Source organism: Paraburkholderia sp. Ac-20340 (assembly GCF_017104965.1).
Lineage (GTDB): Bacteria > Pseudomonadota > Gammaproteobacteria > Burkholderiales > Burkholderiaceae > Paraburkholderia.
This window is the reverse complement of record NZ_JAAGPR010000029.1, coordinates 57,520-110,847: the sequence shown is the minus strand read 5'-3', so window position 1 is coordinate 110,847 and position 53,328 is coordinate 57,520. Positions and strand designations below refer to the sequence as shown.

The window sequence follows — 53,328 nt, the reverse complement described above, 5'->3', positions numbered from 1 at the left end:
CGCCGACGATCTCGGCCTGTGCGTGCATGTGCTGCATCCGTACAACACGTCGGCGAGCTTTCCGCAGTACATCCTGCCGGACGCGCTGATCGCCCGGCATTTTCCGCAGCGGGCGCGCCCAGGTGCGCCGCTTCGCGCGCGCGCAGGAGCAGCGCGCCACGCGGCAATTCGAACTCGAAAGCGCGCTGCGTCACGCACTCGACGCGCGCGAGCTTTTCCTGATGTATCAGCCGCGCGTTTCGCTGCAAACCGGCGTCATCATGCAATCCGAGGCGCTGCTGCGCTGGCGTCATCCTGTTCACGGGCTCGTGAGCCCCGCCGAATTCATCCCCATCGCAGAAGAGGCTTCGCTGATCGACACGATCGGCGCCTGGGCGATGTCGACGGCGTGTCGCGAAACCGGTCAATTGCAGCGCCTCGCACGCACCTTGCCGAAGGTGGCGGTCAACGTGTCGCCGCAGCAGTTCGTCAATCCGCGCTTCACCGCGCAGGTCGAGGCGGCGCTGGAGCGCGCCGCGCTCGCGCCCGACCAGCTCGAAATCGAGATCACCGAAAGCATGCTGCTCGCCGATGCCGGGCGCACCGTGCAGACGCTGCGTGCATTGCGCGCGCTGGGCATCGAGGTGGCCGTGGACGATTTCGGCACCGGTTATTCGAACCTTGGCTGGCTCGCGAGTCTGCCGCTCAACCGGCTCAAGATCGACCGCTCGTTCGTGACGAAGATGGCCACGGACCCGCGCAGCGATGCGCTGGTGGGCGCGATCATCCAGATGGCGCACGCGCTGGAACTCAAGGTGACGGCGGAAGGCATCGAAACGGCCGAACAGGCCCAGCGTCTGCGCGAGCTGGGTTGCGACGAGGCGCAAGGGTTCTGGTTTTCGCGGCCCGTTTCGCTGCAGGCCTTGCGCACGTTGCTGGCGCCGGTGTCGCGCTTGCTTGCGGATGGGACGCGCGCGGCATGATACGTCGCTTGACGGACACCGGCGCGTGCCCACCCTTCACTTCGACTGCATCATCCCCGACCAGACGATTTCCAGTTCCACCGCAATCGAGCGAGCAAGTCCGTCCAGCCCCGGAAACAGCGACGCATTCGTGATGTTCATCCGGTAAAGCCACTTCATTGCATCCATGCGGATGCGCGCAGGCAGCACGATCTGATGCAGCAGTTCTTCGTTGGTTTCGTAACCGTCGAGAATCGCCTGCAACGGCCGGTCGATCACGCCCGGCACGACAAAAGTGCCCGACTGCGCGACCAGCCGGTCGTCCATTTCCGAAGGCTCGCCCGACCAGATAATTTCGTTCGTATTGCAGAAGAAATAGCGCTCGAAATGCCCAGGCGCACGCGGATCGATCACATCGCGCGTGAGCGCCGGATCGCTCTTCGGACGCGCGCGATTGTTCCACAGCGCAGGCGTATTGAGCGCATAAACGGCGGCGTCGCCGGTCGCGCGTTCGAGCGCAAAAAAGGCTGCAACGAAGGGACTTTTCGTGAAGTCGAGCAAGCGCGTGGGCGCGCCGTGGTGCTGCATCAGCGCGAGGCAGCGCAGATCGTCGGCGAGGATGTCGGGACGCGCGAGAAAGTTGTGCGCCTTGCGGCGGAACACGCGGATCGCGCGCTCTTCGCGCACGCGCCATTCGCTGTGGTCGTCCACGTAGTCGCGCATATAGCGCGAGAGCGAGCTTTCGAGCCGCCATTGGGCATTCTGCTGCCCGCGAAACGCCCAGCCGTCGAGCTGGGTCGTCAGCTCCATGAACTGGTTCCAGTCGGTGAGTTCGGTGGTCTGCATGCGTCTATCTCCCGGCGACGGTTGCCGCGCGCGAGCGGAGGTCGATCCGCCCGCCGCGCCGCGCTAACCGCGCCTTAACGTCAGACAAACTATCACACCGACGGTTACATCGTGAAGTCCGCGCCCGCTTTATGCAGCGGCGCGGCGCGCGAGCGGTTCGACCGACATGCGGCTCACCCACGCGAGCGCCGCAAGGCTGATCGTGGCCGTGAGGATCAGGTAGTAGCTCGGCGCGCTGTTGTCGCCGGTCACGCCCAGCAGCCAGGTGACGATGGCGGGCGTAAAACCGCCGAACACCGTCACGCCGACGTTATAGCCAATCGCCATGCCCGTCGCGCGCGTGGCGGCCGGAAAGATTTCGGCCATCAACGCGGGCAAGGCGCCAAAGTAGATCGACTTGAGCAGCGCGAGCCAGGCGATCAGCACGAAGAGCGGCATCGCGCCGCCTTGCGACGTCGCCCATGCGAAGCCCGGGTAAGCGGTGATCGCGAACAGCAGCGCCACCCAGGTCATCTGGCGACGTCGGCCGATGCGGTCCGAAAGATGCCCCGCAAAAGGCGTGACCACCGTGAGTATCACGCCGCCCACCATGGTGGCCGCGAAGCCCGTGGCCGCGCCCAGATGCAGATCGCGGATCGCGAACGTCGGCACGTATTGCAGCAGATAATTCACGGCCGTCGAAACCGTGAGCAATCCGATCGAGGTGAGCACGAGCCGCTTCTGCTTTGCGAACACTTCGCGCACGGGCGATTCGGTGCGCGCCGCCTGCGTGAAGTCTTCGGCATCTTCGATAAAGCGGCGCAGATAAAGCCCCACCGGGCCGATCAAAAGACCGAAGAAGAACGGCAGCCGCCAGCCCCACGCGGCCAGATCGGCGGGCGCCATCGCCTTGGCCAGACCATAGCCGAACGAGGCCGCCAGCAGCGTCGCCAGTCCTTGCGTGGCGAACTGCCAGCTGGCGATAAAGCCGCGCCGGTGCGGAGCGTGTTCGATCAGCATTGCCGTCGATGCGCCGAACTCGCCGCCCGCCGAAAAGCCCTGGATCAGGCGCGCCGCCAGCACCGCAAGCGGCGCGGCCATGCCGATCGCGGCGTAGTCCGGCACCAGCGCGATGATCGCCGTGCCCACCATCATCAGGCTCACGGACAGCATCAGCGCGGCCTTGCGCCCGCGCCGGTCGGCGTAGGCGCCCAGCACCATGCCGCCCAGCGGACGCACCAGATACGAAGCGCCGAACGCGCCGAAGGTCAGCAGCAGCGAAGCCGTCTCGCTGGCCGCCGGAAAGAAGTGCTTGCCGATAAACACCGCGAAAAAGCCGTAAATCGCGATGTCGAACCATTCGAGCGCATTGCCCGCCGATGTCGCGACAACGATCTGCGTCAGGCTGGGCCGCTTTTTACCGGCGTGCGTGGATGCCGTGGTCATGATGGTCTTCCTCGTCTGCGTGCTCAACTAACTACGGGTGGCGGGGGTGGCCAGGCGCGCGGCATCGTCGCCCAGGTCGTACCAGAGGCCCGCCATCACGGCGAGCGCCTCGCGCGCGACGCTGCCCAGCAGATGCTCGTTGGGCGCGTGCTGCGCGCAGGCCGGATACGAATGCGGCACCCACAGCGTGGGCAGGCCAAGCGTTTCGGCGAACACGTCGTTGGGCACCGTGCCGCCCAGATTCGGCAGCAGCGCGGGCTTTTTGTCCGTGCTCGCGCGCAGCGATTCGAGCGCCCAGCGCACCCACGCGTCGTCCGGGTCGAGGCGCGTGGCGGCGGCGGTCTGCGTGACCCGCGCCTCGACTTCGCTAAAGCCGAGCCGGGCGAAATGCGCCTGCAGATGCTCGCCCACGCGCTGATAATCGGTGCCCACCACGAAGCGCAACTGGCACACCGCATGGGCGCGCGGCGGGATCGCGTTGACGGGCGCGTCGGGATTGCCGGCCTTGAAGGCCAGCACTTCGAGCGTATTCCAGCCGATCACGCGTTCCGTGGGCGTGAGGCCCGGCTCGCCCCAATCGGCATCGACGGCGGGCGCGTTTTCGTCGCCGCCCAGTTCGATGTCGGCGAGCGCGGCACGCACGCTCGCGGGAATCGGCGGCGGACGCAGGCCTTCCACGGCAATCGCGCCGTGCCGGTCCACGAGACTGGCGATGGCATGCGAGAGCACGATGGCCGGATTGCGCAGCGCACCGCCCCAGTTGCCCGAGTGATGCGCGCCTTCGCGCAGATCGACGCGCAACTCAAATGTCACGCCGCCGCGCGAGCCGAGAAACAGCGTCGGGCGCTCCGCGCTCACGCGCGGGCCGTCCGAGGCGATAAAGACATCGGCGGCCAGCGCGTCGCGCTCGGCGGCGCAGACTTCGTTCAGACCCGGCGAGCCGATTTCCTCGCCAGTCTCGAAGATCACCTTCACGTTGTAGCCCAGCCGGCCGCCGCGCGTGGCCAGCACGGCCGCCAGCGCCGCGAAGTTCACCGAATGCTGGCCTTTGTTGTCGGCGGTGCCGCGTCCGTACCAGCGGTCGCCTTCCACGCGGATTTCCCACGGCTTCAGGCCATCGCGCCATTGTTCGTCGTAACCGCGCACCACGTCGCCGTGGCCGTAGGTCAGCACGGTCGGCAGCGCGGGATCTTCGATACGCTCGGCGATCAGAAACGGCGCGCGCGCGTTGACCGGGTTGGCAGCCAACCGGCTCGTGAAGCCAAGCGCCGCCAGTTCGGGCGCGATTTCGTCGTTCAGATAGGCGGCCAGCGCCTCGGCCTGCGCCGGGTTCTGGCTCTCCGAGCGCACCGCCACGCGGCGTTCGAGCGCTTGCAGGAATGCGCCCGAATCGAAGTGCTCAAGCGCGGCGGCGATGGCCTGCTGGCGCGTGGCAAGGGGTTGCTCGACGATTTCAACGGTCTCAAGCACGCTCACGGGGTCTCCTGGGTCTTGCGGGTGAGGAAGTTAAACCCAGTCTATGAACGCCAAAAATTCGCAACAATTTCAAATTTTGCGGATAGCATTGCCAAAACGGCAACGCAGATTCAGGAGACCCCTAGACCATGCTGCACGGCATCGCCCTGCGCTACTTCATCGAAGTGGCGCGCACCGGCTCGCTCGCGGCCGCTTCGCAGACGCTGCACGTAGCCGTTTCGGCCATCAGCCGGCAGATCGCCAAACTGGAGGAAGACGTGGGCACGCCGCTGTTCGAGCGCATGCCGCGCGGCATGGTGCTGACCGAATCGGGCGAGCGCCTTGCCGCCCACGCGCGCCGCGCGCTGCTCGAAGGCGATGCGGTGCTCGCCGAAATCGCCGCCAGCAAGGCGCTGGGGCGTGGCATCGTGCGCATCGGCTGCACCGAGGGTTTCACGCGCTCGTTTCTGCCCGGCGTGCTCGCGCGCCATCACGCCGCCGTGCCGCATGTGCACTTCATGCTGCGTTCGGGCGCGCCCGCGCAGGTCGAGCATTGGGTGGCATCGGGCGAAGTCGATCTGGGCGTGTCGTTCTCGGGCGGCGATCCCGCGAAGGTGAGCGTGGAATACAGCGCGCAGGCGGGCGTGTGCGCGCTGCTCGATCCCGCGCATCCGCTCGCACAGCACGACACGCTCACGCTCGCCGATCTCGCGGCGTATCCCGTGGCGCTGCTCGAACGCGGCAACACGGCGCGCCAGTTGATCGACGCCTGCTGCGCGCGTCAGGGTATCGAACTGAACGCGATTCTCACGAGCAACAACTCCAGCGCGCTGCACGCCTTCGCCGCGCTCGCGGGCGCGATCACGCTGGGCAGCAAGCTCTCGCTCGCGGGCCTCAGCCATCGCGCCGATGAACTCGCGCTCGTCGCGCGTCCCATCGACGAACCCGAGTTGCGCCAGCGCAGCCTCTACGTGACGACGATGCGCGACCGGCGCCTGTCGTCGGCGATCGACAGCGTGCTCAGGGCGCTGATCGAGGAGATCGAGACGTCCGGGCTGGGCAACGTGGACGCCTGAGCGCAGGCCGGCAACGCGAGCGCCCTATACTGGGAAGGCTTGCGCACACCGCGCCGCCCTGCCTCGCGAGGCCCCTATGCCAACGACACCCTCCACGGGCCGACCGGATCAGAACGGTCAGCCGGTTCACACTGGTCGGATCATTGTGATTAGCGGGCCGCCCGGCAGCGGCAAGACAGCGGTCACCAAAGCGCTGATCCCGCTCCTGCCGCAACCCGTGGCCTGCATCGAAGGTGACCGCTTCTGGAAGTTCATCGTCAAACCCGACGCACGCGAGCGCCACGACAACTTCCGCACGATCATCCGTTCGATGACCGCGGCCTGCCTGCCGTTCGCGCGCTCCGACTTTCAGGTGGTTTTGGACTTCTCGATCCCGCCCGCGATGCTCGACACGCTGCGCACCATCGTCAAGGACATCCCCTTGCATTATGTGTTGCTGCGTCCGGGGATCGAAACCTGCGCGCTGCGGGCATCCCGGCGCGATGCGGGCAAGATCGGCGATTACGAAACGCTGCGTGGCTTCTACACGCTTTTTGCTGGCGAAGCGGCAAATCACGCGATCAGCGATGAATCCGCAACGCCCGATGCCATTGCCGCGCACATCGTCAGTGGCCTGGCGGCAGGCACATTCAAGCGCTAACGCTACCCTTGGCGATTTCGTTGCACGCGCAACTTTCAGCCATTGCGCATATCAATCGGCTTACACAATCATCTGACGAATAGCGCATTCTCCAGCCCAATCAAAAAGCTCGTTCGCCGGGCATTCCCTGGCTTCAGATCGTCGTCCAGCGCGCCGATAAACATGGCGGGAAAGGTGGGTCTCACCGCCTTGCGCCATGAAACAGGGCTTGCCGCAAACGGCAGCCGGGCCTGGAGGAAACGGAGAACGTGAAGCGACTGTCGTTGAATCAAAAAGCGTGGAGCATCGTCGCGCTGCTGTGGATTGCCCTCGTGGTGCTGGTCGTGGCCAATGCGGTCATGACGCGCGTGGGCATGCTCGAAGACCGCAAGGGCTCGCTCGCGCAAGAGACGCAAACCGCGCTCGGCGTCATCGGCTTTTATCAGAAGGAAGCATCGCAAGGTCATCTGCCCGTCGACGATGCGAAGCGTCAGGCCATCGCCGCGTTGCGCGGCCTGCGCTACGGCGCCGATCAAAGCGGCTACTTCGGCATTTACGATAGCGCGGCCACGGCCGTGCTGGTGCCGCCCAAGCCCGAACTCGAAGGCAAGAGCCAGGCCGATATGGTCGATTCCAACGGCACGCATGTCGCGCTGGAGATCGTGAAAAGCTCGTCGGCGGGCGGCAATCATGTCAGCAGCTATGTGTGGCCCAAGCCCGGCCACAGCAGCCCGGTGGAAAAAATCACCTACGCCGATGTCGTGCCCGGCTGGGACTGGCATGTCTTCACCGGCGTCTATGTAGACGATATCGACGATGCCTTCTATGGCGCCTTGATCCGCAGCCTGTCGCTGGTCGCGCTGATTGGCGTGGCGCTCACGCTCGGCATGTTCTGGCTGATCCGCAGTATCCGCGCGAGTCTGGGCGGCGAGCCCGACTATGCCGCCGATATCTGCGAGCGCATCGCCGCTGGCGATCTCACGGCGCAGGTCCAGCTCTCGCCCGGCGACGATCGCAGCCTGCTGCACGCCATGAGCCAGATGCAGCGCCAGCTCGTGGACACGGTGCAGCGCATCCAGACGTCGGCCGAATCGATCACGACGGGCGCGCAGCAGATCGCGGCGGGCAATCAGGATCTGTCCTCGCGTACCGAGGAACAGGCCGCTTCGCTCGAAGAAACCGCTGCGAGCATGGAGCAGTTCACGGCCGCCGTGAAGCACAACACGGATAACGCGCGCCAGGGCAATACGCTGGCCGTCAATGCATCGGATGTGGCAGCGCGCGGCGGCGACGTCGTGCGCCGCGTGGTGACGACGATGCACGGCATCGCCGATACGTCGCAGCGCGTCGAGCAGATCATCGGCGTGATCGACGGGATTGCGTTTCAGACCAATATTCTCGCGCTGAATGCTGCCGTCGAAGCCGCGCGCGCAGGCGAACAGGGCCGTGGATTCGCGGTCGTGGCCGGCGAAGTGCGCACGCTCGCGCAGCGTAGCGCGAGCGCCGCGAAGGAGATCAAGGATCTGATCGGGCAGTCGGTAGTGCAGGTGGCGGAAGGCTCGAAGCTCGTCGACGAAGCGGGCGCGACGATCGACGAAGTCGTGCAGTCCGCGCGCCGCGTCGCCGATCTGATGGGCGAGATCGCCGCAGCGTCCGAAGAGCAGCACACGGGCATCGAGCAGGTCAATCGCGCCGTCGCGCAGATGGATGAGGTGACGCAGCAGAACGCGGCGCTCGTGGAAGAAGCTTCGGCGGCGGCGCAGTCGATGGCCGTGCAGTCTGGCGGATTGCGCGATGTGGTGGCGGTGTTCAGGATCGGCGCGCAATCGGTGTCGCAGTCGGTCGTGCAAGCAGCGGATACATCGCGCAAGACCCAGCCGATGAAACCTGCGCCTGTGAAAGCCGCGCAACGCGCGTCTGCTCCAGCCCGCAAATCCACGCTGAAGCCCGCGAGCAAACCCATGCCGAAGGCAACCGCACCGGCGCCAGCGCCCTCGCCGGTACTCGCTACGGCAGGCAACGACCAGGACTGGGAAACGTTCTAACGCACCAATGCGTTGAAGCACCAACGAAAAGGGCGCACCGTGGTGCGCCCTTCATCGTTTCGATCAGCCTCGTTGCTCAGCCTCGTTGCTGCCGCAACCACTGCGCATAGGTCACGAGGCCCGGCGCCAGTTCGACGCCTTCGATGCGCGTCCAGCTCGTATAGACATCCTGGGTGCCCGGCACCGGCTGCGGCGTGGCAAACTCCACGCGCGCCATGCCCGGCCGGTAAGCTTCGTTCGGCCAGAACACTGGCATGATGCGGCGCCCTTCCATTTCGTCACGCAAGGCGGCGGGACCGCCTTCGTCGGTGACCACATCGCATTGCGCGTCCCAGTCGTGCGCGTCCCACGCGAGGAAGACGCCCGCGTTGCCTTGCGCGTCGAAGGTCAGCACCGCGTTCTGCTCGGGCCGCCAGTAGTATTCGACGATGCGCTCGCGCTGCGCCAGCGTATGCAGCACTTCGCTCGTGCGGCGGTCGGCATAGACCGCGCCCACGCCATGCACGCCGATATGGCCGTGCTGCGCGCAGAACTTCTGCTGCGCGTTGGCCAGCGCCTGCGCCAGCTTGCGCGTCATCTGCGGGTCCGACTTCTTGACGTAAAAATGAATCAGCCCGGCGTTGAAGGCGTCGACGGCGTGCGATTCATCGGCGGTGCCGGTCAGCAGAATGCGCGTGCAGTTCGCGTCTTTCACCGACGCGAGAAATTCCAGCCCGTCCTGCCCCGGCATGTCGTAGTCCACCACGATGGCGGCCACGTCTTCGAAGCGCGTGGCGTCCGCCATCGCGTCCTGACCTAGCGCATTGCCGCCCTTCTTCTCGAACTCCGACCACGCCGCGCCCGACATCGGGCTCTGGCGCGCGGCGCGCGTGCCGGCCGATTCGATGAACGCACGCGCCTCGTCCTGCGAGGTGAAGAAGTGATGCGTGGGCGCCTGCGGGAAAAGCCCGCGCAGGGCGTGAAGAAAATCCGCGCTGTCGTCGAGAAAGACCACGGATACGGGGTAAAAAACCGGCTGCCTGACGATCGAACTCATGTATATGCCTCGGTGCTCGCGAAGCCCGCGAAACCATTGATCAGTGCCCCGCACAGCAGAACACGCGCAACGCATCGCAACGCTATCGCTGCCAGATTATGCGGCCTCGGGCCAGGCTCGGCAACCGTTGACCCACGGGTGTTGCGGGCAAACGCACAGACAGCGCAACCCAGGCTTATGCGCGAAATCGTTTGCGAGCACGCATGGTGCCGCAGGATGCACCGGCATGTGGCAAACGCGGTTTTGGCGGCCAGGTAACACGCACAGAATTGGGGGCATGTCTTCGGACATTCGAAGGCATGCGCGACCGCCGCCAGCGGTCAACTCATCTGGAGTTCATCCAATGAATGCTCGTGAATCGATCCCCGCAGTGCTCTCCCGTGGCGCCAACGGCTTTGCCGACGAAATCATGGCCGCCACGCCTCCCAAGACGTTCCATCATGTCATCGATATTTACCTCAAGGACTCCAATGCCTTCATGAACACGTATTTCGCCCGCTATTTCGAGTGGCAGGGCATTTGCCGCGAACGCTGGTTCCACGAATGTATCCATAACAACCTGCTCGCGGCAGGCGGCGTCTTCGTCACGAAGCGCGCGCACCAGGAGTATGTGCAAGAGACGTTTCCGTTCCAGCGCGTCGATTGCTACATGAACACCTTCCAGGTGCGGCAATGCTCGGCTTATCTCGTGTTTCGTTTTTGCGTGGACGGGCGCCCCGTTTCGCTCGGCTACCAGCAGATTCTCTTTGCCGGTACCGACAAGCGGATTCGCCGCTTCCCGCCGGGGATCGTCGAGCGCGTCAAGGAATATGAAATCGTGCTGCCGACGAGCGTCCGTTAAGGGCATCGTCCGCAAAACGATCCAGACGCGAACCCTGGGACGAAGCCCGGCATTGGCCCGAAGTTGACTCGATGTTGACGCAATGTTGACTTGAAACCGATTCATCGCTGGATCAGGCCAGCGCCGCTTCAACCCGCGTAGTCCTGCCCCGCCGTCCATCGGCGGGGCTTCCCCGGCGTGTCCTGGATTGCACGATCCGCGGACGAGCCCGGCTCCGGCAGATACAGCGTAAAAGTGGTGGCCACGCCCTGCACCGATTCGCACGCGATCGCCCCGCCCAGCGCGTCGGCCACGCGGCGGCAGAACGCGAGGCCCATGCCCGCGCCCTTGCCATGCGACTTGGTCGAATAGAACGGCTCGAAGATGCGCGGCAGCACGTCGGCGGGAATGCCCGGCCCGGTGTCGGTGAAACGCAGCACGCAATAGCCGTTTTCGCTGGCCGTGTCGATTTCCACCGCGCCCTTGCCGCTCGCGTGAATCGCAAAGAGCGCGTTCTTGAGCAGGTTGAACAGCACGAACACCACCAGCGAATCCGAGCCCGAAAAGCTCAACAGCGGATCGATCGGCAAGACGGTGACCAGTTCGCGCTCGCCCGGGCGGAACGGAAAGCGTTCGAGCGCCGCGTTCACGCAGGAGCGGATCGGATACGCCTCGAAGCTGCGCCGGTCGAGCCGGTCGAGCGTAAACGACGCCAGCGACATCTCGACCACCGTGCTGGTGCTATCGACCTGCCGCCGTATCGACGAGGCCAGCGAGGTAATGCGCTCCGTCTGCCCCGGATAGAGGCCATCGACGCAAAGCTGATGCTGCACGGCCAGCTGATAACCGCGCATGAGTTCGGGCAGCACATTGCCGATTTCCTCGGCATGCATGCCGATGGCTGCAAGCGGCGTGGCCACTTCATGCGCGACCGTAGCCGCGATCAGATACGGACGCATCAGCCCGTAACGCACGATCGTGACGGCCAGAATCCCCAGGCTCACGGCGATGAACACGGCGCCCACCGGATAGAACGCGATGCCGTAATTCACGGCGTAATCGCTCGCGGCCACGCCGTAAATGGCCAGGCTCAGCAGACACAGATCGAGCAGACGGCGGCGGTCGCGCGCCTGGGTCTGGCCGCGCGCCACAAACAGCACCCAGCCGCTGCGCAATGCGAGCAGCACGGTCTGCGCCACGTGCACGGGATGCAGCAGGCCCGCATGCGGATATCGGCCGAAGAAGAATGTGCCGTAACCTGACACGACTTCGTCGCTCACGATCAGCAACATCGCGAGCACGAGACTCAGGCCATACGAAGCGATCAGAAACGGCCGCTCGCTGCGCCGCGCGCTGACTTCGATATTGAAGTGGTAATACGTCGTGGGCAGAAACAGGATGAACAGATAGCCGAACTTGACGAGCACTTCGGCCAGTTCGGGATCGGGCGTCTGGAACAGGAATGCCCAGGTGCCTTGCCAGACGAAGGTGGTCGCGCACATCAAGGCGAACGGCACCGAAAGGCGCGACACGCCTTCCGTCAGGAGCACGTACACGCCGAATCCGAGAAACAACGCGGATACGAACGCGGGCAAGATCGAATACATAATGTGTCGCGTGGATTCTTGTTTTCACCGCCCGGCGCGTGGCGTCGACGCGCCGGCACTGCCTGCTGGTCTGCGGCGCCTGATACCTCAGATGCGCCAGATCTTCGTGAGATCGTCCCCTGCGCAACCTTCGCGCCCGAATCGCCCTTGCGGGCCGGTTCGACATGGACGCGTCGTGTAGGACAAGGTTGCCGCATGCCCCCATTCAGGGCGGCCCCGTGCGGCGCTCGATTGTTTTTGACTCCGTGAAAGGGTTCTGAATTCCTTCAGGACTCTTGCGCGGTTTTGCCGTCGACAGGTTCGATGCGGCAAGATTCGCGCACCTGTTCGCATGCTTTCTGCATCGCTTGCGCAACCGGGCAATCCGTGGTTCAGATTATCGCCGGGATCGCCGATGCTTGTCCTGAAAATTGCCCGCTAACAACGCTTTCATGCCAGACGAATCGGCTATTGCTGGGCCAGATCAAGCAATCCGCATACCGGGCTCTTTTTCACGCCTGAACGGGCTCCGCCGACGGCCCGCCAAAGCGGCGTCGATACTCGGCCGGCGACACGCCAACATGCTTGATGAATGCGCGCCGCAAGGTGTCCGCGTTTGCGAACCCGCAACGCGCGGCCACGCGTTTGGGCGCTTCGGCCTCGGTTTCGAGCAGCGCGCGCGCCGCGTCGACGCGCACGGCTTCCACCCACGCGGCCGGCGTGAGTCCGACCTCGGCCTGAAACAGGCGGGCGAAATGGCGCGGACTCAGGCCCACGCGTTCGGCCAGATCCGGCACGCGATGCGCGAGCGCCGGATTCGCCGCCACCCAGCGCTGCACTTCCTGAAGCGCCGAGCGCCCCGCCGGGCGCGTCTCGCCCTTGCGGCTGAATTGCAACTGTCCGCCGGGGCGTTTGAAAAACATCACCAGCTGGCTCGCGACCTGCATGGCGATCTCGCGCCCCAGATCTTCCTCGACGAGCGCCAGCGCCAGATCGAGCCCCGCGGTCACGCCCGCGGCCGTGCGCAGTTTGCCATCGCGCACGTAGAGCGAATCGGCCTCGATCGAGACGGTCGGGCAAACCTGCGCGAGCGCCTCCACGCTCGCCCAGTGCGTCGTCAGACGGCGCCGGTCGAGCAGGCCGCTCGCGGCCAGCGCGAACGCGCCCGTGCAGACCGAGCCGAAACGCCGTGCGCGCGCCGCGGTCGTGCGCAGCCAGTCGCGCACGCGCGGCGCGAGTTGCGCGGTGGCGGCATCGGGCGCACCGGCGACCAGCAGCGTGTCGATGCGCGCCTGCTCGTGCTCCGGCGTTTTGCCCGCAACTTCGTCCGGCAACAGCCGCACACCCGATGAACTGCGGATCGGTCCCGGCCGACAGGCAATCACGCGCAGATCGTAGACCGTGCGGCCCGCCTCGATATTGGCCTGCGCAAAGACGTCGAGCGGGCCGCTCACGTCGAGCAGTTGCACGCCCGGCAACGCGAGAATGGCGATGATTTTCGGCATGGGGTCAGATCAAGAAGAGGGTTTGAATGCGGCTTCGGGGTGCTTCGCGCGTGGATGGCCGAATCACGCGTCAAATGGCAGAATTCGGCGTACTCAGTCAACTACGGACAATGCTAGCACAGGCCAGAATGGACTCCACACCACCCCGAAAGGAGCCCTGTCATGAGCCTCGATCTTTCCGCCACCGCCGTGCCGCGCCTTGCCCGCATTCCGGATAGCCAGCTCGCCCGCGAGATCACCGAATTCGTGCGCGACACCGAATCGCCCTTGCTGTTCAATCATTCGAGCCGCGTCTATCATTTCGGCGCGCTGGCCGGGCTGCATCGCGGCCTGAAGTTCGATCCCGAACTGCTTTACGCAGGCGCCATGTTCCACGATGTCGGGCTGATGCATTCGCATAGCAGCGAACACGAGCGTTTCGAAGTCGACGGTGCGAACGCCGCACGCGACTTCCTGCGCGCACGCGGCATCGATCAGCACGATGTCGATCTGGTCTGGACCGCCATAGCGCTTCACACTACGCCTGGGATTCCTCAGCATATGCATCCGGTTGTCGCGCTGGTGACAGCGGGTGTGGAGATGGATGTGCTCGGCCTCACGTATCACGAGTACAGCGATGCGGAACGCGAAGCGGTCGTGCACGCGCACCCGCGCACGGAGCATTTCAAGGAAGACATCATTCAGGCCTTCTATGACGGCATCCGCCATAAGCCCGCAACGACGTTCGGCAATGTGAAAGCCGATGTGCTCGCCGATAAAGACCCGCATTTTCACGCGGGCAATTTCTGCAGCGTGATCCGCGGGTCGGCGTGGAAAGCGTGAAGTATCGGTCCGTTGAAAGCAAAAAAGCGCGCCGGGTTTCCCGGCGCGCTGTGCGTTTTACGGCTGTTTTTACGGCTGTTTTCCCCGCGTTCTAGCTCGCCAGCTTCACGGCCGCGCGTGACTGTCTGCGTGCGATAAACATCGCCAGCACGCCACACGCCGCCAGCATCGCAAAGGAAAACGCCACCACGGAAGGCCACTGCCCGTTCTGCCAGAACCAGCCGCCCCACGATCCCAGCACGCTCGACCCCAGGTAATAAGCCAGCAGATAGAGCGACGTGGCGTGCCCCTTCGCGCCATCGGCAAGCTGGCCCACCCAGCCGCTCGCGACCGAATGCGTCGTGAAGAAGCCCACTGTCAGCACGATAATGCCGATCACCACCGGCACGATCGCATGCGCGAGCGTCAACGCCAGTCCCAGCGCCGCGACCACGACGCCGCCGATCAGAATCGGCCCGCGACCGCAGCGGTCGGCGAGCGCGCCGGCCATCGTCGCGGCGACGATACCGAACAGATACGCACAGAAAATCAGGCCCGTTTGCGTCTCGCTCAGATTGAACGGCGGCAGCAGCAGACGAAAGCCCGCGTAGTTGTAGATCGTCACGAAAAAACCCATCGCGAGACAACCCGTGGCGAACACCGCCGGCAGCGTGGATGCGCCCAGATGCTTGCGCCACAGCGCGATGTGATGCGCGGGATTGAGGCTAGCGCGGCGCACGAAATTGCGCGAAGCGGGCAGCAGCACGAAGAACGCCACCGCCGCGACAATGTCGATCACGCCTATCGTCAGCATGGCCGTGCGCCACGACAGATGCTCGCTGAGCCAACTCATGCCCACGCGCCCGACCATGCCGCCAAACGCGGTGCCGCCCACGTAAAGCCCCATCGCGAATCCCAGCCCGGTGGCGGTAATTTCTTCGGCGAGATAAGCCATGGCCACGGCGGGCACGCCGCCCAGCGCGAAACCTTCGAGTGCGCGTGCGACCAGAATGCCGTGCCAGCTGGGCTCGACGGCGGCGAGCACGTTAAAGAGCGCGGCCAGCGTCATCGACGCGAAAATCAGGCCGCGCCGCCCGAAGCGCTCGGAGAGCGCGCCCGCGCACAGAATCGACACCGCAAGAAAGCCCGTCGATAAGGACAGCGCCAGCGAGCTTTGCGCCGCGCCGATATGAAACTCATCGGCGAATACCGGCAGCAGCGGCTGCACGCAATACAGTAAGGAAAACGTAGCAAATCCGGCCAGAAACAGCGCAATGCTGATGCGGCGATAAGCAGCGGAGCCCGGGCTGACACCCTCGGCGGACGATACGGAACTCATAACGGCGATGCCTCGCGGAAAATCCAGTGACGAGGCAAATTGTCCCGCTGCGCCGCTATACTGTCCAATATATGGAACCCGATAACGCGATACTTTTTAGCACTGTCTAACATCGGCATGGAACTTCGACATCTTCGCTATTTCGTCGCCGTGGCGGCCGAGCGCAACTTCACGCGCGCGGCCGAAAAGCTCGGTATCGGCCAGCCGCCGCTCAGTCAGCAGATCAAGAGCCTGGAGCACGAACTGGGCGTTACCCTGTTCGTGCGCACGCCGCAAGGCGCCGATCTCACGCGCGCGGGCGAGGCGTTTCTGATCGAAGCGCGCCGGGTGCTCGACGATGCCGCGCGCGCCGCGCAGGTCGCGCAACGGGCGGCGCGCGGCGAAGCGGGCCAGATCCGCATCGGCTTCACGGGGTCGGCGGCGTTCAATCCGCTCGTGCCGAACCTGATCCAGCGCTACAAGCAGCGCTTTCCGGCCGTCGACCTGACGCTTGACGAAGCCAACACGCCGCTTTTGCTTCAGGGTCTCGCGGAGGACCGGCTCGACGCGGTGTTCTTCCGCCCCGGACGCCGCGAAACAGCCCAGGCCCAAGCGCTGCCCGGCATCGCCCTGCATCACTTCCCCGATGAAGCGATGAAGATCGCGCTGCCCGCGTCGCATCCGCTTGCCGCGCGCCGACGCCTGCCGCTCTCCGCGCTCGAACATGAACCCTTCGTGCTGGTGTCCGGCCCTGCGGGCGCCACGCTGCACGACGAGATCGTGCGCGCCTGCGCCGAAACCGGCTTCAGCCCGCGTCTCGCGCAGCCCGCGCCGCAGGTGTCGTCCGTGGTCAATCTGGTGGCGGCCGGTCTGGGCGTGTCGATCGTGCCCGCCGCCATCGCCCAGGTGCAGGTCAAGGGCGTGCGTTATCTCGATGTGACCGGCGTGCATATGCGCGCGCGCCTCGCGCTCGGCTGGCGCGAGCAGGACACCTCGGCCACGGTCCGGGAGTTCGTCGCGCTGGCCTGAGCCGGAACTCGCAAAATCGCCCGATGCTATCCTTGGCGCCGTACCCGAACGCCGCGCGGCGGCACAACCACGAGGGACGGCGACACCATGCAGCGCAGCGCGAAGTGCTCGGCGGTCCACACGCGAAGCGGCCGCTTTTCCAGCATCGTCATGAAGCGGCCGCGTCTCGTGGTGACGCTCTGTTTTATCGGCGCGATGGCGCTGTTGAGCGCGGTCGGTCTGCGCCAGTTGTACAACATGACGCGCAACGATCTGCACAGCCGCCAGCGCGATCTCGAAGTGCGCGCCGTGGGCGTGGACGCGTTGATCGAAGCCGAACGCCGCCGCCTGATGTTCCTGCGCAATTACGCCGAGCATCAGCTTGCCGCCAGCACGCCGCCCTCGCCCGCCGAACAATCGGCCGTCATGCAGGCGCTGGCCGCCTCCACGCAGCCGGTCTGGCATGTGGCCGGCGCGCTCGACGGGCCCGGCGTCTACGGCACCAATGCGGCCGGTCTGGCCGGTCTCGAAGGCTTCCAGCGCGACCCCGCCACCTTGCCCGCCGATATCGCGCTCGCGCGCGCCATCAGCCCGCTCGTGCAGATCAGCCAGCATGCGGATACCGTGCAAAGCACCGTGGCCTTTATCTCGTCGAATGGCGTGTTCGTGATCGCGCCCGAGCATCAGGGCCGCAGCGTGCCCGACCTGCTGCGCCGCTTCAACACGATGAACTACTATCGCGGCCAGTTGCCCGAGCGCAATCCCGCGCGCGACGTGCTGTGGACGCCGGTGTATGCGGGCCTGCAAAAGGGCGAATCGATTTCGACGCTCAGCGCGCCGGTGTATGTGGACGGCAAGTTTCGCGGCGCAGTGGTGATGGATCTCACGCCTTCGCGTCTGCTCTCGCTGCAACTCGCCGCAGGCGGCGCGCCCGAAGACGGCGACGAAAATATCGAATTCGGCCTGCTCAACAGCAACGGCAACATCGTTTATTTCCGCAACGGCGCACTCACCGATCAGCGCCCCGCGGCCTTCAATCCCGAACTGCTGCAGATCGCCCAGCATTCGGTCGATCGATGGATGCGGCAAGGCTCCGGTTACGTCGAGCATCGCGGCACTTACGTGCTGTATCAGCGTGTCGGCCAGACGCACTGGATGCTGCTCGCGCCCACCGACAACAGCGAACTCACGCTCACCGCCGCGCGACGCGTGTTCAACAGCCCGGTCATTGCCGCGTGGATCGTGCTGATCCTGCTGCTGGTGGGCACGCTGCGCATCGTCACGAATATCTTCGGCCATTACGTGGAAGCGAGCGAGCGGCTGGAAGCGCTCGCGCGCAGCGACCCGCTCACCGGTCTCGCCAACCGGCGGCGCTTCATGGAAGCCTTCGCGGAAAACCTCGACCGCGCCCAACGCGCCGAAGACAAGGAAGGCAAGGAAAACGCAACGAGCAAGCCGCCGCAGATGGCCGCGCTGATGCTCGACATCGACTTCTTCAAGCGCGTCAACGACCGTTTTGGTCACGCGGCCGGCGACCGCGTGCTGACGATCTTCGCGCAGATCCTCCAGGCGAATCTGCGCAGCGTCGATCTGCCCGCGCGCGTGGGCGGCGAGGAATTCGCCGCCTTGCTGCCCGATGCCGATCTCGCCACCGCCGCCGCCGTGGCCGAGCGCGTGCGCCGCGCCGTCGAATCGCATGTGCGTGCCGACGCCGCTCCCGACAGCGCCGATGCGATCGCCTTCACGGTGTCGATCGGCGTGGCCGCCAGCCCCGAAGATTGCGCGGCCAACTACGAAGCGCTCATGCAGGTCGCCGACCGGCGCCTCTATCGGGCGAAGGAAAGCGGGCGCAATCGCGTCGTGCACGCCGATCTGCAACTCCATTGAACGCGCGGCCTGACTCATTTCATGCGCAACGAATAAGGCGTTTAGGCACGTAGCGGCGCAATGCGCACCGCTCGGACCGCAGCGCGCGAAAGGGGCTAACATCGGCTGGCCATTCACCCACGCGAACGCGCCTATCCGGCATGAAAAGCAGATTGTCCGTGCTGGCCACGTTCTGCCTCGTCGCGCTTACGGTGTGCGCGACGCTCGCGGCTGTCGCCGCTGCCACGGATGCGGTGATCGAGCGGCATCAGCGCGAGCAGGTGGACGAATACTCGCGGCGCGCCTTGATACGCGCCGAACTCGTGACCGCCGAAGCGGTTTCTTCCCTGCGCACGCTTTCCAGCTTCGACGGCACGCCCTGCACGCCCGAGCATCTGCAATCGATGCGGCGTGTCGAGGAGCAATACCGCTATATCCGCAATGTCGCGTGGACCGATGGCACGCGCATTCTCTGTTCGTCGTTGCGCGGCGGCATGGATAACGCGCTGCCGCCCGCGCAATGGCACTACCCGCACGACGTCAGCGCGTGGTCCACGGAAGCGGGCAAGCGCGGCAACGAACTGCCCATGCTCAATATCCGGCTCGGCAATCATATTGTCGTGGTCGACCCGCGCTTTTATCTGGACATCGTGCCGCTCGACGACACGATCGAACTCGCGCTGCTCGAATCCGTCGATGGTTCGGTTATCGCGCGCTGGCCGCGTGCCGACGAAGCGCTGTCGCGCGCCGCGCTGTTTCGCGATCCGGCCGCGCATTTCTTCGAGCATCGCTACTACGTGGTGAATCGTTCACAGCGCTATCCGATTTCGGTCGTCGCTTACGAGCCCGAAGATCGCGTGCGGCCGGACTTTCCCGCACAGATCAAAACCTTTCTCGCGCCCGTGCTGATCGCCAGCGTGCTGGGCACGTGGCTCGTGCTGCGCTGGCGCCGCAAGCTGCGCACGCCGCGTCATGCGCTGCTCGAAGGCATACGCCGGCGCCAGTTCACGGCATGGTTCCAGCCGCTCGTCGATCTGCGCACGGGCCGCTGCATCGGTGCGGAAGCGCTGGTGCGCTGGCGTCTCGGCGACGGCACCCTGATCGCGCCCGACACCTTTATTCCCATGGCGGAATCGATCGGCCTGATCCAGCCGATCACCGACCTCGTGATCGAATCCGTGTTTGCAGGCGCAGGCAGCCTGCTCACGCAGCGCCGCGACCTGCATATCTCGATCAACCTCACGCGCGACGATCTGGTTTCCTCGCGCGTGCTCAAGACGCTCGACGCGTGTTTCGCGAAATACGACGTGCTGGCGAGGCAGATCTGGTTCGAATGCATCGAGCGCGCGTTTATCGACGCCGAACAGATCGGGCCTGTTTTACAGCGCTATCGCGATGCGGGGCATCAGGTTTTCATCGACGATTTCGGCACCGGTTATTCGAGTCTCGCGTATCTGCAAACGCTGCCCGTGGACGGCATCAAGATCGATAAAGCCTTCGTCAACGCGCTGACTTCGGGTTCGGAAGTCAATGCGATCGTGCCGCACGTGATCGGCATCGCGCATGAGTTGAAGCTGGCGATGGTGGCCGAAGGCGTGGAAATCGAAGCACAGGCCGCGTATCTGCGCGAGCATGGCGTGCAGTTCGCGCAAGGCTGGCTTTACGCGAAGGCCATGCCTGCGGAGGAATTCGTGCGCTGGGTCGAAGAAAACGCTCTAGTGACAGCCTGAAAATCGATCCCGGTTTGCACGCGAGGCTCAGCGGAAAACCAGAAAAAACGTCGTAAAAAAAGCCATGTTGTGTCTTAATGTGCCGACCCATGACAGCACGGAGAGCTTCAGATGGCGCACAAGGAACACAACTACGCGGTGACGGTGCGATGGACCGGCAATCGCGGCACGGGCACCTCGGGGTATCGCGACTATGATCGCGATCACACGATCGAAGCGGCCGGCAAGGCCGCTATCGCCGGATCGGCGGACCCGGCATTTCGTGGCGACGCCGCGCGCTGGAACCCGGAAGATCTGCTCGTGGCCTCGGCCAGCGCCTGTCACAAGCTCTGGTATCTGCATCTGTGCGCCGATGCGGGCATCGCCGTGCTCGCCTATGTGGACGACGCGCAGGGCACGATGATCGACAGCCCGCAGCGCGGCTGCTTCAAGGAAATCGTGCTGCGTCCGCGCGTGACGATCCGCGCGGGCGACAACCCGAGTCTCGCCGAACAGCTGCACCACGCGGCGCACGAGCAGTGCTATATCGCCAACTCGGTGAACTTCCCGATCCGCTGCGAGCCGGTGATAGAGATCGCAAGCGAGTGATCTCACGCTGATCACAAGCGCGGGCGGGCACGTTCAAGCCGCCTGCGCGATATACGCTTCCAGGCCGCTGGCCAGCGCATCGAACACCGCCTTGCAGCGCTTGTTGCTGCGCAGGTCTTCATGCATGGCGATCCACGTCGTCAGGCTCGCGGCGCAGTCGTGCGGCAGCACGCGCTGCAGGCGCGTGTCGCGCCGCGCCACCCCCACCTGGCAAATGCCGATACCGCAACCCGCGCGAATCATCGCCAGTTGCGCGACATCGCTATCGGTGCGCAGCGCGAAACTCTCGCGCTTCCAGTACGGCAAGCGGCTCGACGCCGCGCGCACGAACGGCGTCACCGTGTCATAGCCGATCAGCGTGTGCCGCGCGAGATCGGCGAGCGTGTCGGGCGTGCCGTGAGCGGCCAGATAGTCGTCGCGCGCGTGCATGCCGATCTGGATCTCGCCGATCCGCCGCGCGATCAGCATGTCCTGCTGCGGCTGCGTCATGCGCACGGCAATATCCACTTCGCGCTGAAGCAGGTCCTGCAGCCGGTTGCTCGGCACCAGTTCGACGACGATCTGCGGATGCGCGCGGCGCAAGGCGGCGAGGACCGGCGGCAGCACTTCCACGCTCACCACTTCGCTGGCCGACACGCGCACGACGCCGCGCATCGCATTGCCCGGCCCCGAAGCCGCGCGTTCCAGCGCCGCCGCCGTGCTGCGCATGGACTCGGCGTAACCGCGCAGCGCGCCTGCGGCTTCGGTCGGCAGAAAACCGGCGGGCGAGCGCGTGAACAACGGCTGGCCGAACGCGGCTTCCAGCGACGCGATATGCCGCCCCGCCGTAGGTTGCGTGATGCCCAGCGCGCGCGCCGCGCCCGAGAGCGAGCCTTCCGTGAATACCGCGAGGAAGGTTCGGTAGAGTTCCCAATTGAGGTTCGAAGCCATGCATAAATGTATAGCCGATAGCGCATCTTCGGCAATTTTTTATGATCGGCGAGACGCGCAGAATGCAGCCATCGACACTTCATTCAAGCGAGAACGATCATGGCGGCAAATCTCGGAGAACCGGCCCGCACGGCCCTCGTGCTGGGCGTGAGCGGCGGAATCGGCGGCGAAGTCGCGCGCCAGCTTGCCGGTGCGGGCTGGCGCGTGCGGGCCTTGCAGCGGCGCGCCGCCAGCCTGCCGGGCATCGAGGTCGTGCAAGGCGATGTCATGGACCGCGAAGCCGTCCTGCGCGCCGCCCAGGGATGCGAGGTGATCGTGCATGCGGTGAATCCGCCGGGCTATCGACGCTGGGCCGATCTCGTGCTGCCGATGATCGACAACACGCTGGCCGCCGCACAGGCTGGGCGCGCCACCGTGGTGCTGCCGGGCACGGTCTACAACTTCGGCCCCGAGGCGCTGCCGCGGGTGGCCGAGGACGCGCCGCAGCAGCCGCGCACCCGCAAGGGCGCGATCCGTGTGGAACTGGAGCGGCGCATCGAGGCCGCCACCGCGCGGGACGTGCGCGCGATCGTACTGCGGGCGGGCGACTTTTTCGGGCCGCAGGTGGGCAATAGCTGGCTCGCCCAGGGGTTTCTCAAGCCCGGCGCGCCGGTGGCGAGCGTGCGCGAGCCGGGCACGCCGGGCGTCGGCCACGCGTGGGGCTATGTGCCGGACGTCGCGCGCGCCATGCTCGAACTGATCGCGCAGCGAGGCGCGCTCGCGCCTTTCGCGCGCTTTCACATGGCCGGCCACTGGGACGCGGACGGCACGCAAATGGCCGCCGCCATTTGCCGCGTGGCCGCGCGCCACGGCCTGACGGTCAAGCGCGGCGCGTTTCCCTGGCCGTTGATCTACGTGGCGGCGCTCTTTTCGACCACGCCGCGCGAAATGCTGGAAATGCGCTATCTCTGGCGCGAGACGCTCGAACTCGACAACCGCCACCTCGTCGCAACGCTCGGCTGCGAGCCGCACACGCCGCTGGATACGGCTGTGGAAGCCACGCTGCAAGGCCTTGGCTGCCTGCCCGCCGCGTCGAATCCGATGGCTGCGGCGCACTGAAAGCGCCTCGGAACGACTCCGTGGCGAGGGAAAAATGGCCGCAAAAAATGCCGCTCACAGCGCGCAACCGGCCCCAATAACCCTCGCCAAAAACGCGACGAATGGCCCGCAGGCCCGGCTCGCGCTAAAATGCGCCCCGTTCCTGCATGCACCATGCGACTTACGGAGAAGTCTGATGATTATCGAACCGCGCGTCCGCGGCTTCATTTGCGTGACGGCCCATCCGGCAGGATGTGAAGCCAACGTCGCTCAGCAAATCGAATACGTTAAACAACACGGCCCCGTGGCCAACGGCCCGAAGCGCGTGCTCGTGCTCGGCGCCTCGACCGGCTACGGCCTCGCCGCCCGCATTTCGGCGGCCTTCGGCTCGGATGCGGCCACGCTCGGCGTCTGCTTCGAGCGCGCCGGCACCGACACCCGCCCGGCCACGGCCGGCTGGTACAACACGGCGGCCTTCGAGAAGTTCGCCACCCAGAAGGGCCTCTACGCGAAGTCCATCAACGGCGACGCGTTCTCGGACGCCATCAAGCAGGAAACCATCGAAGCGATCAAGCGCGATCTCGGCCAGGTCGACCTGGTGGTCTACAGCCTCGCCGCGCCGCGCCGCACGCACCCGGTCACGGGCACCGTGCACAACTCGACGCTCAAGCCGGTCGGCAAGCAGCTGCGCATGCGCGGCATCGACACCGACAAGGAAGTGATCAAGGAAACCGTCCTCGAAGCGGCCACCCAGGAAGAACTCGACGGCACCGTGGCGGTGATGGGCGGTGAAGACTGGCAGATGTGGATCGACGCGCTGGCTGCAGCCGGCGTGCTCGCCGATGGCGCGAAGACCACGGCATTCACGTATCTGGGCGCCGAAGTCACGCACGACATCTACTGGAACGGCTCGATCGGCCAGGCCAAGAAGGATCTGGACCAGAAGGTGCTGGGCATTCGCGCGAAGCTCGCAGCCACCGGCGGCGACGCCCGCGTGGCCGTGCTCAAGGCCGTGGTGACGCAGGCCAGCTCGGCGATTCCCATCATGCCGCTGTACCTCTCGCTGCTGTTCCGCGCGATGAAGGCCAACGGCACGCACGAAGGCTGCATCGAGCAGGTCTACGGTCTGTACAAGGACTCGCTCTACAGCACGACGCCGATCCTCGACGACGAAGGCCGTCTGCGCGCCGACTACAAGGAACTCGATCCGGCCATCCAGGAGCAGGTCAAGGCCTGGTGGAACGAAGTCGCCGATGACAACATCTACGCGATGACCGATTTCGCCGGCTACAAGGCGGAATTCCTGCGCCTGTTCGGCTTCGGCATCGAAGGCGTGGACTACACGGCCGACGTCAATCCGAACGTCGCGATTCCGGGCATCATCGAGAAGTAAAGCAGTCCATCCGTGTGCGCGCAGCAGGCGTTCGCCCGTTGCGCGCACAACGACCTCGCGCCGGTCAATGCGAGTGCTTCGGCACCTCCGCGCCACGGCAACCCACCAGAAAATCGAAGTCACAGCCTTCGTCGGCTTGCAGCACGTGTTCGACGTAGAGCTTGCGATAACCGCTGCCATCCGCCGCCAGCGGCTGTTGCTGCGCGCGCCACGTGTCCAGACGCGTGCGAATTTCCACATCGTCGATATCCACGCGCAGCGTGCCGGTTTCGCAATCCAGTTCGATCCAGTCGCCGTCGCGCACGATGGCAAGCGGCCCGCCCGCGCGCGCTTCGGGCGCGACGTGCAGCACCACCGTGCCGTAAGCCGTGCCGCTCATGCGCGCGTCCGACACGCGCACCATGTCGGTCACGCCCTGCGCGAGCAGCTTGGGCGGCAGGCCCATATTGCCGACTTCGGCCATGCCCGGATAACCCTTCGGGCCGCAGTTTTTCATCACGAGCACCGAATCCGCCGTCACGTCCAGATCGGGATCGACGATGCGCTTTTTGTAGTCCTCGAAATGCTCGAACACCACGGCGCGGCCGCGATGCTTGAGCAATGCCGGCGTCGCCGCAGACGGTTTGAGCACCGCGCCGTTGGGCGCGAGATTGCCGCGCAACACGCACAGCCCGCCATCCTGCACGAGCGGATTGCCGATCGGGCGGATGACTTCGTCGTTGTAGTTCGGCGCTTCGCACACGTTCTCCCAAAGCGTTCGGCCATTGGCCGTGAGCGCATCGGGATGCGGCAGCAGATTCGCTTCGCCGAGCCTGCGCAACACGGCGGGCAAGCCGCCCGCGTAATAGAACTCTTCCATCAGAAAGCGGCCGGATGGCTGCAGATCGACCAGCGTGGGCGTGCCGCGCCCGATGCGGGTCCAGTCGTCCAGTTCCAGCGGCACGCCAATGCGCCCGGCGATCGCCTTCAAATGAATCGCCGCATTGGTGGAGCCGCCTATCGCCGCATTCGCGCGTATCGCATTCTCGAACGCCTCGCGCGTAAGCAGTTTCGAAAGCCGCACATCCTCCAGCGCCATTTCGACAATTCGTATTCCTGACATTTGTGCAAGCACATAACGCCGCGCATCCACCGCTGGAATCGCTGCGTTATGCGGCAACGTCACGCCTAATGCTTCCGCCATGCAGGCCATCGTCGAAGCCGTGCCCATGGTGTTGCAGGTGCCCGCCGAACGCGACATGCCCGCTTCCGCCGACATGAAATCGTGAATCGAAATCTTGCCCGCCTTCACCTGCTCGCTCAGTTGCCACACGACCGTGCCCGAACCGATGTCGCGCCCTTCGTGCTTGCCGTTGAGCATCGGCCCGCCGCTCACCACGATCGCGGGCACATCGCAACTGGCCGCGCCCATCAGCAGGGCCGGCGTGGTCTTGTCGCAGCCCACCAGCAGCACCACCGCATCGACGGGATTGCCGCGGATCGATTCCTCCACGTCCATCGAGGCGAGATTGCGCGTGAACATCGCCGTGGGCCGCAGATTCGATTCGCCGTTCGAAAACACCGGAAACTCGACCGGGAAACCGCCCGCCTCGTACACGCCGCGCTTCACGTGTTCGGCGAGCTTGCGAAAGTGCGCATTGCAGGGCGTGAGTTCCGACCACGTATTGCAGATGCCGATAATGGGCTTGCCGGCGAACTCGTGATCGGGAATGCCTTGGTTCTTCATCCAGCTGCGATACATGAAACCGTTCTTGTCCGCCGTGCCGAACCACTCGGCCGAGCGGAGCCTGGGCTTTCGGGTGTTCATGGCTTTGCCCACTTTGTGAGAAAGACCCATAAATAGCATGACTATATGAGTCGCAAGGATCGGGAAAACGCTAATAAAAACGGCCTGAACTGTTGCATATAGTTTGGCTATTCAGAAATCCGAAGCAAAAAAGCAGCACCGCAATGCAGCAATTGCAAGGCAGCGGTCCGAGGGCGACCGAGGGCCCGGGATGGCGCGATCGACTCGTGCTTCTGTCCGGCCGTGGTGGACGCGAGCGATGCGCCGTGAATTAAAAAACGATAGAGCGACATCGGAGACACGCATGAAACTGGCAACTCGCATGGTGAGCGGGTTCGTCGCGGCAGCGGCGGCTTTCTCTCTGGCGGCGGGCGTCGCGCACGCCGAAGACAAGCAGATTACGCTGGGTTTTGCCCAGGTGGGCGCGGAAAGCGCCTGGCGCACCGCCAACACGGTGTCGGTCAAGGCCGCCGCCAAGGACGCCGGCATCAACCTCAAGTTCTCGGACGCGCAGCAAAAGCAGGAAAACCAGATCAAGGCGATCCGCTCGTATATCGCGCAGAAAGTCGATGTGATTGCGTTCTCGCCGGTGGTGGAATCGGGTTGGGAACCGGTGCTACAGGAAGCGAAACGCGCGAAGATTCCCGTGATCCTCACCGACCGCAACATCGACGTGAAGGATCAATCGCTCTACGTCACGATGATCGGCTCGGACTTCATGGAAGAAGGCCGCCGCGCGGGCAAATGGCTCGAAGAGCACTACAAGAGCAATCCCGGCCCGATCAATATCGTCGAGCTGCAGGGCACGGTCGGTTCCGCTCCGGCCAACGATCGCCATGCCGGTCTGATCGAAGTCATCAAGAACGATCCGAAGTTCAAGATCATCGCTTCGCAAAGCGGCGACTTCACGCTCGCGGGCGGCAAGCAGGTGATGGAAGCCTTCGCCAAGTCCTACGGCAACAAGATCAACGTGGTCTACGCGCATAACGACGACATGGCGCTGGGCGCGATCCAGGCGATGGAAGAAGCGGGCATGAAGCCGGGCAAGGACGTGAGCGTGGTCTCGTTCGACGCCACCAAGGGCGGCTTCGAAGCGATGATCGCCGGCAAGATGAACGTGGACGTGGAATGCAGCCCGCTGCTCGGGCCGCAACTGATGACGGCCGTGAAGGACGTGGTCGCAGGCAAGCAATTGCCCAAGCGCATCGTCACGAACGAAACCGTGTTCCCGATGGATGTTGCGGCGCAAACGCTGCCCTCGCGCAAGTATTGATCGAGGTTGGGAAGGCAAGGGGCGCGCGTCACGGTCTCTCCAGCGTGACGCGCGCTGCGCATTGATTGGCAGTTCGTTCTTTTTCGGCTCCTGCTTATGAGCGCAACGCCGCTACTCGAAACCATTGGCCTGTCGCGAACCTTCCCCGGCGTGCGTGCGCTCGACCGGGTCGATTTTCGTCTGTTCCCCGGCGAGGTTCACACGCTGATGGGCCAGAACGGCGCGGGCAAATCCACGCTGATCAACGTGCTCACGGGCGTGCACGAACCGGAAGCCGGCGAGATCCGCCTTGCAGGCCAGGCAGTGCGTTTTTCGACGCCGCAGGAAGCCGAAGCCGCGGGCATCCAGACGCTCTATCAGGAAGTCAATCTCTGCCCGAATCTCTCGGTGGCGGAGAATATTTTCGCCGGGCGGCAGCCGCGCAAACGCGGCCTGATCGACTGGAAAACGATTCACCGGCGCGCCGCCGAAGCGCTCGCGCAACTCAATCTTTCGCTCGACGTGACGCAGTCGCTCGACACCTATCCGATTGCGATGCAGCAGATGGTGGCGATCGCGCGCGCGGTGTCGGTCGATGCGCGCATCCTGATTCTCGACGAACCCACTTCCAGCCTCGACGAAGGCGAAGTCACGCGGCTTTTCGACGTGCTGCGCAAGCTCAAGGCGTCGGGTATCGCGATTCTGTTCGTCACGCATTTTCTGGAGCAGACCTACGCAATCTCCGACCGCATCACCGTCATGCGTAACGGCGAGCGCGAAGGCGAATATCTTGCCGCCGATCTGCCGGTGCAAACGCTGGTCGCGAAGATGGTCGGGCTCGAGGATGCCGGCGCGCGGCTCGCGCAGGCGGAAGCGCCGCGCCACGACGAAGCCGCCGCGCCAGGCGGCCAGCCCTACCTCGCCGCGCAAGGCGTCGCGCGGCGCGGCGTGCTCAATCCGCTCGATCTCGAAGTGCAGCCGGGGCAGATTCTGGGCCTCGCTGGCTTGCTCGGTTCAGGGCGCACGGAAACCGCGCGCCTGATTTTCGGCGCCGATAAAGCCGATGCGGGCGCGCTCCATATCAACGGCAAGCCCGTGAAGCTGTCCTCGCCGCGCGACGCCGTGCGGCATGGCATGGCCTACTGCCCGGAAGATCGCAAGAAGGAAGGCATCGTCGCCGATCTGTCGATCCGCGAAAACATCGTGCTGGCGCTGCAGGCGCGGCGTGGCTGGTGGCGCATGATCGGCCGCGCGCGTCAGCGCGAACTCGCCGATCAATACATCGCGCAGCTTGGCATCAAGGCGCGCGATGCGGAGCAACCCATCGGCCTGCTCTCGGGCGGCAATCAGCAGAAGGTGCTGCTGGCGCGCTGGCTCGCCACCGAACCGCGTCTGCTGATCCTCGACGAACCCACGCGCGGCATCGACGTCGCCGCCAAGTTCGAAATCATGGACCGCGTGCGCGCGCTCTGCGCGAAGGGGCTGGGCATTCTGTTCATCTCATCCGAAATCAGCGAAGTGGTGCGCGTGAGCGATCGTATCGCCGTGCTGCGCGATCGCCGCAAGGTGGCCGAACTCGCGGGCGCGCAGCGCTCGGAACACGAGGTCTACGACCTCATCGCCGGAGACCGCCGATGAACACGCGTCCGAAGTCGGGGCTGCCTGCGGGCCTGCCGTCGTGGCTCGCGCTGCTGCTGCGGCATCCGCTCGTATGGCCTGCGCTCACGCTGGTGGCGCTATTCGCCGTGGACGTCGCGCATCGTGCGAACTTTCTGTCGATCACAATTCTCGGCGGCCATCTGTTCGGCGCGCCCGTCGATATCCTCATGCGCGCCGCGCCGCTGGTGGTGGTGTCGCTCGGCATGACGCTCGTGATCGCCACGCGCGGCATCGATATTTCGGTGGGCGCGGTCGTCGCCATCGCGGGCGCGGCGGCCGCCACCGTGCTCGCCGACGATCCCACCAATGTTGCCATGGCGTTTGGCGCGGCGCTGGCCGTGGGCCTCGCCGCGGGCCTCTGGAACGGTCTGCTGGTGGCCTTTGTCGGCATGCAGCCGATCATCGCCACGCTGATCCTGATGGTGGCCGGGCGCGGCGTCGCGCAACTGCTCACCGGCGGGCAGATCATCCCCATCGGCGCGAAGGGCTATCTCTATGCGGGCGGCGGTTATCTCGCGCTGGTGCCCTGCGCGGTGTGGATCGCGATTGCCGTGACGGTACTGACCGTGCTGATCGTCAATCGCACGGCGCTGGGGCTCTTTATCCGCTCGATCGGCGTGAATCCGGTGGCCGCGCGGCTTGCGGGCCTGTCTTCGCAGGCGGTGGTGTTCGGCGCGTATGCGTTCTGCGGTTTGACGGCCTCGATTGCGGGCATTCTCATCAGCTCGAACGTGCGTAGCGCCGACGGCAACAACGCCGGCCTGTTGCTCGAACTCGACGCGATTCTCGCCGTGACGCTGGGCGGCACTTCGCTCTCGGGCGGCCGCTTCAGTCTCGCGGGCACGGTGCTGGGCGCCCTCATCATCCAGACGCTGACCTATACGACGTATTCGATCGGCGTGCCGCCCGAAGCCACGCTCGTGGTCAAGGCCGTGGTCGTGCTGGTCGTGAGCGTGATCCAGTCGCCCGCCGCGCGCGCTTTCCTGGCCGCGCAGTTGCGACGCCTCGCATCGGGTCGCCGGGCGCGCGCATGAACGCCCGTCATTCAAGGACACTTCGGGGATTTGCTGCATGAACCGTCCATCGCCTTCCGCTTCTTCTACCGCCGCTTCCACGAACGCTGCCGCGTGGCGGCGCGGGATCGCGCGTTTTGTCGATCCGCGTGTATTGCCGATTGTCGTGACCGTGCTGCTGTTCGTCGCGCTGTTTGGCTTCGGTTCGGTCATGTACAAAGGCTTTTTCTCGCTGCAAGTCTTGTTTGGACTGCTGGTCGATAATGCGTTTCTGCTGATCGTCGCCATCGGCATGACGTTTGTGATCATCTCGGGCGGCATCGATCTTTCCGTGGGCGCAGTGGTTGCGCTCACAACCATACTCTGCGCCGTAGGCACCGAAAAACTGCACTGGCCCGTGGCCGTAGTCGTGCCGCTCGTGCTGCTGCTCGGCGCGCTTTATGGTGCGGCCATGGGCGCGCTGATCCACTTCTTCCGCCTGCAGCCCTTCATCATCACGCTCGCGGGCATGTTCCTCGCGCGCGGCGCCTGCTTCCTCATCACCACCGAATCCATCCAGATCAACGACGCCGGTTTTCACGCGCTCTCCGAATTCAACATTCCGGTGGGCAGCGGCTCGCTCACGACCGGCTCGCTGACTGCGCTGGCGATGCTCGCGGGCGGCATCGTGATCGCGCATTTCACGCGCTTCGGCCGCAATGTCTATGCGATCGGCGGGAACGAGCGCTCCGCGCTGCTGATGGGCCTGCCGGTGGCGCGCACCAAGATCGGCGTGTATGCGCTGTCGGGTTTCTGCTCGGCGCTCGGTGGCGTGGTGTTCACGCTGTACGTGCTCTCGGGCTACGGCCTGCAGGCGCAAGGCATGGAGCTCGACGCCATCGCCGCGACGGTGATCGGCGGCACGCTGCTCACGGGCGGGGTGGGCTATGTGATCGGTTCGGTGTTCGGCGTGGGCATTCTCGGCACGATCCAGACGCTCATCACCTTCGACGGCACGCTCAGTTCGTGGTGGACGCGCATCGTGATCGGCGCCCTGCTCTGCGCATTCTGTCTGCTGCAGCGCGCCACCGAACGTCACGCGGCGCGGCGTAAATCGACGGGCGGCGGCAAGGGCGCGCAACGCGCGCGCCGAACGCTCACGCAGCCCGACGCGCCGCTCGAACCGATGAAGCAGGCGCGCTTCGCCTCGCCGCCGCGCACCCAATAGTCCGACTAGTTAGGGGTATACATGGATTAGGCGGCTCAACAGCCCTGCACTAAGATTTTTGCGGTACGGCACGGCGCATGGCAACGTTATCGACATCACAGCACGCACCGAATCACGCACCCACGCTCGCGCACTTCCGGTGCCGCCCCAGCATCTGCACGTTTATCGACGCAACGTCGAACGCAAAGTCGATTCGATCGACCCACGACAACGAGAGCCGGAGGAAGACATGGCGCAGCAACGGGATGACGACAACCATCCGCAGGAATCCACGCAAGACACCCGCAACGCGGGCCTGAACGCCACGCGGCGCGGCCTGATGCAAGGCGCAGGGCTAGGCGCTGCGCTGTCCCTGATGGGCGCGCTGGGCGGCGGCGCAGGCGGCATGATTTCGCAGGCGCAGGCCGCCGAAATGGCCTTCCCATCGCACAAGAAGTGGAAGATCGTGTTCGTCAATCACGTGACCACGAATCCCTTCTTCGTGCCGACGCAGTACGGTATTCAGGACGCCTGCTCGATGTTCGGCATGGACTATCAGTGGACCGGTTCGGCCACCTCCGATGCAGGCGAAATGGTGCGCGCGGTCAACTCCGCGATCGCCGCCAAGGCCGACGCCATCGCCGTGCCGATCGTCGACCCGGGCGCTTTCGACAAGCCGATTCAGGCCGCGCTCGACGCCGGCATTCCGGTGTTCGCCTATAACGCCGACGCGCCGCGCGGCAAGAGCAATCCGCGCCTCGCCTATATCGGCCAGGATCTGTATCTCTCGGGCTATCAGATGGGCGAGCGCATCGTCAGTCTGATCGATAGCGGCATGGTGGCGCTTTTCATCGCCACGCCCGGACAGTTGAACATCCAGCCGCGTCTCGACGGCGCAAGCGACGCGATCAAGAAGTCCGGCAAGAAGATCGATATCCAGACCGTCGCCACGGGCGCAACGGTCAATGAAGAACTCTCGAAGATCAAGTCGTTCTATCTGGGCCACCAGGATCTCAAGGGCATGTTCGCGGTGGACGCGGGCAGCACGCAGGGCGTCGCGCAGGTGATGAAGGAATCGAATCTGCCTTCGAAGGGCGTGCACGGCGGCGGCTTCGATCTGCTGCCCACCACCATCCAGTTGATTCACGAAGGCTTCCTCGACTTCACCATCGACCAGCAACCCTATGTGCAGGGCTTCTACACGGTGATGGAAGCGTTCGTGTTCCTCGCTTCGGGCGGCCTTGTCGGGCCGGCCAATATCAACACGGGTCTGAAGTTCGTGACGAAGTCGACGGTCGAGCCGTATCTGAACACCTCGACGCGTTATGAAGGCAAGACCACCAAGCCGCAAATCGTGCCGATGAGCGGCGCAATCAAGTCGTGATGGATACGGTGAACGAACCTGGCAATGTCGAAGCCCGCGCGCCCCGGCGCGCGGGTGTACCGTGGACCTCGCACTGGGCGGCCGAGCTGCGCATCCTGCTCGTGGCCGTGTTGCTGGCCGCTTACTTCGAGTTCGCGAATCACGATTTCCTGCTCACCAACGCGAGCCTCGTCAATCTCTCGCAGTTCATCGCGCCGGTGGCGATCATCGCGTTCGGCGAAATCATGCTGATGATCGGCGGCGATATCGATCTGTCGGCGGGCATGGTGTTCGCCTTTGCGCCGTTCATGATGGTGTTCGCCAACGATGCGGGCGCGCCGATGTGGCTCGCCGTGATCGCCGGTCTGGTGGCGGCGGCGATCATCGGCTTCGTGAACGGCGCGGTGACCGTGTGGCTGCGCCTGCCCTCTTTCGTCACCACGCTCGGCACGCTGTTTCTGATCAACGGCATCACGCTGACGGTTTCGCGCGGCACGCCGGCCTCCACGCCGGGCTCGCCGGAGTTTTCGGCCTTCATGGGCGCGTGGGGTTATAGCGAGATTCTCTGGACCGTGGCGCTGGCCGTGATCATGCACACCTTGCTGCGCCATACGCGCTGGGGTCTGCATACGCAGGCGGCGGGCGCGAACCCGGTGGGCGCGAGCGAGGCCGGTATTCATGTGAACCGGCTGCGGCTGGGCAACTTCGTGATCGCGGCAGTGCTCGCAGGCCTGACCGGCATACTCGAAGGCTTTCGCATCACCTCGATCGATCCGCAGGCGGGCGGCAACCAGATCATGTTTCTGGCCGTGGCCGCGGCGGTGATCGGCGGCACGCCGCTCACGGGCGGCTCGGGCACGATCGTGGGCGGGTTGATCGGCGCGGCGGTGCTCGGCATTCTGAACGACGGCTTCACGCTGATCGGCATCAACGCCTTTACCTTCAACATCATTCTGGGCGCCGCGATTCTCGCCGCGATGGTCTTCAATATTCACGTCGGCCGCATTCGCCGCAAGGGAGGCCGCTGATGGACGAATCGCAGGCTTTCCACGCGCCCGCGAATGGTGGCGCGCTCGAACCGCTCGCCCTGCGCGGCGACAAGATCGTCAAGCGCTTCGGCGCGGTGACGGCGCTCGACGGTGTCTCGCTCACGCTCGGCAAGGGCGAAATTCTGGGCATTCTCGGCGATAACGGCGCGGGCAAATCCACGCTCGTGAAAATCCTCACGGGCTTTCATCAGCAGACCGACGGCGAACTGTATATCGACGGTCAGCAAACCCTGCTGCGTTCCGTCGATCACGCGCGCTCGCTGGGTATCGAATGCGTCTATCAGGATCTCGCGCTCGCGAATTCGCTGTCGATCTATCACAACATGTTCCTGAACCGCGAGATCGTGCGGCGCGGTCCGTTCCGGCTGCTCGATCACAAGCAGATGCGCGAGCGCGCGGCGCAGTGTCTCGACGATATCGGCGTGCATGTGCCGTCGGTCGATCTGCCGGTGGAGCGGCTGTCCGGCGGCCAGCGTCAGGCGATTGCGGTGGCGCGCGCCGTGCACTCGAACGCGAAGATCCTGCTGCTCGACGAACCGCTCGCGGCAATGGGCGCGCGCGAGGCCGGGCTCATCATCGACCTGCTCATGCGTCTGAAGGAAAAGGGCGGGCTATCCATTATCATGATCATGCACAACTATGCGCAGACGCTCGATATTGCGGATCGCATCATGTTGATGCAGCGGGGCCGCGTCACGTATGAACAAAAGAGCGCGCTTACTTCGGTGGCGGAGCTGATGGACATCGTGCGGCGGGAATACCGGGCGATGCGCGCCACCAGCGCGTGATCGTCGTCAACAGGGGGCATGCCTGACCGGCGCGCCCGGTCGGATCATCTATGGATTACCGCAATCTAGAGAAACGCAAGAGCATGCACGCTCGCATCGTGCAGGAGCTCGGCATGCAGATCGTGGGCGGCTCGCTGCGCCCGGGACAGCGTCTGCCTCCCGAACCGACATTGTGCGAAACCTATGGCGTAAGCCGCCCCGTGCTGCGCGAAGCGACCCGCGTGCTGGTCGCCAAGGGCCTCGTGGTGTCGAAGCCGCGCGTGGGCAGCGTGGTGCGCCCGCGCGAAGAATGGCACATGCTCGACCCCGACGTGCTGTTCTGGACCGTCAACAGCCTGCCCGAAGGCGAATTCTTCCGCTCGCTCATGACGGTGCGCCAGATCATCGAACCGGCCGCCGCCGCGCTCGCCGCGATTTCCGCCACCGACGAAGACCGCGCCCGCATCGCCACCGCCTACGCGCGCATGGAAGAGGCGAAAACCGCCAGCGACCTGCTCGAACCCGACCTCGAATTCCACCGCGCGATCATGGCGGCCACGCATAACGACATGCTCGCGTATATCGGCAATATGCTCTCGCTGGCGCTGACCGAATCGATCAAGCTCACGAGCCGGCATCCGAATACCCATGCGCTTTCGCTGCCGCGCCACAAGGCGATCCTCACGGCGATCGAGCATCGCGATGCGCTCGCGGCGCGTCAGGCCAGTGTCGTGCAGCTCGACAACGCGCGCGCCGATGCGACTTCGATACTGGGCGGCGCCGCGCTGGAGACGTAATCAGGCGTTCTCGCAGATCTGCACGTAATGCTGCGCGAGTTCTTCCTTGATGCCCGCGCGCTTGAGTGCATCGACGATTTCCTGACGGCTCCAGTGGCTGCGGTAGCGCGCGTACATCGCGCGCACGCATGCGTACTTCTGCAGCCGGCAATACACGGTGAGCAGATGCAGCGATTCGTTCGACGCGAAGGTGCGCAGGTCGATATCGCGCATGATCGCCATCATTTCGCTGTCGTCCACGTGACGCCACATGTTGTAGACAGCGTGGAAGCCAAAGCTCGGCCGCGCGCCCGGCGAAGCCTCGTAGGAAAACTGCGCCGCCACGTCCAGCGGCGCGTAGCGCATGCCGTATTCCGCTTCCAGCACCGGGCGCCATTGCTGGCAGATGGCTTCGTCTTCGACCGTATCGGGCGCGACCACGAAGCGCTCGTCGGCAAGGGCTTTCAGCAGGCGCGCCGATCGCAGCGAAAAACCGCCATTGCCCATGTCCTGGCCGGGCGGGCGATGCGGCCAGTGCGCGCCGATATAGTCGTACTCGAAGAACCGCTCGCTCCAGCGCGACGCGTCCAGCACATAACCATCCCATTGCGCGACCAGCACCCAGGGCGTGGCGATGTGCTGCGCGAGTTCCTTGAGCATGAACGCCGAATACGCCTCACGCGAGCGCAGCGGGTCGATCCTGACGATGCGCGCGCGCGTGGCCACGTCCTGATGCGTGAACAGCATGGCGTCGCCGAAAGTGCAACGCGACATCGAAATATCGAGGGCGCGCGCGGCGAGCGCCGGGTTGATCGTATCGGCCGCGCAGAGCGTGACCTCGGGTAGGGCCAGGGGCCGGCTGTCGTGCATGGGTGGAGTCCGGGGAGTGTCGAGCGCGAGGCCAATCCCCGCAGTGGCGCAAGATGGTATGCCCGCGCCGCCGTCTCGAAACGCCACGCCCCCCGGTCATCGGCATCAAATGTTGCCGATGCTTGCCGCACATCAAATCCAGCACCCGTCCGCGCTGCGCAGGACGGGTGGAATACTTCTTATTGCGATTCCTCAGACTGCGCGCTTGCTGCGGCGGAACTGGTCGAACAGCACCGCGAGCAACAGAATGCCGCCGCGAATCAGATACTGATAGAACGTCGGCACGTTCATGAGGCTCATGGCGTCCTGCACCGAGCCCATGATCAGCACGCCCACCAGCACGCCCGAGATCGTCGCCACGCCGCCCGTGAGCGACACGCCGCCCAGCACGCAGGCCGAGATCACGCCCAGTTCCAGGCCCACCGAAGTCTTCGGGTCGCCCAGGCTCATGCGCGAAGCCAGCATCACGCCCGCGAAGCCCGTCACCAGCCCTTGCAGCACGAACACCGTGATCTTGATACGCGTGACCGGCAGACCGGCGAGACGCGCGGCCTCGCCATTGCCGCCCACGGCCAGCACGTTCTTGCCGAACACGGTTTTCTTGAGCAGGAAGCCGAACAGCACGAAGCCGATGATGTTGCTCCAGATCGGGAACGAAATGCCGAGGAACGAACCGCCGCCGAGGTCGAAGAAGCGCTCTTCCGAGATCATCACCGCGTCGCCGTTCGAGGTGAGGAAGGCGAGACCGCGCACCGCTTCCATCATCGCGAGCGTGGCGATCAGCGAATTGATCTTGAAGCGCGCGATCAGCACGCCGTTGACGAGCCCGACCGCGCCGCCCGCGAGAATGCCCGCCGCAATGCCCAGCAGCACGCTATGCGACTGCGTGATCACCGTGGACGCGACCACGCCCGAGAACGCGACGATCGACGCCACGGACAGATCGACCTCGCCCAGCGCGAGCACGAACATCATGGTCACGGAGATCGAGCCGATCAGCGTGACGGACAGCAAAAGACCCTGAATATTGCGGCTCGTGAGGAAATCCGGCACCGTCGCGGACAGTATCGCGAACAGCGCCACGAACACCACCGCGATGCCCGATTTGTTGATCATGTCCCACGCGCGCGCACGCGAAGGCGTGATCGGCGCGGCGGCTTCGTTGACGGTAGGCGTGCCCTGTGGCTGCATGGCTTGACTCATCTCAATGTGTGTTTCGGTAGTGCTCAACGCGGCAGCGCGAGCTTGATCAGTTCGTCGGGCGTGGCTTCGGCCTTCGGCAGGCTGCCTGCGATTCGCCCTTCGCGCATCACGACGATGCGGTCGGCCACGCCGATCACCTCGGCGAGATCGCTCGACACCATGATCACGGTGCGCCCCGCTTCGGCCAGCTCGTAAAGCAGGTTGTAGATTTCGGCGCGCGCGCCCACGTCGATGCCGCGCGTGGGTTCGTCCATCAGGAACACGTCGATGCGTTCGGCCAGCCAGCGCGACAGGATCACCTTCTGCTGGTTGCCGCCCGACAGCGTGCCGATGGCCGTATCGCCATTGCGCGTCTTGATCGCGAGTTTCTTGATGTAGTCCTGCGCCAGCGTCTTCTCGCGTTTCGCGTCGAGCAGGAAGCGCGCGGGACTGAAATGACGGCGCGCGCTGATATTGAGGTTATCCGCCACCGACGCAATCGCGACGATGCCTTCCTGCTTGCGGTCCTCCGGGCACAGCGCGATGCCTGCGCGCACGGCGTCGCGCGGGCTCGCGAAGTTCACGCGCTGGCCGTTCAGTTCGACGTGGCCGGCACTGGCGCGCGTGGCGCCGTAAATCAGCTTCATCAATTCGGAGCGGCCCGCGCCCACCAGGCCAAAGAAGCCGACGATCTCGCCGCGCCGCGCCGCAAACGACACCGGCTCGGCCAGGCCCGGTCCCATCAGCCCTTTGGCTTCGAGCAGCACGTCGCCGGCTGCGCGCGGGCGATAGCCGTAGACGTCCTCGATCGAGCGGCCCACCATCGCCGCGATCAGGCGGTTGCGGTCGAGATCGGCGACCGATTCGAAGGTCTCGATGCGCTTGCCGTCGCGGAACACCGTCACGCGGTCGCACAACTCATAGACTTCGTCCATGCGGTGCGTGACGTAGATGATCGCGCGGCCATCGGCGCGCAGCGCGTTGATGATGCGAAAGAGGTTCTCGGTCTCGCGCGCCGAAAGCGAACTCGTGGGTTCGTCGAAGGCGATCACGCGCGCGTCGCGCATCAGCGCCTTGCCGATCTCGATCATCTGGCGCTGGCCGATGGAGAGATTCTTCACCGGCGTGCGTGGATCGATACGCTCGCCCAGACGCTTGAGTTCGTCCATCGCGCGCTGCACGAGCGTGCGTTCGTCGAGCACGCCCAGGCGGTTGGGCAGTTGCCCGAGCATCAGGTTGTCGGCCACCGTCAGCTCGGGCACCAGATGCAATTCCTGATAGATGATCGCGATGCCCGCATCGAGCGCCGCCTTCGTGGTCGTGAAGCGCTGCTCCACGCCATTGAGCGCGAGCGTGCCTTCCTGCGCCTGGTTCACGCCCGACAGCACCTTGAGCAGCGTGGATTTGCCCGCGCCGTTCTCGCCCATCAGGCCGTGCACTTCGCCCGCGCGCACTTCCAGCGACACGCGGTCGAGCGCCTTCACGCCCGGAAAGCTCACGGTGATGCCGTCGAGCTCCAGATACGCGCGCGGCCCCTGTTGAGCCTGTTGTACCGCTCCGCTCGCGCGCGCTGCATCGGCATAGGTCATGGTTTCAGTCATTGCATTCCCTGAGCAGAACTTAGATACCCAGCTCGCTACGCACAGCCGTCCAGTTGTCGCGCGTCATCAGCTTGCCGGTGGTCTGCGTATCGGCGGCGGGCTGCTTGCCGTCGCGAATCCACTCGACGAGGTTCTGCGCGCTGTCCTTGCCGTGGTTGGTCGAACTCACCGCGATGGTGCCGTAGAAGCCCGTGGGCGCCTTCTTCTGGAACTCGGCGAACGCTTCGCCCGCACCGTTGATGCCCACGCCGATCACGTCCGCAGCCGGCAGATGCAGTTGTTCCGTTGCGCGCACGGCGCCCAGCACGCTTTCTTCGTTGAGCGCGAAGATCACCCATTTCTTGATGTTCGGATGCTGCGCGAGCACCGGCGAAGCGGCGTTGAAGCCGCCTTCGTCGTCGGTGGTCTTTTGCGGCGCGTCGAAAATGTTTTCCTTCTTGAAGCCGCCGGCGATCAGCGAAGCCGTGGCGCCATCCGTGCGCAGCTTGGCGGTCGGCAGTTCGTAGTCGGTGATGCGCAGCGCGCCCACTTCTTCCGGCTTCCAGCCGCGCTTCTTCATTTCGTCGGCGATGGCCGTGCCGACCTGATTGCCGATCTTGAACGCCGACATGCCCAGATGCGGCACGCTCGCGAGCGGCTTGCCCGAGGAATCGACCAGCTGATCGTCCACCGTCACGAACTTCATGTTGTAGCGCTTGGCGCGCGCCTGAATTGCCGGTCCGAGACGCACGTCGGGGGCGCAGATCACGAAGCCCTGCGCGCCTTGAGCGCCGAGGTTATCGATCGCGGCCAGCACCTTCTCGCCGTCCGGCGTGCCGATGTTCACGACCGAGAAGTTTTCCTTCTGGCCCAGCGCCGTAGCGGCCTTCTGTTCGTTGATGAACCACGCCTGTTCCGGCATCTTCACGAGAAAGCCGATCTTGGTGGGCGAATCGGCGTGCGCCGCGATATTCATGCCGAGCGGCGCGACGCACAGGGCCGCGAACACGGCGCGAAGGGTAAAGCGGCGGATGGTGCTGGTCATGCTTCTGTCTCCTTGGGTGTGGTTGTTGCTTCTGCGTTGTATCCAGTTAGTTCGTCATGCGAATGATGTCGTTACGCGATCAGTGCCCGAATGCTTCGACTTCGATATGCTTGCCCAGCAGGAATGCGTCCGCCACCAGGCGTAGCGGGCGCACATCCACATCCTCGGTGCCGTGCGCGATCAGCCAGTGGAAACGCTCGTAAAGCGCCGCGTATTCGCGTTCCGCATCGAGTTCGACCGGATCGCCGTTGATCGCCAGGCGCTTGCCGCCTTCGGAAATCGACAGCAGGCCGTCGGTGGTTTCCACGTCGATTTCCCATTGCTCGACCGGACCATGACGCCAGTCGAATTCGGCGCGCACGGGCACGCCATCGGTATCGATGCAATCGAGTTCGGCGGCGATCGGCGTCGAGCAGTCACCCGGCACATGCAGCGTCGCGCCGCGCAGCAGCACTTCGCGCGGCAGAATGCGCGTGACGATGGACAGCGCGTTGATGCCCGGATCGAATACGCCCAGGCCGCCCGGTTCCCAGATCCACTGCTGGCCCGGATGCCAGCGGCGCACGTCTTCCTTCCAGCGCACATGCACGGCACGCAGCGTGCGCTGCGCGAGCCACGCGCGCGCCGGTTCGACCGCGCTCGCGCAGCGCGAATGCCAGGTGGCGAACAGCGTGCGCTTGTGTTGCTTCGCGAGTTCGCGCAGCGCTTCCACTTCGCTCACGCTCGCGCCCGGCGGCTTTTCGAGCATCACGTGCTTGCCTGCTTCGAGCGCCGCGCGTGCCTGCGCGTAACGCACCTGCGGCGGCGCGCACAGCGACACGGCATCGAGGTCGTGTTCGGCGGCGAGCAAGGCATCGACATCGCTGTAATTGCGCACGCCTTCGACCTGCGCGTTGCGGCTCGCGGCCGCGACCAGATCGAAGCCGGGATTGCCCGCGATGGCAGGCAGATGCTGGTCGCGCGCAATCTTGCCGACACCGACGATGGCCAACGTATACGACGCATTCATGACGATCTCCAATCCTTATCCAGCAGAAACCAGGCAATTATTGTTATGGATGCCGAACGACTTATTTGCCCCACCGCAGCACGAGCGGGTCGAGACGTCGCGCAATCGCAATGAGTTCGGCGCGCGTTTCCGGATGCATGGCGGGCAGCGGATGGCGCGGCAGTTCGCAGTCGATCACGCCGCCTTCCTTCATCAGCGCCTTGCAGGCCAGCAAACCGGCCTGACGGTTCTCATGATTGATCAGCGGCAGCCACTTCTGGTAGAGCGTGAAGGCGTCATCCGCGCGGCCTGCGTGCCAGGCGTCGAGGATCGGACGGATGCCGTCGGGGAAGCCGCCGCCTGTCATCGAACCGGTCGCGCCGGCGTGCAGATCCGCCAGCAGCGTGATGCCTTCTTCGCCGTCCCACGGGCCTTCGGCCGCGTCGCCTGCAAGGCGGATCAACTCGCGCAGCTTGTTGGCCGCGCCCGGCGTTTCGATCTTGAAGTACGACACCTGCTCGATCTCGCGAGCCATGCGCGCAAGAAACGGCGCGGACAACACCGTGCCGCTCGCGGGCGCATCCTGAATCATGATCGGAATGTCGATGGCGTCGGACACGCGCGCGTAGAACTCGTAGATCTGCGCTTCGGGCACGCGGAAGGTGGCGCCGTGATACGGCGGCATCACCATCACCATCGCCGCGCCCTGCTCCTGCGCGCGCTTGCTGCGCGCGGCGCACACGTTCGAGCCGTAATGCGTGGTCGTGACGATCACCGGCACGCGGCCCGCCACGTGTTCGAGCACGGTGCGGGTGATGAGTTCGCGTTCGTCGTCGGAGAGCGAGAACTGCTCGGAGAAGTTGGCGAGAATGCACAGGCCGTTGACGCCCGCGTCGATCATGAAATCGACCGCGCGCTTCTGGCTGGCCAGGTCGAGTTCGCCGCTTGCGGTGAAGGTGGTGGGCACCACCGGGAAGATGCCCCGGTAGCGGGGCGTGCTGCTGGTCGTCATGTCGTCAATCCTGCTTCAGTAGAGGTGGCTGGCGTGCGCAGCGCGGCGCGCACCGCGAAGGTGGCGAGCACCGCGATCACCAGCGTGGCCGCGAGAAAATACAGTCCGGCCGCGAGGCTGCCCGTCGCGTCCTTGATGAGCCCGACACCGTAAGGCCCGAGATAACCGCCCAGATTCGCGAGCGAGTTGATCATCGCGATCCCCACGGCGGCGCTGGTGCCGCTCAGGAATTCACCCGGCAGCGCCCAGACCACGGCCTGGATCGAGTAGATCGAAAATGCCGTCAGGCTGATGAACAGCAGTTGCAGCACCGGCGAATGCACCCACGCGCTCGCGGCCATCGTCAAGGCGGCTACGCTGGAGACCACCACGATATGTCCGTAGCGCTCGCGGCGTTTATCCGAATGACGCGGCACGATCAACAGGCCGACGACCGCGAACAGATACGGCACCGCGGACAGCAGCCCCGCCGTCGAATCGCTCACGCCGAACGCCTTGATAATGGTAGGCAACCACAGTGACAAACCGTAGATGCACAGCGGAAACGGCAGAAACAGCAGCGCGAGCAGCAAGACACGGCGGTCTTTCAACGCGCTGAACGGATTGCGATGCGAATCGAGTGAGTAGCTGCGCTTGTCGGCGGCCAGTTCGCGTTCGATCCAGCGGCGCGACGGCACATCGAGCCAGCGTGCATGCGCGGGCGACTCGGGCAGCAGACGCAGCGTCGGAATGCACAGCAGCACGGCAGGCAAGCCGCTCGCGACAAAAAGCGTCTGCCAGTTCGAGAGCCCGAAAAAGCCGTGGGTTTCCAGCAGCGCACCCGCAATCGGGCCGGTGACGATGCCGGCAATCGGCTGCGCGAGCACCAGCAAACCAATCACGCGCGCGCGATGGCGCAGCGGAAACCAGTGCGTGAGGAAAAACAGAATGCCGGGATAGAGCCCGGCTTCGGCTGCGCCCAGCAAAAAGCGCAACACATAAAAACTCTTCGGACCGCTGACGAAGGCCATCGCCATCGTAATCGCGCCCCACGTGAACAGAATGCGCGCGAACCACACCCGTGCGCCGAAGCGCGCCAGCGCGAGATTGCTCGGCACTTCGCAGAGAAAATAGCCGATAAAGAACAGCCCTGCGCCCATGCCATAGGCCGCATCGCTCAGGCCCACGGCCGCGTTCATATGCAGCTTCGCGAAACCCACCACCGTGCGATCGACATAGGCCACTACATAGATCAGCGCGAGAAACGGCACGAGCCGCCGCGCGATATGGCCGACGATACGCTTTTCCTCCGCGCCCATCTGGGGCGCGCTCGCTTCGGTCTTGCCGGATTGCAGCACCTGCGAATTCGTCATCCTGTCTGTCTCCTTCCTGTTGCTCCAGCGTGCCGCCGGTCCGCGTTAAGCGCGGATCTCGTGGGCGGCGTGTGAGGACGATACTGCGTCGCTTGTGTTTATCGCTTGTGTCGATGCGTTTATTAAGTGCTCTCAGGTTTGCCCGTGAATTTTGCTGCGAATTTACCCGCAATACGTCGGTTGATCGCGAGCGGATTCGCGTCGCGCAGCGCTTCGGGCAACAGCCCGTCGGCGAGATTCTGATAACAGACCGGCCGCAGAAAGCGCTCGATCGCCGCCGTGCCCACTGACGTGCTGCGCACATCGGACGTCGCCGGGAACGGGCCGCCATGCACCATCGCATCGCACACTTCCACGCCGGTCGGGAAACCGTTCGCCAGCACGCGGCCCGCCTTGCGCTCGATGAGCGGCAAGAGCGAGCGCACGAGATCGGCATCGGCGGGTTCGGTGTGGAGCGTGATCGTCAACTGACCTTCGATGCCGCGCAGCACCGCACGCAACTCGCTTTCGTCCGCGCATTCCACCAGCACGCTACTCGGGCCGAACACTTCCTCGCCGATCGTTGCGTGAGCAAGCAGATCGCGCGCGTCGACCTTGAACAGCGCGCTTTGTGCGCGTCCGGGCGCCGCCGCGCCGCGCGCGAGCGTAGTCACGCTGGCGTGCTGGGCAAGGCGATTCACGCCGCGCTCATAAGCGCTCAGGATGCCCGGCGTCAACATCACGCCCGCATTCGCCGCGCTGAATTCGCGCGCGGCATGCGCGGCGAAGGCGTCGAATTCCGCGCCCGCGAGGCCCAGCATCAAGCCGGGGTTGGTGCAGAACTGCCCGCAACCGAGCGTCGCCGATGCCGCGAATTCACGCGCCAGCGCTTCGCCACGCGCGGCCAGTGCGCCCGGCAGCAGCAGGTTCGGATTCACGCTGCTCATTTCGGCGTAGACGGGAATCGGTTCGGTGCGCGCCGCGGCGAGTTTCACCAGCGTCAGACCGCCCGCGCGCGAGCCGGTAAAGCCCACCGCGCGAATCGCCGGATGCTGCACCAGCGCCGCGCCCACTTCGTAACCGGCATCGAACAGCAGCGAGAACACGCCTTCAGGCAGGCCCGCCGCCGCAACCGCTTGCTGGATCGCGCGGCCCACGAGTTCAGAGGTGCCCGGATGCGCGGCATGCGCCTTCACGACCACCGGGCAACCGGCAGCCAGCGCCGAAGCCGTATCGCCGCCCGCCACCGAAAACGCCAGCGGGAAATTGCTCGCGCCGAACACCGCCACCGGGCCCACGCCAATGCGCCAGAAGCGCAGATCCGTACGCGGCGGCTGACGCTCGGGCAAGGCGGGTTCGATGCGCGCGTCGAGCGCGTCGCCGCTACGCACGAGCGTGGCGAACATGCGCAGCTGATTCGCCGTGCGCGCACGTTCGCCTTCGAGACGTGCACGCGGCAGACCGCTTTCGCACATCGCGCGCTCGATCAGCGCATCGCCGAGCGCTTCGATACGCGCAGCGCAATCGTCGAGAAACTGCGCGCGCGTTTCGGCGGGCAAGGCGCGATACGTGTCGAACGCTTCATCGGCGAGCGCGCAGGCTTGATCGACGTCGCCTTGCAGCGCGCCGTGGAAAACCGGCTGCGCGATGGCGTCCTGGCTGGCGGCATCGATCGACTGAAACGCCTGGCCTTCGCCGCGTTTCGCCTGAGCGCCGATCAGCAGTTCGCCCGTGAGTGCAATCGTCATGTTGAAATCCTTGCGTACGTCAAAGCTCAATGCTGAATGCTCAGGGCTCAGTGCGAGTGGCGCGGCACATCGGACCCGCGCTTGCCGACGAGGAAGTCCAGGTCGCAGCCTTCATCGGCTTGCAGCACGTGATCGACATACAGGCGCGCGTAGCCGCCCTTGCCGAGTTGCTCCGCCACGCCAGGCGCGGCAGCCGGATCGACATCGCTCAAGCGGCGCTGCAGTTCCTCGTCACTGATTTCCAGATGCAGGCGGCCGCTGTCGCAATCGAGTTCGATCCAGTCGCCGTTGCGCACGGCCGCCAGCGGGCCGCCCGCCGCCGCTTCCGGCGCGACGTGCAGCACCACCGTGCCGTAAGCCGTGCCGCTCATGCGCGCATCGGAAATCCGCACCATGTCCTTCACGCCCTGGCGCAGCAGCTTGGGCGGCAGGCCCATATTGCCGACTTCGGCCATGCCCGGATAACCGCGCGGGCCGCAGTTCTTCATCACGAGGATCGAGTCTTTATCGACGTCGAGCGATTCGTCGCCGATGGTCGCCTTGTAGTGATCGAAATTCTCGAACACCACGGCGCGGCCGCGATGCTTGAGCAATTCAGGCGTGGCCGCCGAGGGCTTGAGCACCGCGCCGCGCGGCGCAAGATTGCCGCGCAGGATGCAGATGCCGCCGTCCGCGATCAGCGGGTTGTCGATCTGGCGAATCACTTCGTCGTTGTAGTTCGGCGCTTCGCGCACGTTGTCCCAGATGGACTTGCCGTTTACGGTGAGCGCGTCCGGGTGCGGCAGCAGATTCGCTTCGCCCAGACGGCGCAGCACCGCTGGCAGACCGCCCGCGTAATAGAACTCTTCCATCAGGAAGCGGCCCGACGGCTGCAGATCGACGATGGTCGGCGTGCTGCGGCCAATGCGCTGCCAGTCTTCGAGTTCGAGCGGCACGCCAAGACGGCCCGCGATCGCCTTCAGGTGAATCACCGCGTTGGTCGAACCGCCGATCGCCGCATTGGTGCGGATTGCGTTCTCGAACGCTTCGCGCGTGAGGATCTTCGACAGCTTCAGGTCTTCGAGCGCCATCTGCACGATGCGCATGCCCGACATATGCGCGAGCACGTAGCGGCGCGCATCGACAGCCGGAATCGCCGCGTTGTGCGGCAGCGAAACGCCCAGCGATTCGGCCATGCAGGCCATCGTCGACGCCGTGCCCATGGTGTTGCAGGTGCCCGCCGAGCGCGACATGCCGCCTTCGGCCGCGAGGAAATGATGCAGATCGATCTCGCCCGCCTTGAGCGATTCGTGCAGACGCCACACGGCCGTGCCCGAACCGATGTCCTTGCCTTCGAGCTTGCCGTTGAGCATCGGCCCGCCGGTCACGACGATGGCGGGCACATCGACGCTCGCCGCGCCCATCAGCAGCGCGGGCGTGGTCTTGTCGCAGCCGCACAGCAGCACGACGGCGTCGATCGGATTGCCGCGAATCGCCTCTTCCACGTCCATCGACGCGAGATTGCGCGTGAGCATCGCCGAGGGGCGCAGATTGGATTCGCCGTTCGAGAACACCGGGAATTCGACCGGGAAACCGCCCGCCTCGTAGATGCCGCGCTTGACGTGTTCCGCGAGCTTGCGGAAGTGTGCGTTGCAGGGCGTGAGTTCCGACCACGTATTGCAGATGCCGATGACCGGGCGGCCATCGAACTCGTGATCGGGAATGCCCTGATTCTTCATCCAGCTTCGATACATGAAGCCGTTTTTGTCCGTGGTGCCGAACCACTGTTGGGAGCGCAGTTTAGGTTTCGTTGCCGACATCGTCTGGTCTGGTGGACTGAATGTTTGCCTAGTTTAAGGAGAACTCTGATAACCTTCTAATGAAAAAAACGACGGTTTCGATATCGAAATCGGCATTGGTATAAACGCTTAGAACTATTTGGGAAATCGGGTTCGGCCATGCTGGAGACAAGCCCCTGGTATGTGCGCACGCGGCTCAAGACGCGGCAGTTGCTGCTCGTGGTCGCGCTCGCGGAAGAAGGCAATATTCATCGCGCGGCGGCGGCGCTGAACATGACGCAGCCGGCCGCCTCGAAGCTGCTGCGCGAGCTCGAAGAGATGCTCGACGCCGTGCTGTTCGAGCGCATGCCGCGCGGCATGAAGCCCACGCTCTACGGCGACGCGCTGATCCGCCACGCGCGCGCGGTGCTCGGCAGTCTCGACCAGGCGCAGGAAGAACTGACTGCGCTCAAGGCCGGGCGGCTCGGGCATGTGGCGGTGGGCGCGATCACCTCGCCTGGCGTGCGCGTGCTGCCGGCCGCCGTGGCGGCCGTCAAGCGCACGCATGCGAACATGCGCATTGCCGTGCAGATCGACGCCAGCAACGTGCTGCTCGAACATCTGGCGCAGGACAAACTCGACGTGGTGCTCGGGCGCCTTTCCGCCGAACACGACAAACTCGCGCTGCGTTACGAACCGCTCACCGGCGAGCCGGTGTGCGCGGTCGTGCGGCCGGGGCATCCGCTGCTCGCGCAGGCGCCGGCCAGGCCGCTCGCGCTCGCGGATGTCGCCCGCGCCACCTGGGTCGTGCCGCCGGTGGCCAGCGTACTGCGCCATCGTTTCGAATTGATGTTCCAGCGCGCGAGTCTTGCGCCGCCGTCGAACGTGGTGGAAACGCCCGCGCTGCTCTTTATCACGCGCGTGCTGGAGCAAAGCGACATGATCGCCGTGCTGACCGGCGACGTCGCGCGCTACTACGCGGCGCACGGCATGGTGGCGATCCTGCCGCTGCCGATGGATTGCCAGATGGACGACTTCGGCATCATCACGCGCGCCGACAAGCTGCTGTCGCCCGCCGCCGAAGTGATGATCGAAGCGCTGCGGACCGTGAGCGCCGAGGTGTACAGCCCGGCGGCGCAGGATACGAATTCGTTAAGCTAGCGCACTATGCAGCTTGCGCACGACAAGGAGACGCCGATGCCCGCATCCATTCCCGATAGCAGCGCCGTGCGCACCGCGCTCTGGCGCGCGCTGCACGTTCAGGTCGATGCCGAACCGCATGTGCTCGAAGACGAAATCGGCATGCAGCTTGCCGCGCCCGACGTGTTCTGGCGCAAACGTCCCGACATGGACCCGGAAGGCACGCGTGGCTACCGCGCGTCGATCGTGGGCCGCGCGCGGTTGATCGAAGATCTGGTCGCCGCACAGAACGCGCAAGGCGTCACGCAATACGTGCTGCTGGGCGCGGGGCTCGACACGTTCGCGCAGCGTCATCCCGAGATCGCCTCGCGCCTGCACGTGTACGAAGTCGATCAACCCGATACGCAGAGCTGGAAACGCCAGCGTCTCGCCGAGCTGGGTTTTCGCGAGCAGGACTGGCTGCGCTTCGTGGCCGTCGATTTCGAGGCTGGACAATCGTGGCGCGCGCAACTGGTGCGCGCGGGTTTCGATGTCGCGCAGCGCGCGGTGGTGGCATCCACGGGCGTGTCGATGTATCTCACGCGCGCGGCGAATCTGGCTACGTTGCGCGAGATCGCGCAGCTTGCGCCCGGCACCACGCTGGCGATGACCTTCACCTTGCCGCTCGACATGATCGACGAACCCGAGCGTTCGCAGCACGCCGCCGTCTACGAGCGCGCGCGGGCGGCGGGCACGCCGTTCGAGAGCTTCTTCCGGCCCGGGGAGATGCTCGACCTCGCGCGCGAAGCCGGTTTCTCGCACGCCGAACATATCGGCACAGAGGAAATCGTCGCGCGTTATTTCGCCGATCGCAGCGACGGTTTGCGGCCCGCAATGGGCGAATCGTTTCTGATCGCGAGGGTTTAATCGCAAATTAATTTAAGTTTTCGCGACAGTCATTATCCCGTCACCGAAGCCACTAATCTTTACGGTATTTTTACGCGCAAAAGGCTAGATTAATGCACACCGCATTAGTTTATTTGCGCGTTTATTCGCAGTGCATTTAGTGCATTGCATCAAAACGATATAAACTTACAGCGGGATAACGCAGAACAGAAAAAACTCAATGACCTCCTTGCTGCAAGCGGGATATGCGCCATTCATCGTGGCGATCGGCATCATGCTGGTGATTGCCGTTCTGGAAAGCGTGACGCTGTTATTTGGATTTAGCGTCACCGCGCATGCGGGCAATCTGATTGCCCATCAATTCGATATCGATCACGCGGCGAGTGGCGGCGAAGCGGGGCTTGCCGGGCAATTTCTTGGCTGGCTGCATGTAGGCCGTGTGCCGTTTCTGGTTTTACTGGTGTTGTTTCTCACGGGCTTTGCGGTTGCGGGGCTGTTATTGCAATCGGTGCTGCACGGGCTATTTCATTTCATGTTGCCGCCTGCATTTGCCGCGTGTCTGGCGCTGCCGCTTGCGCTGGTTTTCGTGCGTAAAACCGGCAAGCCGATTGGCCGCATCGTGCCGCAGGAAGAAACCAGCGCGCTTTCGGAGATCGATTTTATTGGTCGAGCCGTGCGTATCGTCACGGGCGAAGCGACGCAAGGCAATCCGGCTGAAGGGCGTTTCGTCGATGAATTCGGCCAGGCGCATTACGTTCGCGTCGAACCGGATGAAGCCGGGCTCGTGTTTGTGCGCGGGCAAACGGTGTTGATTACTACGCGGGTTTCGGGTTCGCTCTATCGGGCGATCAAAAGGCCCGATCCTGCTCCCTCTCCCTAAATCCCTCTCCCTCCGGGAGAGGGACTTTTTACACCCCTCTCCCCTGGGAGAGGGGCCGGGGGAGAGGCATCACATGAGTCAGACATCGCAATGGATACCATCATCTTCTACGGCGCCATCGGCCTCGCGGTCATCGTCGGCCTGTGCCTGATCGGCCTGATCTTCGCGCGTCTCTACGTACGCGCATCGGCAGAACGCGCCTTCGTGCGCACCGGCCTCGGCGGCCAGCGCGTCATCATGAGCGGCGGCGCCGTCGTGCTGCCGGTGTTCCACGAAGTCATCCCCATCAACATGAACACGCTGAAGCTCGAAGTCAGCCGCGCGTCGCGTGACAGCCTGATCACCAAAGATCGCATGCGCGTGGATGTCGTCGTGGCCTTCTTCGTGCGCGTCGCGCCCACCGCCGAAGGCGTCTCCACCGCCGCGCAAACGCTCGGCCAGCGCACGCTCGCGCCGGAAAATCTGCGCGCGCTGGTGGACGACAAGTTCGTCGATGCGCTGCGCTCCACCGCCGCGCAAATGACCATGCAGGATCTGCAGGACGCGCGCGAAAAATTCGTGCAAGGCGTGCAGAACACCGTCGCAGAAGACCTCACCAAGAACGGTCTCGAACTGGAAAGCGTTTCGCTGACCAACTTCAACCAGACCTCGAAGGAATACTTCGATCCGAACAATGCGTTCGACGCCGAAGGTCTCACCAAGCTCACGCAGGAAACCGAGCGCCGCCGCAAGGAGCGCAACGAAGTCGAGCAGGATACCGAAGTTTCCGTGCGCGAAAAGAATCGCGATGCGCTCTCCAAGCGTCTCGAGATCGATCAGCAGGAAGCCTTCATGAAGCTCGAACAGGAGCAGCAGGTGAAGACGCGCACGGCGGAGCAGAACGCGCGCATCACCGCCTTCGAGGCGCAGCGTCATCAGGAAGCGGAGCAAAGCCGTATCGGCGCGGAACGTCAGGTGCAGGAGTCGGAGATCGAACGCGAACAGGCCGTGCGCTCGCGCAAGGTGGAAGCCGACCGCGAAATCCGCGTGAAGGAAATCGAGCAGGCCAAGGTCACGCAGATCGCCGAACAGGAACGCGCGATCATCATCGCGCAGAAGTCCGAGGCGCAATCGCAAGCCCAGGCGCGCGCCAATGAGTCGCTCGCCGAAGCCGTCAAGGCCGAGCAGCTCGTGGAAACCACGCGCCGCACCGCCGAAGCCGACCGCGCCAAGCAGGTCGCGCTGATCGAAGCCGCGCAGGAAGCGGAAACCAGCGCTGTGCACGTGACGACCAAGGCGCGCGCGGAACGCGAAGCCGCGCAGATGCAGGCCACGGCCATCGTCGAGCTGGCCGAGGCGGCCCGCAAGAAAGGCATCGCCGAAGCCGAAGCGCAACGCGCCTTGAACGACGCAATCAACACGCTTTCTTCCGATCAGACCAGCCTGAAGTTCAAGCTCGCGCTGCTGCAGGCGCTGCCGTCGATCATCGAGCAGACCGTCGAGCCGATGAAGTCGATCGAAGGCATCAAGATCATTCAGGTCGATGGGCTCAATCGTCAGGGCGGCATCGCTGCCGATGGCGTGGGCGCAATGGGCACTGGAACCGGCAACGGAACCGGCAATCTCGCCGAGCAGGCGATGTCGGCGGCGCTGGCTTACCGCACGCATGCGCCGCTCGTCGATTCGTTGCTCAAGGAAATCGGCCTGAACGGCGCGTCGTTGCCGGCGATGGTGCCGGGCGTGGCGAGCACAATCGAGGGCGCGCACACCGCGGCGTCTCCCGCTGCGACGCCCGCAATCAATGGCGTCGATACCTCTCATGCCGCGCATCACGAAGCGCGCCTGACCGACGGTAGCGCCACGGCATAATCGGCGCGACTCGCCGCGCGGGCCTTCCATCGAGGCTCGCGCGGCCTTCGGGCAGCGGGCGATCCGCGTTATAGTCCGCGTGGTTTCCGTCACGCTTTGCCCATGCACACCGCCCTGCTCGCTCCCCGTCCGCTCGACGCTCTCGAACTGCCCGCCGATCTCGATGGCCGCGACGGCGTCAATCGCGCGCACGGCCGCATGCAGATCGCGGCGGCCAACGACCTCGAAGCAATCCGCGCGTGGCTCGCGCGCATCGCCGATTCGAAGGCCACTTTCGAGACCTACCGCAAGGAAGCCGAGCGCCTGCTGCTCTGGGCCATCGTGCAACTGGGCAAGCCGCTGTCGTCGCTCACACATGAGGATCTGCTCGCGTATCAGCAATTTCTCGCCGATCCGCAGCCCGCCGCGCGCTGGGTCGCGGGCGGCGGCCGCAAGCACGCCCGCGACGATCCGCGCTGGCGGCCGTTCTACGGCCCGCTTTCCGCCACGAGCCAGCGCCAGGCGATGGTGATCCTCAACGCGCTGTTTTCCTGGCTGGTGAGCGCGGGCTATCTGGCGGGGAATCCGCTTTCGCTGTCGCGTCAGCGCGCGCGCCGCGCGGCGCCGCGTATCACGCGCTATCTCGAACGCGAACTCTGGGACGAGGTGAAGGCTTACGTCGACAGCCTGCCGCTCGAGACCGCGCGCCAGCGCGAACACCACGGCCGCACCCGCTGGCTGCTCACGCTGCTGTATCTGGGCGGCCTGCGCATTTCCGAAGTCGGCACGAATACGATGGGCGATTTTTTCGTGCGGCGCGACAGTTCGGGCGTGGAGCGCTGGTGGCTCGATGTGCTCGGCAAAGGCGAGCGCCGCCGTCTCGTGCCCGCAACCGCCGAAATGATGACCGAGCTTACGCGCTATCGCCGCGCCCGCGAGCTCAGTGCGCTGCCCGCGCCGCATGAAACCACGCCGCTCGTGCTGCCGATCGGCAAATCGGTCAAACCGCTCACGCGCACGGCGCTGCACACCATCGTCAAAGGGATTTTCGCGGGCGCCGCGCAACGGCTGCGCGAGATGGGCGGAACGGTCGGATCAGCCGATGCGGAGCACGCGCAGGCGCGCGCGGCGCGGCTCGAAAGCGCGTCGGCGCACTGGCTGCGGCATAGCGCGGGCTCGCATATGGCCGATGGCGATGTCGATCTGCGCCTCGTGCGCGACAACCTCGGTCACGCGTCGCTGAGCACGACCAGCCTCTATCTGCATAGCGACGACGACGTGCGCCACCGCGAAACCGACGAGAAGCACCGGATCAAGTGGTGAGCGCGCTCACATCGCCCCGTCACACCACCAACTGGCGCGCCAACACCTCGCGCGCCTGCGTCACCGTTTCGTTTTCGCCGGGTAGCGGCGGCGTGAGCGAAAACACCGCCTCGGGCAGCGCGGGCAAGCGGTAGCGCGCGCTCAGGCGCACCAGGCCGTCCGGCACCGCCGACGCGCACAGGCAGCCCACGCCCAGCCCCGCCGCCAGCATCGACTGCAGGCCCGCCACGCCCGACGCGCTATGCCCCATCACGAACGCGCGGCCCTGCTCTTGCAGCGCGTGCACCGCGATCTGATGCAGCATGCAGTCGCCGGGCAGCAGCACGAGCGGCAGCGGATCGGGCAGCGATTCCGCCAGCGCAGGCGACGCCACCCAATACAAAGGCTCGCGGCGCAGCACCCAGCGCGCGTCGCCGCTCGCGGGCCGCACGGCGCCCACCGACATATTCATCACCACGCCCAGATCGATCTGGCCGCGCGCATGCGCCTGCTCGATCTCCACGCTTTTCATCGTGCTCACGTGCAGGCTCAGCTGCGGATAACACTCGCGCAGGCGCGCAAGCATGCCCGCCACTTCGTGGGTGCGGTAGTAATCGGTGATGGCGACGCGCAACTCGCCCTTGATCGCCTGGCCGCGCACATCGTCGAAGGCGGCTTCGTTGAGCGCCACGATGCGCCGCGCGTGTTCCAGCAGCCGCGAGCCGGCCGGCGTGGTCTCGACGCCGCGCTTGCTGCGCACGAATAGCGGCACGCCCGCGCGCGCCTCCAGCTTGCGCATCTGCTCGCTCACGGTGGACTGCGAAAGATGCAGCGTGGGCGCGGCGGCCGTGAGGCTGCCCGCGTC

Annotated in this window: 44 protein-coding genes (1 of these 44 only partly in view); 25 read left to right on the top strand and 19 right to left on the bottom strand. The window is 64.9% G+C overall.

The genetic code is table 11. The features are described from left to right. The first annotated feature begins 122 nt into the window (after positions 1 to 122). A complete protein-coding gene (locus G3N59_RS28385) occupies positions 123 to 962 on the top strand; it encodes an EAL domain-containing protein (protein ID WP_346777950.1) in 840 nt (279 codons plus the stop codon). Between the two features lie 36 nt (positions 963 to 998). On the opposite strand, the gene G3N59_RS28380 is transcribed toward G3N59_RS28385, so the two are convergent. From G3N59_RS28380 to G3N59_RS28370, 3 genes are all read right to left on the bottom strand, one after another. Then, positions 999 to 1,787 carry an FRG domain-containing protein gene (locus G3N59_RS28380; protein ID WP_205986145.1) on the bottom strand — a complete coding sequence of 263 codons (789 nt, stop codon included), beginning with the start codon at positions 1,785 to 1,787 and terminating at the stop codon, positions 999 to 1,001. Between the two features lie 129 nt (positions 1,788 to 1,916). Continuing rightward, the gene (locus G3N59_RS28375) at positions 1,917 to 3,212 is read right to left on the bottom strand and encodes an MFS transporter (protein WP_205986144.1); all 1,296 of its coding nucleotides are present in this window, start codon (positions 3,210 to 3,212) and stop codon (positions 1,917 to 1,919) included. A 27-nt stretch (positions 3,213 to 3,239) separates the two neighbouring features. Continuing rightward, on the bottom strand, positions 3,240 to 4,682 hold the full coding sequence (locus G3N59_RS28370; RefSeq protein WP_346777952.1) for a M20 family metallopeptidase: 1,443 nt from the start codon (positions 4,680 to 4,682) through the stop codon (positions 3,240 to 3,242). Between the two features lie 134 nt (positions 4,683 to 4,816). Between G3N59_RS28370 and G3N59_RS28365 the strand changes: the two genes are divergently transcribed. From G3N59_RS28365 to G3N59_RS37375, 3 genes are all read left to right on the top strand, one after another. Continuing rightward, on the top strand, positions 4,817 to 5,743 hold the full coding sequence (locus G3N59_RS28365; protein ID WP_205986143.1) for a LysR family transcriptional regulator: 927 nt from the start codon (positions 4,817 to 4,819) through the stop codon (positions 5,741 to 5,743). Between the two features lie 76 nt (positions 5,744 to 5,819). Then, positions 5,820 to 6,383: a hypothetical protein gene (locus G3N59_RS28360; RefSeq protein ID WP_205986142.1), complete on the top strand. Its 564-nt coding sequence runs from the start codon at positions 5,820 to 5,822 to the stop codon at positions 6,381 to 6,383. Positions 6,384 to 6,631: 248 nt separating this feature from the next. Continuing rightward, positions 6,632 to 8,407 carry a methyl-accepting chemotaxis protein gene (locus G3N59_RS37375; protein ID WP_346777949.1) on the top strand — a complete coding sequence of 592 codons (1,776 nt, stop codon included), beginning with the start codon at positions 6,632 to 6,634 and terminating at the stop codon, positions 8,405 to 8,407. A gap of 76 nt (positions 8,408 to 8,483) precedes the next feature. Here the strand turns inward: G3N59_RS37375 and G3N59_RS28350 are convergent, their stop codons facing one another. After that, the gene (locus G3N59_RS28350; protein WP_205986141.1) at positions 8,484 to 9,443 is read right to left on the bottom strand and encodes a response regulator; all 960 of its coding nucleotides are present in this window, start codon (positions 9,441 to 9,443) and stop codon (positions 8,484 to 8,486) included. A 343-nt stretch (positions 9,444 to 9,786) separates the two neighbouring features. Between G3N59_RS28350 and G3N59_RS28345 the strand changes: the two genes are divergently transcribed. After that, the gene (locus tag G3N59_RS28345; RefSeq protein WP_205986153.1) at positions 9,787 to 10,284 is read left to right on the top strand and encodes a thioesterase family protein; all 498 of its coding nucleotides are present in this window, start codon (positions 9,787 to 9,789) and stop codon (positions 10,282 to 10,284) included. A gap of 128 nt (positions 10,285 to 10,412) precedes the next feature. Here G3N59_RS28345 and G3N59_RS28340 read toward each other — a convergent pair whose 3' ends face one another. Both G3N59_RS28340 and G3N59_RS28335 read right to left on the bottom strand, forming a co-directional pair. Beyond that, the gene (locus G3N59_RS28340; RefSeq protein WP_205986140.1) at positions 10,413 to 11,870 is read right to left on the bottom strand and encodes a sensor histidine kinase; all 1,458 of its coding nucleotides are present in this window, start codon (positions 11,868 to 11,870) and stop codon (positions 10,413 to 10,415) included. Positions 11,871 to 12,361: 491 nt separating this feature from the next. Further along, positions 12,362 to 13,354, bottom strand: a complete 993-nt coding sequence (locus tag G3N59_RS28335) for a GlxA family transcriptional regulator (RefSeq protein ID WP_205986139.1) — start codon at positions 13,352 to 13,354, stop codon at positions 12,362 to 12,364. Positions 13,355 to 13,516: 162 nt separating this feature from the next. Between G3N59_RS28335 and G3N59_RS28330 the strand changes: the two genes are divergently transcribed. Next, positions 13,517 to 14,176: an HD domain-containing protein gene (locus G3N59_RS28330; RefSeq protein ID WP_205986138.1), complete on the top strand. Its 660-nt coding sequence runs from the start codon at positions 13,517 to 13,519 to the stop codon at positions 14,174 to 14,176. Between the two features lie 91 nt (positions 14,177 to 14,267). Here the strand turns inward: G3N59_RS28330 and G3N59_RS28325 are convergent, their stop codons facing one another. Further along, positions 14,268 to 15,494 carry an MFS transporter gene (locus G3N59_RS28325; RefSeq protein ID WP_205986137.1) on the bottom strand — a complete coding sequence of 409 codons (1,227 nt, stop codon included), beginning with the start codon at positions 15,492 to 15,494 and terminating at the stop codon, positions 14,268 to 14,270. A gap of 117 nt (positions 15,495 to 15,611) precedes the next feature. Here G3N59_RS28325 and G3N59_RS28320 point away from each other — a divergent pair, with 117 nt between their 5' ends. From G3N59_RS28320 to G3N59_RS28305, 4 genes are all read left to right on the top strand, one after another. Next, a complete protein-coding gene (locus G3N59_RS28320) occupies positions 15,612 to 16,502 on the top strand; it encodes a LysR family transcriptional regulator (RefSeq protein ID WP_205986136.1) in 891 nt (296 codons plus the stop codon). A gap of 87 nt (positions 16,503 to 16,589) precedes the next feature. Next, on the top strand, positions 16,590 to 18,368 hold the full coding sequence (locus tag G3N59_RS28315; RefSeq protein ID WP_205986135.1) for a diguanylate cyclase: 1,779 nt from the start codon (positions 16,590 to 16,592) through the stop codon (positions 18,366 to 18,368). Positions 18,369 to 18,508: 140 nt separating this feature from the next. After that, positions 18,509 to 20,077 carry an EAL domain-containing protein gene (locus G3N59_RS28310; RefSeq protein ID WP_205986134.1) on the top strand — a complete coding sequence of 523 codons (1,569 nt, stop codon included), beginning with the start codon at positions 18,509 to 18,511 and terminating at the stop codon, positions 20,075 to 20,077. Between the two features lie 111 nt (positions 20,078 to 20,188). Beyond that, positions 20,189 to 20,665: an OsmC family protein gene (locus G3N59_RS28305; protein WP_205986133.1), complete on the top strand. Its 477-nt coding sequence runs from the start codon at positions 20,189 to 20,191 to the stop codon at positions 20,663 to 20,665. A 33-nt stretch (positions 20,666 to 20,698) separates the two neighbouring features. On the opposite strand, the gene G3N59_RS28300 is transcribed toward G3N59_RS28305, so the two are convergent. Further along, a complete protein-coding gene (locus G3N59_RS28300; protein WP_205986132.1) occupies positions 20,699 to 21,595 on the bottom strand; it encodes a LysR family transcriptional regulator in 897 nt (298 codons plus the stop codon). 99 nt (positions 21,596 to 21,694) lie between these two features. Between G3N59_RS28300 and G3N59_RS28295 the strand changes: the two genes are divergently transcribed. Then, entirely contained in the window at positions 21,695 to 22,693 is a 999-nt protein-coding gene (locus G3N59_RS28295) for an NAD-dependent epimerase/dehydratase family protein (protein WP_205986131.1), read from the top strand. Positions 22,694 to 22,868: 175 nt separating this feature from the next. Continuing rightward, entirely contained in the window at positions 22,869 to 24,065 is a 1,197-nt protein-coding gene (fabV, locus tag G3N59_RS28290) for an enoyl-ACP reductase FabV (RefSeq protein ID WP_205986130.1), read from the top strand. A 64-nt stretch (positions 24,066 to 24,129) separates the two neighbouring features. On the opposite strand, the gene G3N59_RS28285 is transcribed toward fabV, so the two are convergent. Next, the gene (locus G3N59_RS28285; RefSeq protein WP_205986129.1) at positions 24,130 to 25,872 is read right to left on the bottom strand and encodes an IlvD/Edd family dehydratase; all 1,743 of its coding nucleotides are present in this window, start codon (positions 25,870 to 25,872) and stop codon (positions 24,130 to 24,132) included. A gap of 283 nt (positions 25,873 to 26,155) precedes the next feature. On the opposite strand from G3N59_RS28285, the gene G3N59_RS28280 reads away from it, so the two are divergent. From G3N59_RS28280 to G3N59_RS28245, 8 genes are all read left to right on the top strand, one after another. Continuing rightward, positions 26,156 to 27,124, top strand: a complete 969-nt coding sequence (locus G3N59_RS28280) for an ABC transporter substrate-binding protein (RefSeq protein ID WP_205986128.1) — start codon at positions 26,156 to 26,158, stop codon at positions 27,122 to 27,124. A 96-nt stretch (positions 27,125 to 27,220) separates the two neighbouring features. Beyond that, positions 27,221 to 28,741 carry a sugar ABC transporter ATP-binding protein gene (locus tag G3N59_RS28275; protein ID WP_205986127.1) on the top strand — a complete coding sequence of 507 codons (1,521 nt, stop codon included), beginning with the start codon at positions 27,221 to 27,223 and terminating at the stop codon, positions 28,739 to 28,741. Continuing rightward, positions 28,738 to 29,796, top strand: a complete 1,059-nt coding sequence (locus G3N59_RS28270) for an ABC transporter permease (RefSeq protein WP_205986126.1) — start codon at positions 28,738 to 28,740, stop codon at positions 29,794 to 29,796. The genes G3N59_RS28275 and G3N59_RS28270 overlap by 4 nt, the downstream gene beginning before the upstream one ends. A 37-nt stretch (positions 29,797 to 29,833) precedes the next feature. After that, entirely contained in the window at positions 29,834 to 30,982 is a 1,149-nt protein-coding gene (gene yjfF, locus G3N59_RS28265) for a galactofuranose ABC transporter, permease protein YjfF (protein WP_205986125.1), read from the top strand. A gap of 319 nt (positions 30,983 to 31,301) precedes the next feature. Continuing rightward, entirely contained in the window at positions 31,302 to 32,345 is a 1,044-nt protein-coding gene (locus G3N59_RS28260; RefSeq protein WP_241024339.1) for a sugar ABC transporter substrate-binding protein, read from the top strand. Further along, positions 32,345 to 33,352: an ABC transporter permease gene (locus tag G3N59_RS28255; RefSeq protein ID WP_205986124.1), complete on the top strand. Its 1,008-nt coding sequence runs from the start codon at positions 32,345 to 32,347 to the stop codon at positions 33,350 to 33,352. The genes G3N59_RS28260 and G3N59_RS28255 overlap by 1 nt, the downstream gene beginning before the upstream one ends. Further along, on the top strand, positions 33,352 to 34,161 hold the full coding sequence (locus G3N59_RS28250) for an ATP-binding cassette domain-containing protein (RefSeq protein ID WP_205986123.1): 810 nt from the start codon (positions 33,352 to 33,354) through the stop codon (positions 34,159 to 34,161). The genes G3N59_RS28255 and G3N59_RS28250 overlap by 1 nt, the downstream gene beginning before the upstream one ends. Positions 34,162 to 34,211: 50 nt before the next feature. Next, positions 34,212 to 34,937: a FadR/GntR family transcriptional regulator gene (locus tag G3N59_RS28245; RefSeq protein WP_205986122.1), complete on the top strand. Its 726-nt coding sequence runs from the start codon at positions 34,212 to 34,214 to the stop codon at positions 34,935 to 34,937. Here the strand turns inward: G3N59_RS28245 and G3N59_RS28240 are convergent, their stop codons facing one another. From G3N59_RS28240 to G3N59_RS28200, 9 genes are all read right to left on the bottom strand, one after another. Continuing rightward, positions 34,938 to 35,786 (bottom strand): DUF5672 family protein, encoded by an 849-nt coding sequence (locus tag G3N59_RS28240; protein ID WP_205986121.1) that lies wholly within the window; start codon positions 35,784 to 35,786, stop codon positions 34,938 to 34,940. 192 nt (positions 35,787 to 35,978) lie between these two features. Then, positions 35,979 to 36,989, bottom strand: coding sequence for an L-arabinose ABC transporter permease AraH (gene araH / locus G3N59_RS28235; RefSeq protein ID WP_027819840.1), 1,011 nt, complete (start codon positions 36,987 to 36,989; stop codon positions 35,979 to 35,981). A 23-nt stretch (positions 36,990 to 37,012) separates the two neighbouring features. Beyond that, positions 37,013 to 38,569: an L-arabinose ABC transporter ATP-binding protein AraG gene (gene araG / locus G3N59_RS28230; protein ID WP_241024330.1), complete on the bottom strand. Its 1,557-nt coding sequence runs from the start codon at positions 38,567 to 38,569 to the stop codon at positions 37,013 to 37,015. Between the two features lie 19 nt (positions 38,570 to 38,588). Further along, complete coding sequence (locus G3N59_RS28225; RefSeq protein WP_205986120.1) at positions 38,589 to 39,593, bottom strand: arabinose ABC transporter substrate-binding protein; 1,005 nt, start codon at positions 39,591 to 39,593, stop codon at positions 38,589 to 38,591. A gap of 79 nt (positions 39,594 to 39,672) precedes the next feature. Then, positions 39,673 to 40,602, bottom strand: a complete 930-nt coding sequence (locus G3N59_RS28220) for a Gfo/Idh/MocA family oxidoreductase (RefSeq protein WP_205986119.1) — start codon at positions 40,600 to 40,602, stop codon at positions 39,673 to 39,675. A gap of 61 nt (positions 40,603 to 40,663) precedes the next feature. Further along, complete coding sequence (locus tag G3N59_RS28215; RefSeq protein ID WP_205986118.1) at positions 40,664 to 41,593, bottom strand: dihydrodipicolinate synthase family protein; 930 nt, start codon at positions 41,591 to 41,593, stop codon at positions 40,664 to 40,666. Beyond that, the gene (locus G3N59_RS28210) at positions 41,590 to 42,891 is read right to left on the bottom strand and encodes an MFS transporter (protein WP_241024338.1); all 1,302 of its coding nucleotides are present in this window, start codon (positions 42,889 to 42,891) and stop codon (positions 41,590 to 41,592) included. Before G3N59_RS28210 ends, G3N59_RS28215 begins: the two co-directional genes overlap by 4 nt. A gap of 176 nt (positions 42,892 to 43,067) precedes the next feature. Continuing rightward, a complete protein-coding gene (locus G3N59_RS28205) occupies positions 43,068 to 44,666 on the bottom strand; it encodes an aldehyde dehydrogenase (NADP(+)) (RefSeq protein WP_205986150.1) in 1,599 nt (532 codons plus the stop codon). Between the two features lie 53 nt (positions 44,667 to 44,719). After that, complete coding sequence (locus G3N59_RS28200) at positions 44,720 to 46,471, bottom strand: IlvD/Edd family dehydratase (RefSeq protein WP_205986116.1); 1,752 nt, start codon at positions 46,469 to 46,471, stop codon at positions 44,720 to 44,722. A gap of 138 nt (positions 46,472 to 46,609) precedes the next feature. On the opposite strand from G3N59_RS28200, the gene G3N59_RS28195 reads away from it, so the two are divergent. The 5 genes from G3N59_RS28195 to G3N59_RS28175 all read left to right on the top strand — a co-directional run bounded on the left by G3N59_RS28195 (position 46,610) and on the right by G3N59_RS28175 (position 52,484). Beyond that, positions 46,610 to 47,590 (top strand): LysR substrate-binding domain-containing protein, encoded by a 981-nt coding sequence (locus tag G3N59_RS28195; RefSeq protein ID WP_205986115.1) that lies wholly within the window; start codon positions 46,610 to 46,612, stop codon positions 47,588 to 47,590. A gap of 36 nt (positions 47,591 to 47,626) precedes the next feature. Further along, on the top strand, positions 47,627 to 48,475 hold the full coding sequence (locus G3N59_RS28190) for a class I SAM-dependent methyltransferase (protein WP_205986114.1): 849 nt from the start codon (positions 47,627 to 47,629) through the stop codon (positions 48,473 to 48,475). A gap of 199 nt (positions 48,476 to 48,674) precedes the next feature. Further along, positions 48,675 to 49,334 carry an OB-fold-containig protein gene (locus tag G3N59_RS28185; protein ID WP_205986113.1) on the top strand — a complete coding sequence of 220 codons (660 nt, stop codon included), beginning with the start codon at positions 48,675 to 48,677 and terminating at the stop codon, positions 49,332 to 49,334. A gap of 90 nt (positions 49,335 to 49,424) precedes the next feature. Beyond that, positions 49,425 to 51,182: a flotillin family protein gene (locus G3N59_RS28180; protein WP_205986112.1), complete on the top strand. Its 1,758-nt coding sequence runs from the start codon at positions 49,425 to 49,427 to the stop codon at positions 51,180 to 51,182. A 102-nt stretch (positions 51,183 to 51,284) separates the two neighbouring features. Next, positions 51,285 to 52,484, top strand: a complete 1,200-nt coding sequence (locus tag G3N59_RS28175; protein WP_205986111.1) for a tyrosine-type recombinase/integrase — start codon at positions 51,285 to 51,287, stop codon at positions 52,482 to 52,484. A 19-nt stretch (positions 52,485 to 52,503) separates the two neighbouring features. On the opposite strand, the gene G3N59_RS28170 is transcribed toward G3N59_RS28175, so the two are convergent. Then, positions 52,504 to 53,328, bottom strand: the 3' portion of a protein-coding gene (locus G3N59_RS28170) for a LysR family transcriptional regulator (RefSeq protein ID WP_205986110.1). It continues 48 nt past the right edge of the window; 825 of the gene's 873 nt are visible here — the last part of the coding sequence; its start codon lies off the right edge, out of view; the stop codon is at positions 52,504 to 52,506.

Coding starts and splice junctions, on each gene's coding strand:
- G3N59_RS28380 (WP_205986145.1), bottom strand. CDS start 1,787: ATGCAGACCACCGAACTCACCGACTGGAACCAGTTCATGGAGCTGACG.
- G3N59_RS28375 (WP_205986144.1), bottom strand. CDS start 3,212: ATGACCACGGCATCCACGCACGCCGGTAAAAAGCGGCCCAGCCTGACG.
- G3N59_RS28365 (WP_205986143.1), top strand. CDS start 4,817: ATGCTGCACGGCATCGCCCTGCGCTACTTCATCGAAGTGGCGCGCACC.
- G3N59_RS28360 (WP_205986142.1), top strand. CDS start 5,820: ATGCCAACGACACCCTCCACGGGCCGACCGGATCAGAACGGTCAGCCG.
- G3N59_RS28350 (WP_205986141.1), bottom strand. CDS start 9,443: ATGAGTTCGATCGTCAGGCAGCCGGTTTTTTACCCCGTATCCGTGGTC.
- G3N59_RS28345 (WP_205986153.1), top strand. CDS start 9,787: ATGAATGCTCGTGAATCGATCCCCGCAGTGCTCTCCCGTGGCGCCAAC.
- G3N59_RS28340 (WP_205986140.1), bottom strand. CDS start 11,870: ATGTATTCGATCTTGCCCGCGTTCGTATCCGCGTTGTTTCTCGGATTC.
- G3N59_RS28335 (WP_205986139.1), bottom strand. CDS start 13,354: ATGCCGAAAATCATCGCCATTCTCGCGTTGCCGGGCGTGCAACTGCTC.
- G3N59_RS28330 (WP_205986138.1), top strand. CDS start 13,517: ATGAGCCTCGATCTTTCCGCCACCGCCGTGCCGCGCCTTGCCCGCATT.
- G3N59_RS28325 (WP_205986137.1), bottom strand. CDS start 15,494: ATGAGTTCCGTATCGTCCGCCGAGGGTGTCAGCCCGGGCTCCGCTGCT.
- G3N59_RS28320 (WP_205986136.1), top strand. CDS start 15,612: ATGGAACTTCGACATCTTCGCTATTTCGTCGCCGTGGCGGCCGAGCGC.
- G3N59_RS28315 (WP_205986135.1), top strand. CDS start 16,590: ATGCAGCGCAGCGCGAAGTGCTCGGCGGTCCACACGCGAAGCGGCCGC.
- G3N59_RS28310 (WP_205986134.1), top strand. CDS start 18,509: ATGAAAAGCAGATTGTCCGTGCTGGCCACGTTCTGCCTCGTCGCGCTT.
- G3N59_RS28305 (WP_205986133.1), top strand. CDS start 20,189: ATGGCGCACAAGGAACACAACTACGCGGTGACGGTGCGATGGACCGGC.
- G3N59_RS28300 (WP_205986132.1), bottom strand. CDS start 21,595: ATGGCTTCGAACCTCAATTGGGAACTCTACCGAACCTTCCTCGCGGTA.
- G3N59_RS28295 (WP_205986131.1), top strand. CDS start 21,695: ATGGCGGCAAATCTCGGAGAACCGGCCCGCACGGCCCTCGTGCTGGGC.
- fabV (WP_205986130.1), top strand. CDS start 22,869: ATGATTATCGAACCGCGCGTCCGCGGCTTCATTTGCGTGACGGCCCAT.
- G3N59_RS28285 (WP_205986129.1), bottom strand. CDS start 25,872: ATGAACACCCGAAAGCCCAGGCTCCGCTCGGCCGAGTGGTTCGGCACG.
- G3N59_RS28280 (WP_205986128.1), top strand. CDS start 26,156: ATGAAACTGGCAACTCGCATGGTGAGCGGGTTCGTCGCGGCAGCGGCG.
- G3N59_RS28275 (WP_205986127.1), top strand. CDS start 27,221: ATGAGCGCAACGCCGCTACTCGAAACCATTGGCCTGTCGCGAACCTTC.
- G3N59_RS28270 (WP_205986126.1), top strand. CDS start 28,738: ATGAACACGCGTCCGAAGTCGGGGCTGCCTGCGGGCCTGCCGTCGTGG.
- yjfF (WP_205986125.1), top strand. CDS start 29,834: ATGAACCGTCCATCGCCTTCCGCTTCTTCTACCGCCGCTTCCACGAAC.
- G3N59_RS28260 (WP_241024339.1), top strand. CDS start 31,302: ATGCAAGGCGCAGGGCTAGGCGCTGCGCTGTCCCTGATGGGCGCGCTG.
- G3N59_RS28255 (WP_205986124.1), top strand. CDS start 32,345: ATGGATACGGTGAACGAACCTGGCAATGTCGAAGCCCGCGCGCCCCGG.
- G3N59_RS28250 (WP_205986123.1), top strand. CDS start 33,352: ATGGACGAATCGCAGGCTTTCCACGCGCCCGCGAATGGTGGCGCGCTC.
- G3N59_RS28245 (WP_205986122.1), top strand. CDS start 34,212: ATGGATTACCGCAATCTAGAGAAACGCAAGAGCATGCACGCTCGCATC.
- G3N59_RS28240 (WP_205986121.1), bottom strand. CDS start 35,786: ATGCACGACAGCCGGCCCCTGGCCCTACCCGAGGTCACGCTCTGCGCG.
- araH (WP_027819840.1), bottom strand. CDS start 36,989: ATGAGTCAAGCCATGCAGCCACAGGGCACGCCTACCGTCAACGAAGCC.
- araG (WP_241024330.1), bottom strand. CDS start 38,569: ATGACTGAAACCATGACCTATGCCGATGCAGCGCGCGCGAGCGGAGCG.
- G3N59_RS28225 (WP_205986120.1), bottom strand. CDS start 39,593: ATGACCAGCACCATCCGCCGCTTTACCCTTCGCGCCGTGTTCGCGGCC.
- G3N59_RS28220 (WP_205986119.1), bottom strand. CDS start 40,602: ATGAATGCGTCGTATACGTTGGCCATCGTCGGTGTCGGCAAGATTGCG.
- G3N59_RS28215 (WP_205986118.1), bottom strand. CDS start 41,593: ATGACGACCAGCAGCACGCCCCGCTACCGGGGCATCTTCCCGGTGGTG.
- G3N59_RS28210 (WP_241024338.1), bottom strand. CDS start 42,891: ATGGGCGCGGAGGAAAAGCGTATCGTCGGCCATATCGCGCGGCGGCTC.
- G3N59_RS28200 (WP_205986116.1), bottom strand. CDS start 46,471: ATGTCGGCAACGAAACCTAAACTGCGCTCCCAACAGTGGTTCGGCACC.
- G3N59_RS28195 (WP_205986115.1), top strand. CDS start 46,610: ATGCTGGAGACAAGCCCCTGGTATGTGCGCACGCGGCTCAAGACGCGG.
- G3N59_RS28190 (WP_205986114.1), top strand. CDS start 47,627: ATGCCCGCATCCATTCCCGATAGCAGCGCCGTGCGCACCGCGCTCTGG.
- G3N59_RS28185 (WP_205986113.1), top strand. CDS start 48,675: ATGACCTCCTTGCTGCAAGCGGGATATGCGCCATTCATCGTGGCGATC.
- G3N59_RS28180 (WP_205986112.1), top strand. CDS start 49,425: ATGGATACCATCATCTTCTACGGCGCCATCGGCCTCGCGGTCATCGTC.
- G3N59_RS28175 (WP_205986111.1), top strand. CDS start 51,285: ATGCACACCGCCCTGCTCGCTCCCCGTCCGCTCGACGCTCTCGAACTG.